At 40.0% G+C, this 57,671-nt stretch carries 52 protein-coding genes, 1 other RNA gene and 1 pseudogene (1 of these 54 running past the window's edge); 13 read left to right on the forward strand and 41 right to left on the reverse strand.

The window, feature by feature from the left end; all coding sequences use genetic code 11:
- Nucleotides 1-37 precede the first annotated feature (37 nt).
- The 9 genes from BUF11_RS15635 to BUF11_RS15675 all read right to left on the reverse strand — a co-directional run bounded on the left by BUF11_RS15635 (nucleotide 38) and on the right by BUF11_RS15675 (nucleotide 8,492).
- Nucleotides 38-463, reverse strand: a complete 426-nt coding sequence (locus tag BUF11_RS15635) for a threonine/serine exporter family protein (protein ID WP_330393899.1) — start codon at nucleotides 461-463, stop codon at nucleotides 38-40.
- The gene (locus BUF11_RS15640; protein WP_073589792.1) at nucleotides 460-1,236 is read right to left on the reverse strand and encodes a threonine/serine exporter family protein; all 777 of its coding nucleotides are present in this window, start codon (nucleotides 1,234-1,236) and stop codon (nucleotides 460-462) included. Before BUF11_RS15640 ends, BUF11_RS15635 begins: the two co-directional genes overlap by 4 nt.
- Before the next feature lie 310 nt (nucleotides 1,237-1,546).
- Nucleotides 1,547-1,885 (reverse strand): PH domain-containing protein, encoded by a 339-nt coding sequence (locus tag BUF11_RS15645; RefSeq protein WP_073589793.1) that lies wholly within the window; start codon nucleotides 1,883-1,885, stop codon nucleotides 1,547-1,549.
- A gap of 25 nt (nucleotides 1,886-1,910) precedes the next feature.
- Nucleotides 1,911-2,633 (reverse strand): DUF4352 domain-containing protein, encoded by a 723-nt coding sequence (locus tag BUF11_RS15650; protein WP_073589794.1) that lies wholly within the window; start codon nucleotides 2,631-2,633, stop codon nucleotides 1,911-1,913.
- Between the two features lie 79 nt (nucleotides 2,634-2,712).
- On the reverse strand, nucleotides 2,713-4,230 hold the full coding sequence (locus tag BUF11_RS15655; RefSeq protein WP_073589795.1) for a sensor histidine kinase: 1,518 nt from the start codon (nucleotides 4,228-4,230) through the stop codon (nucleotides 2,713-2,715).
- Between the two features lie 18 nt (nucleotides 4,231-4,248).
- Complete coding sequence (locus tag BUF11_RS15660; protein ID WP_073589947.1) at nucleotides 4,249-4,923, reverse strand: response regulator transcription factor; 675 nt, start codon at nucleotides 4,921-4,923, stop codon at nucleotides 4,249-4,251.
- Between the two features lie 264 nt (nucleotides 4,924-5,187).
- Complete coding sequence (locus tag BUF11_RS15665) at nucleotides 5,188-5,910, reverse strand: peptidylprolyl isomerase (protein ID WP_073589796.1); 723 nt, start codon at nucleotides 5,908-5,910, stop codon at nucleotides 5,188-5,190.
- 96 nt (nucleotides 5,911-6,006) lie between these two features.
- The gene (locus tag BUF11_RS15670) at nucleotides 6,007-6,657 is read right to left on the reverse strand and encodes a flavodoxin family protein (RefSeq protein WP_073589797.1); all 651 of its coding nucleotides are present in this window, start codon (nucleotides 6,655-6,657) and stop codon (nucleotides 6,007-6,009) included.
- Nucleotides 6,658-6,788: 131 nt separating this feature from the next.
- Nucleotides 6,789-8,492 carry a bifunctional lysylphosphatidylglycerol flippase/synthetase MprF gene (locus BUF11_RS15675; protein ID WP_084558696.1) on the reverse strand — a complete coding sequence of 568 codons (1,704 nt, stop codon included), beginning with the start codon at nucleotides 8,490-8,492 and terminating at the stop codon, nucleotides 6,789-6,791.
- Nucleotides 8,493-8,714: 222 nt separating this feature from the next.
- Here BUF11_RS15675 and BUF11_RS15680 point away from each other — a divergent pair, with 222 nt between their 5' ends.
- Nucleotides 8,715-9,638 (forward strand): phosphodiester glycosidase family protein, encoded by a 924-nt coding sequence (locus tag BUF11_RS15680; RefSeq protein WP_073589798.1) that lies wholly within the window; start codon nucleotides 8,715-8,717, stop codon nucleotides 9,636-9,638.
- 61 nt (nucleotides 9,639-9,699) lie between these two features.
- Here BUF11_RS15680 and BUF11_RS15685 read toward each other — a convergent pair whose 3' ends face one another.
- Nucleotides 9,700-10,080 carry a DUF3783 domain-containing protein gene (locus BUF11_RS15685; protein ID WP_073589799.1) on the reverse strand — a complete coding sequence of 127 codons (381 nt, stop codon included), beginning with the start codon at nucleotides 10,078-10,080 and terminating at the stop codon, nucleotides 9,700-9,702.
- Between the two features lie 190 nt (nucleotides 10,081-10,270).
- Here BUF11_RS15685 and BUF11_RS15690 point away from each other — a divergent pair, with 190 nt between their 5' ends.
- Nucleotides 10,271-10,855 carry a PadR family transcriptional regulator gene (locus tag BUF11_RS15690; protein WP_073589800.1) on the forward strand — a complete coding sequence of 195 codons (585 nt, stop codon included), beginning with the start codon at nucleotides 10,271-10,273 and terminating at the stop codon, nucleotides 10,853-10,855.
- Entirely contained in the window at nucleotides 10,833-11,573 is a 741-nt protein-coding gene (locus BUF11_RS15695; protein WP_073589801.1) for a 4Fe-4S binding protein, read from the forward strand. The genes BUF11_RS15690 and BUF11_RS15695 overlap by 23 nt, the downstream gene beginning before the upstream one ends.
- A 7-nt stretch (nucleotides 11,574-11,580) precedes the next feature.
- Here BUF11_RS15695 and BUF11_RS15700 read toward each other — a convergent pair whose 3' ends face one another.
- The 10 genes from BUF11_RS15700 to BUF11_RS15745 all read right to left on the reverse strand — a co-directional run bounded on the left by BUF11_RS15700 (nucleotide 11,581) and on the right by BUF11_RS15745 (nucleotide 22,108).
- On the reverse strand, nucleotides 11,581-12,972 hold the full coding sequence (locus BUF11_RS15700; RefSeq protein ID WP_073589802.1) for a sensor histidine kinase: 1,392 nt from the start codon (nucleotides 12,970-12,972) through the stop codon (nucleotides 11,581-11,583).
- Nucleotides 12,973-12,976: 4 nt separating this feature from the next.
- Nucleotides 12,977-13,678, reverse strand: coding sequence for a response regulator transcription factor (locus BUF11_RS15705; RefSeq protein WP_073589803.1), 702 nt, complete (start codon nucleotides 13,676-13,678; stop codon nucleotides 12,977-12,979).
- 159 nt (nucleotides 13,679-13,837) lie between these two features.
- The gene (locus BUF11_RS15710; RefSeq protein ID WP_073589804.1) at nucleotides 13,838-14,560 is read right to left on the reverse strand and encodes a hypothetical protein; all 723 of its coding nucleotides are present in this window, start codon (nucleotides 14,558-14,560) and stop codon (nucleotides 13,838-13,840) included.
- Complete coding sequence (locus BUF11_RS15715; protein ID WP_073589805.1) at nucleotides 14,557-17,052, reverse strand: heavy metal translocating P-type ATPase; 2,496 nt, start codon at nucleotides 17,050-17,052, stop codon at nucleotides 14,557-14,559. The genes BUF11_RS15710 and BUF11_RS15715 overlap by 4 nt, the downstream gene beginning before the upstream one ends.
- A gap of 24 nt (nucleotides 17,053-17,076) precedes the next feature.
- Complete coding sequence (locus BUF11_RS15720) at nucleotides 17,077-17,610, reverse strand: DUF2318 domain-containing protein (RefSeq protein WP_084558697.1); 534 nt, start codon at nucleotides 17,608-17,610, stop codon at nucleotides 17,077-17,079.
- A gap of 62 nt (nucleotides 17,611-17,672) precedes the next feature.
- Nucleotides 17,673-19,559, reverse strand: a complete 1,887-nt coding sequence (locus BUF11_RS15725) for an urease accessory protein UreH domain-containing protein (protein ID WP_073589806.1) — start codon at nucleotides 19,557-19,559, stop codon at nucleotides 17,673-17,675.
- A gap of 182 nt (nucleotides 19,560-19,741) precedes the next feature.
- On the reverse strand, nucleotides 19,742-20,158 hold the full coding sequence (locus BUF11_RS15730) for an NUDIX hydrolase (protein ID WP_073589807.1): 417 nt from the start codon (nucleotides 20,156-20,158) through the stop codon (nucleotides 19,742-19,744).
- Between the two features lie 161 nt (nucleotides 20,159-20,319).
- The gene (locus tag BUF11_RS15735; protein WP_073589808.1) at nucleotides 20,320-21,003 is read right to left on the reverse strand and encodes a DNA alkylation repair protein; all 684 of its coding nucleotides are present in this window, start codon (nucleotides 21,001-21,003) and stop codon (nucleotides 20,320-20,322) included.
- 43 nt (nucleotides 21,004-21,046) lie between these two features.
- A complete protein-coding gene (locus tag BUF11_RS15740; RefSeq protein WP_073589809.1) occupies nucleotides 21,047-21,451 on the reverse strand; it encodes a VOC family protein in 405 nt (134 codons plus the stop codon).
- Nucleotides 21,452-21,559: 108 nt separating this feature from the next.
- Nucleotides 21,560-22,108: a hypothetical protein gene (locus tag BUF11_RS15745; protein ID WP_073589810.1), complete on the reverse strand. Its 549-nt coding sequence runs from the start codon at nucleotides 22,106-22,108 to the stop codon at nucleotides 21,560-21,562.
- 708 nt (nucleotides 22,109-22,816) lie between these two features.
- On the opposite strand from BUF11_RS15745, the gene BUF11_RS15750 reads away from it, so the two are divergent.
- Nucleotides 22,817-23,269 (forward strand): hypothetical protein, encoded by a 453-nt coding sequence (locus tag BUF11_RS15750; RefSeq protein ID WP_073589811.1) that lies wholly within the window; start codon nucleotides 22,817-22,819, stop codon nucleotides 23,267-23,269.
- A 455-nt stretch (nucleotides 23,270-23,724) separates the two neighbouring features.
- Here the strand turns inward: BUF11_RS15750 and BUF11_RS15755 are convergent, their stop codons facing one another.
- The 7 genes from BUF11_RS15755 to BUF11_RS15785 all read right to left on the reverse strand — a co-directional run bounded on the left by BUF11_RS15755 (nucleotide 23,725) and on the right by BUF11_RS15785 (nucleotide 32,993).
- Complete coding sequence (locus tag BUF11_RS15755; RefSeq protein ID WP_073589812.1) at nucleotides 23,725-23,961, reverse strand: hypothetical protein; 237 nt, start codon at nucleotides 23,959-23,961, stop codon at nucleotides 23,725-23,727.
- 6 nt (nucleotides 23,962-23,967) lie between these two features.
- Nucleotides 23,968-24,378: a hypothetical protein gene (locus tag BUF11_RS15760; protein WP_073589813.1), complete on the reverse strand. Its 411-nt coding sequence runs from the start codon at nucleotides 24,376-24,378 to the stop codon at nucleotides 23,968-23,970.
- 252 nt (nucleotides 24,379-24,630) lie between these two features.
- Nucleotides 24,631-24,977: a transfer-messenger RNA gene (gene ssrA, locus BUF11_RS15765) on the reverse strand.
- Nucleotides 24,978-25,154: 177 nt separating this feature from the next.
- The gene (locus BUF11_RS15770; protein ID WP_073589814.1) at nucleotides 25,155-29,939 is read right to left on the reverse strand and encodes a LamG-like jellyroll fold domain-containing protein; all 4,785 of its coding nucleotides are present in this window, start codon (nucleotides 29,937-29,939) and stop codon (nucleotides 25,155-25,157) included.
- A gap of 145 nt (nucleotides 29,940-30,084) precedes the next feature.
- On the reverse strand, nucleotides 30,085-30,783 hold the full coding sequence (locus tag BUF11_RS15775; protein WP_073589815.1) for a phage tail protein: 699 nt from the start codon (nucleotides 30,781-30,783) through the stop codon (nucleotides 30,085-30,087).
- A gap of 86 nt (nucleotides 30,784-30,869) precedes the next feature.
- Entirely contained in the window at nucleotides 30,870-32,333 is a 1,464-nt protein-coding gene (locus tag BUF11_RS15780) for a GNAT family N-acetyltransferase (RefSeq protein WP_073589816.1), read from the reverse strand.
- A 420-nt stretch (nucleotides 32,334-32,753) separates the two neighbouring features.
- Nucleotides 32,754-32,993 carry a hypothetical protein gene (locus BUF11_RS15785; RefSeq protein WP_073589817.1) on the reverse strand — a complete coding sequence of 80 codons (240 nt, stop codon included), beginning with the start codon at nucleotides 32,991-32,993 and terminating at the stop codon, nucleotides 32,754-32,756.
- A 161-nt stretch (nucleotides 32,994-33,154) separates the two neighbouring features.
- Between BUF11_RS15785 and BUF11_RS15790 the strand changes: the two genes are divergently transcribed.
- Both BUF11_RS15790 and BUF11_RS15795 read left to right on the forward strand, forming a co-directional pair.
- Nucleotides 33,155-33,709 (forward strand): hypothetical protein, encoded by a 555-nt coding sequence (locus BUF11_RS15790; RefSeq protein ID WP_073589818.1) that lies wholly within the window; start codon nucleotides 33,155-33,157, stop codon nucleotides 33,707-33,709.
- An 86-nt stretch (nucleotides 33,710-33,795) separates the two neighbouring features.
- Nucleotides 33,796-34,131: a hypothetical protein gene (locus BUF11_RS15795; protein WP_073589819.1), complete on the forward strand. Its 336-nt coding sequence runs from the start codon at nucleotides 33,796-33,798 to the stop codon at nucleotides 34,129-34,131.
- A gap of 94 nt (nucleotides 34,132-34,225) precedes the next feature.
- On the opposite strand, the gene smpB is transcribed toward BUF11_RS15795, so the two are convergent.
- The 13 genes from smpB to recN form a co-directional block, all read right to left on the reverse strand.
- Entirely contained in the window at nucleotides 34,226-34,693 is a 468-nt protein-coding gene (gene smpB, locus BUF11_RS15800; RefSeq protein WP_073589820.1) for an SsrA-binding protein SmpB, read from the reverse strand.
- A 30-nt stretch (nucleotides 34,694-34,723) separates the two neighbouring features.
- Nucleotides 34,724-36,850, reverse strand: a complete 2,127-nt coding sequence (rnr, locus tag BUF11_RS15805; protein ID WP_073589821.1) for a ribonuclease R — start codon at nucleotides 36,848-36,850, stop codon at nucleotides 34,724-34,726.
- Between the two features lie 226 nt (nucleotides 36,851-37,076).
- Nucleotides 37,077-37,313, reverse strand: coding sequence for a preprotein translocase subunit SecG (gene secG / locus BUF11_RS15810; protein ID WP_073589822.1), 237 nt, complete (start codon nucleotides 37,311-37,313; stop codon nucleotides 37,077-37,079).
- Between the two features lie 64 nt (nucleotides 37,314-37,377).
- Nucleotides 37,378-38,922, reverse strand: coding sequence for a 2,3-bisphosphoglycerate-independent phosphoglycerate mutase (gpmI, locus tag BUF11_RS15815; protein WP_073589823.1), 1,545 nt, complete (start codon nucleotides 38,920-38,922; stop codon nucleotides 37,378-37,380).
- A 188-nt stretch (nucleotides 38,923-39,110) separates the two neighbouring features.
- Nucleotides 39,111-39,857 (reverse strand): triose-phosphate isomerase, encoded by a 747-nt coding sequence (tpiA, locus tag BUF11_RS15820; RefSeq protein WP_073589824.1) that lies wholly within the window; start codon nucleotides 39,855-39,857, stop codon nucleotides 39,111-39,113.
- Between the two features lie 73 nt (nucleotides 39,858-39,930).
- Nucleotides 39,931-41,127, reverse strand: a complete 1,197-nt coding sequence (locus BUF11_RS15825; protein ID WP_073589825.1) for a phosphoglycerate kinase — start codon at nucleotides 41,125-41,127, stop codon at nucleotides 39,931-39,933.
- A gap of 152 nt (nucleotides 41,128-41,279) precedes the next feature.
- Nucleotides 41,280-42,293, reverse strand: a complete 1,014-nt coding sequence (gap, locus tag BUF11_RS15830) for a type I glyceraldehyde-3-phosphate dehydrogenase (RefSeq protein ID WP_073589826.1) — start codon at nucleotides 42,291-42,293, stop codon at nucleotides 41,280-41,282.
- 362 nt (nucleotides 42,294-42,655) lie between these two features.
- Nucleotides 42,656-42,922 carry a spore coat protein gene (locus BUF11_RS15835; protein ID WP_073589827.1) on the reverse strand — a complete coding sequence of 89 codons (267 nt, stop codon included), beginning with the start codon at nucleotides 42,920-42,922 and terminating at the stop codon, nucleotides 42,656-42,658.
- An 11-nt stretch (nucleotides 42,923-42,933) separates the two neighbouring features.
- Nucleotides 42,934-43,119 (reverse strand): hypothetical protein, encoded by a 186-nt coding sequence (locus BUF11_RS15840; protein WP_073589828.1) that lies wholly within the window; start codon nucleotides 43,117-43,119, stop codon nucleotides 42,934-42,936.
- Between the two features lie 125 nt (nucleotides 43,120-43,244).
- Nucleotides 43,245-44,687 (reverse strand): glycogen synthase GlgA, encoded by a 1,443-nt coding sequence (gene glgA / locus BUF11_RS15845; RefSeq protein WP_073589829.1) that lies wholly within the window; start codon nucleotides 44,685-44,687, stop codon nucleotides 43,245-43,247.
- A gap of 171 nt (nucleotides 44,688-44,858) precedes the next feature.
- Nucleotides 44,859-45,662 (reverse strand): sporulation transcription factor Spo0A, encoded by an 804-nt coding sequence (gene spo0A, locus BUF11_RS15850; RefSeq protein ID WP_073589950.1) that lies wholly within the window; start codon nucleotides 45,660-45,662, stop codon nucleotides 44,859-44,861.
- A 416-nt stretch (nucleotides 45,663-46,078) separates the two neighbouring features.
- The gene (gene spoIVB / locus BUF11_RS15855) at nucleotides 46,079-47,368 is read right to left on the reverse strand and encodes a SpoIVB peptidase (RefSeq protein ID WP_073589830.1); all 1,290 of its coding nucleotides are present in this window, start codon (nucleotides 47,366-47,368) and stop codon (nucleotides 46,079-46,081) included.
- 215 nt (nucleotides 47,369-47,583) lie between these two features.
- Nucleotides 47,584-49,266, reverse strand: coding sequence for a DNA repair protein RecN (recN, locus tag BUF11_RS15860; RefSeq protein WP_073589831.1), 1,683 nt, complete (start codon nucleotides 49,264-49,266; stop codon nucleotides 47,584-47,586).
- A gap of 882 nt (nucleotides 49,267-50,148) precedes the next feature.
- Here recN and BUF11_RS15870 point away from each other — a divergent pair.
- The gene (locus BUF11_RS15870; RefSeq protein WP_073589833.1) at nucleotides 50,149-50,478 is read left to right on the forward strand and encodes a YerC/YecD family TrpR-related protein; all 330 of its coding nucleotides are present in this window, start codon (nucleotides 50,149-50,151) and stop codon (nucleotides 50,476-50,478) included.
- A gap of 50 nt (nucleotides 50,479-50,528) precedes the next feature.
- On the opposite strand, the gene BUF11_RS15875 is transcribed toward BUF11_RS15870, so the two are convergent.
- Nucleotides 50,529-51,134, reverse strand: a complete 606-nt coding sequence (locus tag BUF11_RS15875) for a DUF1836 domain-containing protein (RefSeq protein WP_073589834.1) — start codon at nucleotides 51,132-51,134, stop codon at nucleotides 50,529-50,531.
- Nucleotides 51,135-51,262: 128 nt separating this feature from the next.
- Here BUF11_RS15875 and BUF11_RS15880 point away from each other — a divergent pair, with 128 nt between their 5' ends.
- From BUF11_RS15880 to BUF11_RS24425, 6 genes and pseudogenes are all read left to right on the forward strand, one after another.
- Complete coding sequence (locus tag BUF11_RS15880; RefSeq protein ID WP_073589835.1) at nucleotides 51,263-51,463, forward strand: DUF6774 domain-containing protein; 201 nt, start codon at nucleotides 51,263-51,265, stop codon at nucleotides 51,461-51,463.
- Between the two features lie 195 nt (nucleotides 51,464-51,658).
- Nucleotides 51,659-53,986, forward strand: coding sequence for an ATP-dependent helicase (locus BUF11_RS15885; RefSeq protein ID WP_073589836.1), 2,328 nt, complete (start codon nucleotides 51,659-51,661; stop codon nucleotides 53,984-53,986).
- Between the two features lie 92 nt (nucleotides 53,987-54,078).
- A complete protein-coding gene (locus BUF11_RS15890; protein ID WP_073589837.1) occupies nucleotides 54,079-54,393 on the forward strand; it encodes a DUF4366 domain-containing protein in 315 nt (104 codons plus the stop codon).
- A 256-nt stretch (nucleotides 54,394-54,649) separates the two neighbouring features.
- Complete coding sequence (locus BUF11_RS24420) at nucleotides 54,650-54,796, forward strand: hypothetical protein (RefSeq protein ID WP_175562079.1); 147 nt, start codon at nucleotides 54,650-54,652, stop codon at nucleotides 54,794-54,796.
- A 73-nt stretch (nucleotides 54,797-54,869) separates the two neighbouring features.
- Nucleotides 54,870-56,285 (forward strand): PhoH family protein, encoded by a 1,416-nt coding sequence (locus BUF11_RS15895; RefSeq protein ID WP_073589838.1) that lies wholly within the window; start codon nucleotides 54,870-54,872, stop codon nucleotides 56,283-56,285.
- 629 nt (nucleotides 56,286-56,914) lie between these two features.
- Nucleotides 56,915-57,671 (forward strand): annotated as a pseudogene (locus BUF11_RS24425) (hypothetical protein) (its annotated part continues 16 nt past the right edge of the window); the annotation flags it as partial.

Below are 57,671 nucleotides of genomic sequence, written 5' to 3' on the forward strand. Positions count from 1 at the left end.
GATACTGCCTGAATAAAAGGTGTGAAATGCTTTTTATTCACATTTTCTTCTGAAAGATACGGAATATCGTATCCATAATGAAAATAGCAAGGGCTATCATCCCCGCTATCTGAAGGGTTTCATTCATATAGTGCCCTGCCAGGGCATTATTATTTGTTATGAGATTATAAACAATGCGGTACATACCTACTCCGGGAACCAAAGGAAGAATTCCCGCAATCAAAAATAAGGTTACAGGAGCTTTTAAAAGCCTTGCAAAGCTGTGCGATATCAAGGCCACCATAAGAGCTGCAAAAAACATCCTTCCCACAATACTCAATCCCACAGGTGCTAACAGCAAATATACAAACCAGCCCACCGCACCGACAAGCCCTGCATGTACCAAAAATTTTTTCGGAACACCGATAATGACAGCAAAGGCAACGACAGCAATAAAAGCCCCCACTACCTGTATAAGCATCATAGGTTTATACCTCCTGCCATAATAGAATAAAGGGCCATTCCAATACCTATTCCTACCGCACTGGATGCGGCTAATACAAAAGATTCGATAGCCCTTGCCCCGCCTGACATATAGTCTCCCTGCAGAGTGTCTCTGATGGCATTCGTTATGGCAACTCCCGGAAGCAGTGGCATAATAGAACCGCCGATTAAAGCATCCAGTTGTATATAGTTTCCCATATAATGCAGGAAAAGCATACTGTTAAAGGCTATTAAAACAGAGGCAGACAAATTCTTTATAAAAGTATTTATATTCAATTTCATTGTCAGAATGGTGGCAAGAACGATAAAAACTCCGTTTAATCCTGCTATAATACTATTAAGCAAATCCCCGCCCAACAGGATGGTAAAGGCAGAGGACCCGATAATTGTACAGGGATAAACCAGATAGTTACTGTACTGCTTTCTGGTCTTTATACGTTTTAATTCCAGATAAGCTTCTTCCACAGAAATAATACCGGCACACAGATCTCTTGAAACGTTATTGGCTTCATATATATAGGCTATGTTAGTAACACGGTTATCCACCCTTTTAACAAGGGTAATGCCGTCAATTGCAGCATCATCAAGGCATAAAAAGATACCGGTAGGAGTTACAAAGGTTTCTGTTTTCTCAAGTCCAGAGGTCCTTAATATTCTGCTCATGGTATCTTCGACCCTATAAGTCTCAGCTCCGCTTATTAACATAATTTCTCCTGCCAGCATAGCAGTATCCGCAAGTAACTTGTAATTCATAACTTTTTAGAAGCTCCATTCTTCCTTTTAAGGTATAATGTTCACAATTTATTTTTATTATCGTCACACTTTACTCATAAATTCATCCTATAATGTATCTAGAAAGTGAAAATAAAGATTAATTTAAGACTTTCACTCTCTCCTCCCCATATTATATACTAAGCAAAATTGCCGTGAGAAGATATTTATCCGAAAGATATTTTCTCACGGCAATTCTTATTTGCTGTAATAGAAATTGCAATATTTTCTATTACAGCAATTTCTATTGCATAGATAAGGACAAGCTAAAAAGCTCGTCCTTATCTATACTTTATATTTCCATTGTATGAAGTGCTCTTCTCTTTCTTCTTGCTTCTTCGGAAGCTGTCAGTAAAAATTCCTTTATTTCCGTAGCCTTCTTTATGTGTACAATTCTAAGCTCCGGGTGAGTGGTATCTCCCGTGTAGCAGGTCAGGGAACCCAATCCATAGACTCTTTCCCAAAAGCTCTTCGTAAGCTTCACATCCTGTACTTTATACATATAAGCATCATCTACTGTAATATTTAAAAATCCGCTTGTGATCGTTATTTTTTCATCGGATATGGTGTAAGATGTAAAGGTGAGAGGCAGTCCAAATAATTTTGTCCTCTTTTTTTCTGTATAAGTCATTACTTTGCTCCTTTAAGAAATTTCATTATTCATTCAGATTAATTTCCGTATTTTGTCCGTTTAGTGAAATACTTAGAGTAAGCCCATCATTATTTATTTTCGCCGGTACATCAAATACCAGTACTGCGTCATCCGATTTACCGCCTTTTAAAGTATAATTCAAATAATTCAAATCTGTATCCAATAAGGTTACCATAGGAGAATAAGCCTTTCCATTCGCCGTATGCAGCTTGTAATCTATATGTATTTTGCCCAAATTCACCTTTACGGCTTTCTTTGTTGTGTTTGTAACCTTAAAGTTAACCACAAGAAGCTTCTTCCCGTCGGTAGGCTGTAAAGTAAAGTAATTGTCTCTCTGAGCATAAGAATCATATAGTTTAAAACCTTTGAACTTCACCTGATAACTATCATCACTTAAGATCTTGTAAAATTTCTGATACTCCATACTGCTGCCAGCTTTAGCGGAGGTACTCTCAGCTGCTGTGCTTTCAGTCTGGGCCTTGTCATCTGTCTTACTGGAATTATTGTCAGAACTTTCTTTGGTATCTGTGGTTTTATCACTGGTCTTATCTGCTATGTCCTCCGGATATACCAGTCCTTCCATATAATTATCTGTATATCTTAACACAGAACCTGCCATATATTCTGCAATAACATCACTTTGTTTATCTGTTAATCCTGTCAGCTGTGCGCAGCCCGTGAGAAGCAAACCGCATGCCAACACCAGCATTAAGAATGTTTTTTTCATCGTTCATCCTCCGTAGCAAGTATATATGGATATATAATACCACTATTTACAAAAATGGGCAACGAAAATTTTTATTTTCCTATTGAACTTTTGTATCCAGTTCAAACCAGAATTCCACCCCATTGGCATGGTTTATAACACCGCATTGCTGGTTGTGGGAATCCATAATTGCTTTTACAATGGATAGACCTATGCCGCTTCCGCCATATTCTCTTGTTCTGGCTTTATCGACTTTATAGAATTTAATCCAGATATTCTCTAAATCTTCCTCCGGTATCGGCATCCCTGTATTAAATACCACAACCCTGACAACACCGTCCTTCCTGATGAATTTTACTTCGATAATTCTGGGTCCTTCAACATGATTCAGAGCATTACTTATATAATTCGTCATCACTTCTTCTATCATATATTCATCCGCCCATACATACAGCGGTTCTGTCTGCTCGAAGTGAAGGGCAACCTTCTTCTGCTCCATTAGAATCTCCGTAGAATGAATGACTGACGTCACAAGGGCAGTCAGATCAAAACGCTCGATATTAGGCTGACTGTTGCCAAATTCAATCTGGTTTAAGGATAAGAGCTTTTTCACCATGGTATTCATCTTCTGCGCTTCGTCAACAATAACCTCACAGTAAAAATCCCTGCTGTCTTCATCATCGTTGACATTGTCCTTTAACCCTTCCGCATAGCCCTGTATCAAGGCAATAGGCGTCTTTAATTCATGGGTAACATTTGATAGGAAATCCTTTCGCATTTCATCTATCTGGACTTTATTCTCAATATCGGACAACAACTCATTATTGGCGCGTTTTAATTCAGATATGGTGCTTTCCAGCTTCTCAGACAAGGCATTTATACTGCTTCCAAGTTCTCCTATCTCATCCTGGGATTTCACATGATACTTAACATCAAAATCCAGGTAACTCATTTTTTTGGCTATACCGGCAAGCTGCAGAATCGGATTCGTAAACTTCTTGCTGATCCAAAGCATGATTAGAATGGAAATGATAACGGCACCCGTGCCAACATAGGCAAGAAACTGGTTGGCTACCTTTGCACTTTCCTTCATGCTTTCCAGGTTGGATAAAAGTATGATAAAGCTTTTATTATTAGGTTTTTCTAAGAGCTCCAGATATTTCGTATCAAGCTTTGGATCATATGCCATAAATATGTCATAATCCTCCGTTGACTTTATAAGCCTGTCTGAAGAAAACACCAGGTCTCTGATCTGGTTTATGCGGTCAACCAACGCATTAGGAGCATCTTCCAGCGAAATCCATTCATTCCGGTAAAACCACATTTTATTGATATAAATATAGGGGCTTATATTCCGCTTTTCAATATACTTTTCAAACATAACATCTATCGTACTGGTTACTTCATTTGTATCCTTTGCATTATCAATAACCTTCTTAATGTCCATATAGGTATTTTCAAGGCTTTTTGCCTTGCTTGTAATGTAATACTGTTCCAGGAATGTCCTGTTTAAGACCCAGAGGATTCCTATGGTTGCCGTTATTAATAAGGCAAGGGTAAGGGTTAACTTTATCCTGATAGAATCCTTATAAAAGAACTTTCTTGCTCTGTGCTTCATTCTATATTCAGCCTCTTTCTAGTCTACTTCAAACTTATATCCCATGCCCCATATGGTCTTAATATAGTCACCCTTAGCTCCCATTTTGCTTCTTAACTTCTTCACATGGGTATCAATGGTCCTGGCATCTCCAAAGTAGTCATAATTCCAGACATTGTTCAATATCCTCTCTCTGGATAAGGCGACACCCTGATTGGTGATAAAATAGGTCAAAAGCTCGAATTCCTTAAAGCTTAAATCAATGGATTCATTGTCAATCTTTACCATGTGGGCAGCTTTATCTAATACAATGCCTCCAACTTCTACGACTCCTTCTTCTAATACATTGGTCCTTCGAAGGATTGCTTCTACCCTGGCAACAAGTATCTTGGGACTGAAGGGTTTTGATATATACTCATCCACGCCCAGCTCAAAGCCCAACAGTTCATCCTTTTCATCACTTTTTGCAGTCAGCATAATAATAGGAACCTTGGAATACTGTCTGATTTCACGGCATACCTGCCATCCGTCCATTTTTGGCATCATAACATCCAATATAATCAGTGAGATCTCTTTGGTGTTAAAGAACATATCCACAGCCTGTTCACCATTTTCCGCCTCACATACCTCATAATTTTTCTTACTTAAAAAATCCTTTACCAGCTTTCTCATTCTGCTTTCATCATCTACAACTAAAACTTTTAATTTGTCCATCATAATCCAACCTCTTCCATGTTTTATGGTGTGTAATCTTTTATATGTATCCGAACTTTTAGTTTTATAACATGATTATAACAGATATTTATGAAAAAAGTATGTTTGGTTCTATAATAAATATTGGTGTGTGAAAAACATACTTCCAATATTTATTATAGAAACGTATGTTTTTAGCAGGAAAAGGTAAGGACTGCCCAAAAACAGGCAGTCCTTATCATTATTTCTTATTACTGCTGTTTCATTCATACAGAATGCAGCAATTTATTCTCCATATTTTGATACGGTTATCTTTTCTATCTCAACATCCGTAGCAGGTCTGCCATTCTCATCCGCCTTTGTTGCTGCAATGGAATCTAATATGTCAAGGCCTTCATAAACCTGTCCAAAAACAGTATGCGCACGGTAGAGCCAGGGAGTTCCTCCAACTTTACCATAGCCTTCTATTGCATCTTTGTTGAATTTGTTTCCAGTCTGCTGTTCCAGATTGCTTAAGGTAGCTTCATCATAGGTATCCTTATCCTGAACGATAAAGAACTGGCTTCCATTGGTATTTGCACCGCTGTTTGCCATGCAAAGAGCTCCTCTGTAAGGCTGGAGATTATCTGAAAATTCATCTTCAAATGCCCCTCCCCAGATACTGTCTCCGCCTGCACCGGTTCCGGTCGGATCTCCGCCCTGAATCATAAAGTTATCGATAATCCTGTGGAAAGTCAAACCGTTATAATATCCCTTCTCTGCATGGGTCGTAAAATTCTCCACTGCCTTGGGAGCTTCTTTTTGAAAGAACTTTACATGGATGGAACCGAATCCCTTTACAACGATTTCCGCAACGGTATCTCCTTTTTGAGGTGCTGCTAACTGGTCTTCATATCCGGATACGGCGGAACTTCCAGCGGATTTGCCGTTCTTTATTGCAAAGCCGACACCTACCGCTCCAATCAGAAGAATTAAAATAACTAGAATTGTAGCCTGATTTTTTTTCATCTCGTACTATTTCCCTTTCTTTTCTTATTGCCCTTCCCTATTATCTTTTGTAGATTTCTCTTTCTCCGAGTATGATAACACAGCTAACCCTCTGCGTCAATTTATTAGCGTAAGCTGTTTTCCGATTTCAAAGGCTTCCTGCAAATCCAACGGGAACTGTTCCTTTCTGACTTTTTCCTTTTCCTCCGCAGAAAAACGGCTGGCATCATATTTGTCATAATCTTTAAACTGATACGTATCACAGGACACTAAAATTTTTGATTCCGCTTTTAATAATCCCCCGATAATATTCTGGTTTCTCTCTGCCAGAGTCTTATATCCCAAGGCCTCATACTGCTCTTTTGGTACATTCATGGTATACACAAAGGCCGAGGGTATGCTTCTCTTAAGAAGCTCTCTTTCTCCTGCATTATAGGATAATATCGGAAAAAGCAGTCTTTCCAAAAAGGACCTTATCTCCCCTGTTACATCGGAAAAATAGAAGGGAGAACCTATTATGAGTGCATCACATTTTAGTATTTCCTCCAATACCTCTTTTAAATCGTCCTTTATTACACAAAGCCCATTGCAGCCATTGCCCTTTTTCTTACAGGCAAAACAGCTGACACAACCTGTATACTCCAGCTCATATAAATGATAGAGCTTTGTCTTGGCTCCATTTTCCTTTGCTCCTTCTAATGCCTTCTTAAGAAGCTCTGCCGTATTTCCCTTTTTTCTTGGACTTCCGTTAATTGCAATAATTTTCATCTCCTGCTCCTTTCATTCCTATAGCTGCCCTTATAGGGCGCTATTAGCCTCTTCTTCCCTGCACAAATGGAATATTTTTCTTATTCTATAATTCTTATCTCTGCCCTGTCAAGTAAATTCTTATCATTCCTTTATTGGCGGTCCAGTTTAAGCAGATTTGGCAGTATCGTCTTAAACATATTCTTTGGCATCTGTACTTTTAATATGGCATAGCCGAAATTCAAGGAAAACGGCCTTGGACTATAAGCAAGATACCTGGGCTGCCACTCCGTCGGACCGTATTTTAGCTTGGCATGGTGCAATGCCTGAAAGTCATAAGTTTTATTCATGTTTTCATAAATAAAGCCAAATATCTTTTCTGTGAAACTGGAGTTTTGCTCCCTGCATATGTTATACAAAGGAGAAAGTCCCATATTGCCCCATATTACACCTTCTCCCTTCATTACCATGAATGCATCGTAAATAATCTTCTCCAGCACCCCCTGGGGAGCATTGCTCCTTCTCCTGGTAACATCCGCAAGATATGCCTTACCTTCCATATACGGAAGAAAAACCACAAAGCCAAGCATCTCTCCCTCTGCATCAAGAGCATAGAAATATCTTCTGTCCAAAGGGTCATTTAATCCCGTTCCGCCAAGCATAAAGCCCATCTCTGCTCCGCCCTTTTGTATCAGCCATTCCTCCGTTATGGACTGCATCTGCTTTTCAATCAAGTGCTCCTTCTTTTCATGAGGCTTGTATTCAAAAACAGTTATTCCCGCTTTGTTTGCATGGTTTATGGCTGCCCTTACCTTTGCAGCCCTTCCGCCTGCAAGGTTATAATCCGCCAGATAAAAGCAGGCATCTTCTCCATATTTTACAATTCCAAACCCCGCCATTTTTAACATGGAGAAGAATTTATCCGTAATGTTGATAAACAGGATACTATAGCCGTTTTTTCTGCAAAAATCCGTAATTTCCATTAAAAATAAAAAGCCGTCCTTCTCATCACATATCATATCACCGCACACAGTAAATACATTTCCCGCCAGGTTATAGGCACAAAAGCCTTCCACATTGCCTGCAAAAAAGTATTTTTTATCATTTTCCAGAGCAAGATAAGCCATTGGATTGTCTCCGTATTTCAAAACCATCTGACGTGCCCTGTGTTTTCCCTGCTTGGCGGCAATAGGATTACATACAAGGGGCTTTAATAAAAGAAAGGCAGAGGTCATAATACATATCCAGTTAATAATAATAAGTGTATCTGCGTAAAACTTTCCCGCCTGTCCCTTAATCCCAAGACTGCTTGTATCCATTAAAACCAGCAGTTTTACCGAACTAAAAATGGCATCATATATGGAATGGATACTGCGGATATCCGCTTTCAATAAGAACAATCCGATAGCTGCATTGGTCAGTACAAGAATAAAGGAGCAAAGAATAAAGCCTATGGCTCTCCTTACTGTTATCCTGTCACTGCTTCTTGCAAAGTCTTTATAGGAAGCAAGAAGCACTATAAGTACAAATACATCAAGCAAAACAGAATGAACCGGCAGCACCTGATGCCTTGCAAGATGATAGGTAAGTCCTACGGTAAGGGCAATTATCTCAATCAGCCATGCCAGACGTACCCTTTTATAGAGCCTGTATGCCAGCAACAGCATAAGCGTACCGGAGAGGAAAGGAAGAATACCACGGGGCTGTATAAATAGCTGCGGATGTATTCCATTTATCAGATTATGCAGCCTGCCATAACCTCTTAGTGGCAATGATATAAATATATCCTTTACGGCAACAAGAATCAGCAGTATTATCGCAAAATTCTGCAATGCTTTCTTAATAAAGGCTCTCATAATTACTTACCATCCTCTTACTTTTTAGAGCAGGAACTTTCTGCCATTGTACTACCACTGGTAAGATTTTTCAAGCGGTCCGCTGCGTTTATCCCGGATATTTAACCTTATTCGCCGAATAGCAAAAAGAAATCCACAAAAAAATCACAGTTCCCTAACAGCCTGAACATAATATCCTCCTATACTAGAGGAAACAATAGCATTTTAAAAGGAGCTGCTTCTTTGCACACAGATAAAAAACACAGTAAGAAACCGATTATCATTCTAATTCCGGTAGTTCTATTGATTGCCGTATTGCTTTATATGGCTGCCAACCGCTATCTCATCCGGCATGTTAAAGTGAACAATGCTCTGGATACCGCCAATACCGGAACGGAAGATTCTGATACGGAATATACCGCAGATGACTGGAATTACAACAGTGATACTGTCACAATTAAGATCAACAAAATGACAACGGGCACAGGAAATGACACCATAACCTATTACACCGCTGATGTTACCATAAAAGATTCCTCCAGTTTAAAATCAGCCTTTGCGGACAATAAATTCGGACAAAATATTGTAGAGGATACCTCGATCATTGCAAGTACGAATAATGCTATTTTTGCAATAAATGGTGATTATTATGGTTTTCGGGATGATGGTATCATAATCCGAAACGGTAAAATCTTTCGGGATGTTCCGGCAAGGACCGGCCTTTCCTTCTATTCCGACGGCTCCATGAAGATATATGATGAAGCCACCACGACAGCCGAAGAATTGGTTAAGGAAGGTGTAACACAGACCCTGTCCTTTGGACCCGCTCTTGTAGAAAACGGTAAGGCAATAACCGGACTTGGCAAGACTGAAATTGATACAAATTTCGGCAACCATACCATCCAGGGTTCCAATCCCAGAACAGGAGTCGGTATTATAAGCCCGAATCATTATGTCTTCGTTGTTGTTGACGGGCGAAGCCGGGGTTACAGTAAGGGCATGACCCTTGACGAATTTTCAGAATTATTTGTAAGTCTTGGCTGTACAGACGCCTATAATCTGGACGGCGGCGGCTCCTCTACTATGTATTTTATGGGTAAAGTTGTAAATAGCCCCTTAGGAAAGGATAAAGAACGCGGTGTAAGTGATATTCTCTATATTGGCTGAACATAAGGAAAAATCCTAACCGAAACTATCCTGTTCTTTTTCGGCTGCCAGATTCAGAGGCTTAAGACTGTCCATTCATCCGATTGTACTCTTTCCCAAGCTCTTCATAAAGCGCCTTGGCGTTCCAAAACCGGTTTGTATCAGTGAGGACCGCCTTTAGGCATGTCTTTTGAACTCCGGCTTTTCTTAGTGCCGCTAATACCATTTCTGTTCTTCCGCCGGAAAGACCTGCCATTATCACCATCTCTCCTTCTAATTCTTCTCCGTCATAGATTTCCCTGGTTTCTGGCATATCCTTATATCCTGCCAGGTACCCTATGCTTTGACCATATTCCTTACGCTCAATTGCTTTGACCGCTATATTTAAGGGAAGAAGTGCCCTTCCGATTTTTAGTCTTTTCTCTCTTAAGGGGATATTAAACAGTAATACCTTTTCTTTCAACCTTTACCTCGTTTCTGCCTTGCCAAAGGCTTTTAGTAATATATCCAGCTTACCATATACATACAAAAAATCCAACCAGCAACAACAAACAATGTGATTAATCATTTTACTCATTTCCAACCTTGACATAACTATATCATTTTGATATAGTTATGTCATACCAATAATAACTTATAAACAGAGGGAAAAAATGGCGCAGAAAAACACAACAGCTTACATTATATTGGGCTTGCTGGCCCATGAAGACTCAAGCGGATATGATCTAAAGAAGAAGATTGATTTATCGATTTCACAATTTTGGGATGTGGGTTACGGACAGCTTTATCCTACCTTAAAGACTCTGGAAGCAGAGGGCTCTGTAACAGGTACAAAAGCCCAGTCAGAAAAAGGCCCTGACCGAATTGTATATTCCATTACAGAAACAGGTAAACAGAAATTAATAAACTGGCTGGCACAGCCTAATGAAAGTGAATATGTCAGGTATGAAATCCTCTTAAAGCTGTTTTTTGGCGGTCTTGGTAATCCAAAGGACAATATTAAAAGAATTGAAGAATTTCAGAACAGGCATACGGGCGACTTACAGCTTATCCAAACATTTAAGACCAATCTTTCGGCAGTCCTTAAAGATAATCAGGACCATCTTTATTATTACCTGACAGTCTTATTTGGTGAACACCTGTATAAGGCTTATCTGGAATGGGCAGAAGAAGCCCTTGAATTTATCCAGAAAAATATAAAACCGGAGGTAAATTATGAAACGTCAGAAAACACGTAAACTTTTGCTTTTAATCTCTTTTATGCTATTTCCCATAACCTTGTTTTATTTCTCTCCCGTTCTGATTATTCAGGGAAGCTTTTTGGGAATTGCAACAGGAAGTTTCCTGATCTTCGCTGCTTTGTTCTTTTTCTCTCTGGTCTTTGGAAGAGCCTTCTGCGGATGGATATGTCCTGCCGGAGGACTGCAGGAATGTTGTTCCCTGGTTGTAGATAAAAAAATAACCGGTAAGAACACCAATCGGATCAAATACATAATCTGGGTTCCCTGGCTTTTTACAATCATTTTGGGCTTTATTACTGCCGGCGGAATCAAAAGTGTGAACTTTTTCTATATGACGGACCATGGAATATCGGCCTCCGGCGTAACAGGATACATAGTATACCTTTTCATTATTGCTCTGATTACCGTTCTCGCACTTACTCTTGGCAAACGCGGTATGTGCCACTCCATCTGCTGGATGGCACCATTTATGATTATCGGGACGAAAATAAAGGACCGCCTTGGATATCCGTCCTTGCACCTGGAAACAGATTCTAAAAAATGCGTACAATGCGGATTATGTTCCAAGGCCTGTCCTATGAGCATAGACGTTGTTAACATGGTACAGACAAATAATATGCGGCATAACGAATGTATTCTGTGCGGAGGATGTGCCGACTGCTGTAACAAAAAAGCCATCCGTCTTACATTTGCAGGTAAGAAGAAAACTAATTAGAACACTTCTACTCTTCCTCACCTTTTGGAATGCTTACAGTAAAACAACTTCCCTGTTCTGCGTTGCTTTCTACGGATACTGTTCCTCCATGGGCTGCAACAATAGATTTTACGATCGTCAGTCCAATGCCTGCACCGCCGGTTTTACGATTGCGGGATTTATCAGTCCGGTAAAAACGTTCAAAAATGAGTGAATGTTCACTTTCCGGAATCCCGATTCCATTATCTCTTACCTTAATAATACCGGTTTTGTTTGTACCTGTTACCTCTATTTGTATACTTCCGCCTTCCGGTGTATATTTGACCGCATTTGAAAGCAGATTGGTAACTACCTGGTTCATCCTGTCTTTATCAGCCTGCACGAAGGATGAATTCCCTTCAATTGCAAACGACAGATTTTTCTTGTTGATTTCAGCGTTCATATTATTAGACACCGTATGAACTATATCTAATAAATCAAGCCGTGACTTGTTCAGCTTTAAATTTTCACCCTCGATCTTTGCCAGACGCTCCAAATCAGCAACCAGCGTACCGAGGCGCCCAATCTCATCATAACAGCTTTGCAGTCTTTCCGGCGTCACTTCCCATAATCCGTCAATCATCGCCTCCAGGTGGGAGCTTACAGCAGTTAACGGTGTTCTAAGTTCATGTGCCACATCTGTGGTCAGGCGCTTTCTTAGCTTCTCCTGCTCACTTAACGCACTTGCCAGGTGATTGATTGCAGTAACCAGATCATTCAATTCCCGTATTTTCGTTCCCCTCTCAAACCGGATGTCATAGTTACCCTCTGATATTTGCTTGGCTATATAAGCAGTCTTGGTAACAGGGCGTGAAATCCTTCTCGCCAGCAGGCATCCAACCAATACTGAAAACACGCTTGACAAAATGCCGATTATAAGCAGAACCGTATTCAAAGCCTTGATAAAGGTGAAATCCTCATCACTTAGAAAATAGGGACCGTAGTATTTAACAGAAACGGAACCTATTTTTTTCCCGTTCTGGTCAATGTCGTATGTGTGCTCGACAAAGCCTCCCACAGTTCCCATCTTCTCCATACGTGCTGAAATTTCCTCCATTATCTGACCGCAAAGTGCCATGTCATGATTCCATGCATCCCATATGGTATTCCCATCCGCATCATAGACTTTCAGAATATATCCGTCATACAAAGAGTACATGCCAATCATATGCACATAACCAAGCTGCCAATCCCGTTTGAATCCGTCATACTGCTTGCCAAGGTCGGTAACAATATTTTCGCTTCTCCTTTGCTCTGTCTTCGTGATATACTTTTCAAACTCCCAATTTATAAACCAGTTAGAAAACACACCAATCAGTCCGATAGTAACCAGCAGCGTCAATAATATGAATAACGATAACTGCGTCCTAAGCCTCCTCATTCATTTATTCACCTCCGAACTTATATCCCAAGCCGGGAATTGTCAGTATATAAACCGGATTTTTGGGGTTATCCTCCAGTTTCTTTCGAATATTCTTAACATGGCTGTCAACGGTTCTGTCGTATCCGGCAAAGTCGCTTCCCAATGCAATTTCGATTAGCTCTTCTCTGGAAAAAACCTTCCCAGGGTATTTTATAAGTGCCGACAGAATTTTTTGTTCGCTGGGTGTCAACGCTACCGGGACGCCTTTTTTCCGCACTTCATTTCTCTCAAAATCCACGAACAAATCTCCGTCCTTCCATGAGTTCCGTGCTGTCAAAGATACCTGGTCATTTTCAGTCCGGCGAAGCAAAGCCTCCACCCTCGCATACAATTCTTTCAGTCTGAAGGGCTTTGTTACATAATCATCCGCACCAAGAGAAAGCCCTTCAACCACATCATTCTCTTCTACCTTTGCAGTCAGCATGATAACAGGGATACGGGATTTCCGGCGAATATATTCACACACCTCTTCGCCTGAAATATCCGGCAGCATTAAATCCAAAATGACAAGCGCGATGTTTTCCGTATCAAATATTTTAAGAGCCTTACTGCCATTTTCAGCAGGAAACACGTGAAAACCTTTACTTTCCAGAAGGGAGGTAAGCACCTCTAATATCTTAGGTTCATCATCCACCACAAGGACATTTTTACTTTTTCTTAGCATAATAACCCTCTTTTCTTCTGTCATTTTACCACACCGCAGCCCTGATTCTCAATCTATAACTTTATATTAACTCCTTTTGTGAATATCAAATCTTTGATTTGATATTCCTGAATACGTAGTTGAAAAATTTATTTTTCAACCTAACAATCCCATCTTATATTATTGCAAATTAAAAGGCTTTAAGAATTTATAGACATCTGCCGTTTTTCCATTTTCCTCTACGGGCACCTGCGCATATGCCCAGCCTTCTACCTGTTCCGGGTTAACACCTGCTGCAATCAACGGTTCGGGATTTAAAACAAACACGATGTCTTTATCCTGGTCTTTGTCCGTAGCAGTATTGACTGCCATGTCCTTCGCCCACTCAAACATGTTTCCACCACCTAACTTTACGCCGTAATGGTCAAGGGCTGTATGGTAGTTGATAGAGCTGCGGTACTTCTTAACAATCTGCTCATATGCCGCTAAGGGTGTGGGGTTACCCTGGTAGGTCATCTCGTCACTGCCAAGCTTTATGCCCACCATCAGCATCCCTTCATATGCCGCATAGTTTTCCGGCAGCTTGCTGACATCAAGCCCTGCATTAACAAAAGGGGCTGCATCAAATTCCAGCATAACATCATGAAGGGGACTCTTACTGTAATCTTCACTCCAGATGAACCGCACACTGCCGTCCGGCGCTTCAAGGGACCAGCCTGCATTCATCTCATCGGCTTTCACCTTATCAGGGATGGTGTTCAGCACCTTTTCAAAGGATGTAATGGATTCCTTCCCAACCACATCCAAATTACCGCTCACCACTTTCAGAACGACAATCACTATCACAGCGACTGCAATAACCGCCGCTCCTATTCCTATGATTACTTTTTTATTCTTTTTCATGCTGCACTCCCCTTATCCTGTTTTGTAGTTGGTTTAAATCTTTTTAACCTTAACGCATTTGTCAGTACGGAAACCGAACTAAGGCTCATAGCTGCCGCCGCAAAAATCGGATTAAGCAGCGGTCCATTAAAGAGCAGGTGTAAAAGCCCTGCTGCTATGGGTATTCCGACTACATTGTACCCAAAGGCCCAAAAGAGGTTCTGTTTGATGTTGCGGATTGTCCGCTTGCTAAGATTGATGGCTGTTGGCACATCCATAAGGTCGGAGCGCATCAATACAATATCAGCTGATTCCATCGCCACATCCGTACCGGAGCCGATAGCAATACCAATATCAGCCTGCGCCAGTGCAGGGGCATCATTGATTCCGTCACCTACCATAGCCACCTTGCGGCCTTCGGTTTGCAGTTTCTTTACTTCATTAGACTTATCCTGGGGCAGTACCTCGGAAAGCACCCTGTCAATACCTACCTGTTTGGCAATTGCAGTAGCTGTCTTTTTGTTGTCACCAGTAATCATGGCCACTTCAATGCCCATCTTATGCAGGCTGTCAATAGCAGCATGGCTGGATTCCTTCACCACATCGGCTACCGCCACAATACCGGCCAGTTTGCCCTCCAGTGCCACATACATCGGTGTTTTTCCTTCTTCGGCCAGCCGGTCTGCGGCTTCCTCCATTCCTTTAAGGGATATACTGTATTCCTCCATCAGCTTACGGTTTCCCGCAAGGACGGTCTGATTATTAATCTCTGTCACAATACCGCGTCCTGTAAGAGACTCAAAGCGCTCTGCGTTAAACAGCTTCATCCCCATATCTTCTGCACTATGGACAATCGCCTGACCCAGAGGATGCTCTGAACCCTTCTCAGCTGATGCTGTAAGCTGTAACAGTTCTTCTTCTCCCATTCCATTTACCGCAAGCACATCCGTTACGGACGGCTTGCCTTCGGTTATGGTACCGGTCTTATCAAACACAATGGTATTGATTTTATGCGCTGTCTCCAGTGCTTCTCCGCCTTTTATAAGAATGCCGTTTTCTGCACCCTTGCCGGTACTAACCATAATGGCGGTCGGTGTTGCAAGTCCCAGAGCACAGGGGCAGGCAATAACAAGCACCGAAATGAATATGGTGAGTGCCAGCTTAATATCACCGCCTGTTCCAAAAAACCACGCAATTCCTGCTAAAAGTGCAATGATACAAACTACAGGAACAAAGTAACCGGAAACAATATCTGCCATTTGCGCAATAGGAGCTTTGGAACCCTGTGCATCCTCCACCAGCTTAATAATTTGTGCCAATGCGGTATCACTGCCAATCTTTTCAGCCCTGAACCGGACATTTCCCGTTGTGTTTAGAGAAGCGGCATAAACTGCATCACCTGCTTTCTTATCCACCGGCATACTCTCACCCGTCAGCATGGATTCATCGATTGCGGTATGACCATCCAGTACTGTACCGTCCACAGGTATTTTCGCACCGGGCTTTACCACAATAACATCACCGATTTCCACTTCATCAATGGGAATTTCTTTCTCTATACCCTCTTCCACAATAATTGCTGTTTTAGGCGCAAGTCCCATAAGCTTCTTGATTGCTTCGCTGGTTCTGCCCTTAGATACAGCCTCCAGGGATTTACCCAGAAGAATCAATGTGATGATGACACCTGCTGTTTCAAAATAAAGTGATTCAACGGCCTTAAAATCCCCCCCTGCAATCTGGAATAGATTGAAAAGGCTGTATATGACAGCTGCTGTGGTTCCGATGGCAATAAGGGAATCCATGTTCGGACTTCGCCTGATAAGCGATTTATACCCAATAGTGTAGAATTTATAACCTACGCCAATGACCGGAATAACCAGCAGCAGCTCAATCAATGCATAAATCAGAGGATACTGCATCGGGTTAAGCCCTGCCGGAAAAGGAAGCCGCACAAACTTAAGCATCGGTACCATTGCAATGTACAAAAGCGGCAGGGAGAACACAGCAGAAACAATGAATTTCGTCCAGAGGGTTTTGATTTCCCGCTGCTTACGGACACGGTCCTCATCCGATGCGTTCACCTTATTGATTTCCAGGGCTTTGTATCCGGCCTTTTCAATGGATTCCTTTATAGCTGAAATCCGCAGTTTCTGCGGTTCATACGTGACCGTGGCCTTTTCAGTCGCAAAATTCACCGATACGCTTGCTACACCCTCTAATTTCTTAATGGCCTTTTCGACCCGCTGGGCACAGGCCGCACAGGTCATGCCCCCAATCGGAATGGTCACACTGGCATTATCCGTTTTTTCCACAACCTCATACCCGATTTTCTCCACTGCTTCCTTAATAGCCGGGAGTTGTAAGCTATCGCTGTCGTATTCTACAAACAGCTTTTCACTTGCCAGATTTACGGTCGCCTGGCTGATTCCTGAAAGCTTTTGCACTGTTTTTTCGATTCTCTGCGCGCAGGCCGCACAGGTCATACCTCGTATGCTAAGAACCTGACTATCCATATATGATTCACCTCTCTGTTTTCTTTAATATTCTGTTTTCCAATCGGCAAATATCTGCCTGGATTCTTTCAGAAAATCCTTGGAAATCGTAATAGATTCCTCTGTCACAGTCTTATCTTTGTCAAAAATGGGCCAGGGATTACAGCTGCCTGCCTCAACCTCAACACGGTCCATAGAGAAACGGTTACCGCAGTTCTGGCATACCAAAACGTCACCTTCCTGCTTATAATATCCCCTGCCTGAATCATAGCATACCTCGCAGGTGTTAAATGCCGTACGAATTGTTCCATCAGGTGCTTTAACCGCAACAACCTCCATTTTGGTGCCATCTACCGTGACAGGATAAAATTTTGCCGTACTTGAAATTTCACTGACAGGAATAACAAGATCCTGTGCTGTATTTCCCGTGCCTGAATTACGGGTTGCCAATGCAACCACCACAATTATTATTACAAGGATAGCTGACGATATGGCAGCAGGAATGACCCACTTTTTCCTTTTGGGTATATGCTTTCTGCTACTGTTTTTATTATTTTGTGGTTGTGGTTTCTGCACCATTTTTAATAACCTCCTGTATATAATTTTACTTTATATATTCAAAATAACTGCTGTTTTGCCTGCTAATGGCAGGACGCACCGCTTCCTGCCGGCTGAAAAGTCTCAGGCGGCCATATTTGAGTCTTAAATTTTTGCACTTCTGCCTTAACTGCATCCACATCCACGCTGCCAGGAGAATCTACAACCTTCACGTATCCATAGAAGGCATTGTCACCGGTAGAAAAATCAAAACTTTCAGTGGGGATAAAATAGAGTGGATTCTCCCCTTTTTCAAGTTGAAGCTGTGTTTGAAAATAAGGAACAAGAAGCTGTATCCCCTCCTGGTCAGAAGAATTATCAATGATATTCCATTCTGCGTTCAAGCCGGATTTAACTACCATAACAGCAGCTTTGAAACCGTCATCCGTCAATTCAATGGTAACCTGCTGAACATTATCCCCATTTTGATTCTTAATTTCCTTTGCAATTGCCACTGCATCCGTCGGGATAGCATAGCCTGCAGGTATCGGTTCCGCCGATAAATCTTCCTCTTCCAGGTCATCCGGGACAGAATTATCTTCACCGGAACCCGCAGCATTTGCTGTATCTTTCACATCACCAGCCTCTACCACGTTAATAGAGCCGCGAATCATACCCATCCAGCAGGTATATTGGACTTTTCCTGTTTTCGTGGGGGTGAATTCAATTACATTCTCACCCGTTTTGAAAGAATACTCAATACCATACTCCCGAATGAGCATCCGGTTGTTACAACCGTTAATACTGCCCTTGGGTGCATCTATAGTCCACTTCACCGGTGTCCCTGCCTGAACTTCAATATTAGGATATCTGCCCGAAGAAAGAGTACTGTTGACAATTTGCACACCATTCTCAATTTTTACCGGACTGCCCCCATCTTTTACAGCCTCCCCGCCATTTTGGGACAGGACAGAAAGATGAAAGCCTGACAGGCTCCAGCCCTGTGAAAACATTGACAGACCAAGGACTACCACTAACACCGCACCGGCTGTCATAACCCTATGTGCGAATTTTTTTCCAAGTGCTGCTGAGAATACTCCAAGTCCGAACATCAGCGGCACGGTTCCAAGGCTGAAAAGAAACATGGAAAATGCACCCGCAAACGGGTTCCCGGTGGACAGCGCATAAATTTGCATAGCCTGCAAGGGACCGCATGGCATTAATCCGTTGAGTAAGCCGACAATCAGCGGACTCTTGCTATTTGCCTTTTTCTTATAGACTTTACTGGCAAAAATTCTGGGCATTCTTGGATTGAACTTACGAAGCCAAGGAGCGATACCCAGCATGTTAATACCCATGACAACCATAAATACACCGGCTATCAGCTTGAGTATCCCTTGCAGCGTATTGGAAAAAGTAATCACGGAGCCAAGAGCACCAACAATAAAGCCTACTGCGGTGTAGGAAATAACCCGTCCAAGATTATAAAGGAATGCCGGTCTGAAGGCAGAAAAACGGCTCTTCTTCTCATCCCCTCCCTCTCCGTATGGAATACATTGGGAAAGATTGATTCCACCGCACATGGCCACACAGTGTACTGAAGTAACCAGACCGATTACAAACAGCATTCCATAGCCCATATTGACATCAGCAAGCTTACTGGGTACCAAAAGATTCAGAATGCCAAAGTGCTGTAAGATCATATAAAAAGAAGCAATAATAATCAAAATCTCGATAATACGGTTTAAATCCGACTCTTGCCCCTCATTTTCAGGCAGCACTTTATAGTCCAGACTTTCAATAATCTGGGCTATATTTTTCAATAAAATAATATCCGTATCATAAGTAATGACAGCGGTTCCTGCATTGTAACTCACCTCTGCCATTTCAATTCCGGCCGTATTGCGAAGCTTTTTCTCGATTTTATTTTGACAGCTTACGCAGGTCATTCCGCCGATGCGCAGCTTCTTAGTTTTTGTACCGGCTCCCATCCTACATCTCCTTTCGTTTTCTGAATCCAAGAATAGCAAATTGATTTGTAGAAGTTATGGAGATGCAGGAGAATTCTAAAAAGACAAAAAAAGAAGTCAGCTGCAGCAGCAACCGGCTTCTTAAAATAAACCCTCTTTAACAGGTTTCTTATTAAGATCGGGTATGAATTGCGGTAATATATTTATTCTCTCTTCCGTCCCATCCCATAAATCTTTACCTGCTCAATCATATGTCCAATATTCCCTTCCCCTGCAAATCTGGCAGAATCAAAATAATTCTCATTAACATCCAGCCACTCAAGAGGATGTGCTTCTTCGCATAGTACAACTTCCGAGTTTAATTGTCCCGCATAAACTTCCACACAGCAGTTTTGATTGTAATAAGTAAAATCCATCATATGATTGAGTTGAATGTTAAATCGGTCAATACCCGTCTCTTCCTTCAATTCCCGATAAGCCGCTTCGTATCCATTCTCATTTTTCTCTATTTTCCCGCCTACCAGATTGTAAAGGCCCTTATACGGATCCTTCGTTCTTTTGCAGAATAGTAACCTCCTGCTATCCTGGCTATATACCATGATACAGTTATATCCTTGCATACATCCTCCTGTTTAGTGTGAAAAATAGAGAATATTTTTCACTTTCGATTTAAGCAGTTTCGCAAGTAAACTTGCAAAATGCATGGGTTTAGCATGAAATACCTCAAAAGCAGGACCGCACTTTTCCGATTATTAATATCCAATTTCAGAAATAATTCAAGTCATCTGTGATTATCTTTATTTCTTTTTTTAATAACAGCCGCTATCCAATTCGGAGCATAGGCGGAGGTGCAGCCTTTCGGCACTTTTAAATCCCGGTATACGCCCAGGGTTTCACCAAGAGTTATGCACCGCTCTGTAAATTGCGGATAGCATATCCCTACCTCGCACAACGCGTGATTCATAGCCCATTGTTTGCCTGGAGTCACAGTCTGCAATTCGGCTTCAATTGTTTCAAGAAGCTTCTCTAACGCTTCATTGGTTAATTCACCGTCCGATACTTTGTGAACAATTATATTCCAGCCAGCACGGCCCAGGTTATCCTCTCCCGAAACTGACCATTCTTCCGCAAGAATGTCGGAAAACTTAGTTTTGCAGATAACTTCGCCAACGAATTTATCAATGATATCAGGATAAGTTATTTTAGAAACCATATCCCTCGCTTCGTCTATAGTCAGCTGCTTTGCATCAAACAGCATACACGCGAGCCATTTTGCTTCTGTGTTTCCGCTATGCCAGAGCTCCAAGGCCAATTCGTGGTTTGTCCCCAATTGCTTTGCCAGTTTCCGCAGTTCCCCCAGTAAAACACCATAAGTGTTTTCACCCGCACCGTTCTTCATATACATCTGCTTTCGCTTTTCGTTGCTCAAACTGCTAAGAATTGTGAGAATTTCGTTTTTTGTCATTATTACCTCCTTTCCCAATGCTTTGCGTCTGAATAGCTTCTGCTTATTTCAAAACGGTAAACATCCAGTTGATACCAAACTTATCCTTTAAAGAGCCATGCAAGGCTGCGAAAAACGATGAAGTGAGCTCCATATAGACTTCTCCGTCCTGCTTTAGGACATCCCATGCCTTTTGAACAAAAGCTTCATCCTTTGTGGTGACAGAGACATACATATTATCGCCGCTCATGCTCTTTTCCGAGCTGTCGGCACACATAATCTCCATACCGTCCAATTGAAGCCGTGCATGTAAAACGAGTTCTTTGTCGCTTTCGGGAATAGTGAAGGCCGGATTCGGCGGCATATCACCGTACTTTTGAATTTCTATGGTTTTTGCATCAAAGGCTTTTTCATAAATTTTGATAGCCTCTGCACAGTTTCTGTTGAACATCAGATAATGACCTAACATATAAGGGCCTCCTGCTTTATTTTTATTCTCAAAATTTTATATGACATTAACTTGCCTCTTATTATTGTCTCCCAACTTTCATTTGATTAATACAATGGCGTGGCAGATTCATTCTGTTTCTGGACCGGATGGAAGACGCTGATATGCATCAGATTCATAAACATAATTCCAGACTTCCGCCATGAACTTTACAAAATTATTGTTATCTTCCGATATTCCTTCCTGGTCTATGTCAGCGCCTGTGCGGCAGGATATGTTTTTTGTTTCGCCATCCGAGATATATAGCAGTTCATAATATGACGGAGGTATGGACATAAAGCCTTTATCGGGATCGATTTCTTCAGGCAGGTCCTGGATGTCATATTGTATAAAGGCTTCATAAATCTTCTCTAACTGCTCATGAGAAAAAGAGAAGTCTGTTATTGCATCCGGGTCTCCCTCGCTAAAATAGTATGTATTTTTTATTGTGGAATTGAAAGTATCAACTTCTATAAAATTATGAATATAGGTAAATCCAAAATCATCAGGAATTTGTTCCGTTAACATTGACTGTAATGCGGAGGGGTCAGAAGCTGTTGATGATCGATCCGCACCATTACACGCACTAAAAAGCAAAGCAGGTATTAACAGCGTCATCATAATCTTGACTCTTTTCATTTTTATCGTGCTCTCCTATCATTCATTATGAATGCTTTCTCATTTGTATGCGAATAGTTGTCCTAAAGATGACTGAACATATGTGTAAATTATACCATGCTTTCCGGGTATCGCAACAACTTCTTTAGAGCTATTTTCCCAAACTTGCTATTCTACGGCCATCCCTGTTTCTTTCGGAAAGCATTTACGTTGACCGTAGTCTTGGCTCCCCAATCATCATCTAGTTTCAGGCCGGAATTGATTTTTTATTCAATACTATTTATACCGCTATAGCGACATAGGAGGTTACATGTCCGGCATAAAACGTATTTACGAAGTGACTTTGATAAATGCCTCTATTCTTAGAATCCCCCTCCTTGCTTTGCCCAACCTATCAGAATATATCTTAATGAGCTTATTTCTATTAGTCTTTTGTTTCGGATTGTCTACCCATACCCTAAATGAACCTCTCACCTCCAACTGTTCACAATCTTTTCAATAACCCTTCATACCAGGGACACATATGAACGGTATACTAAGTTCATAAGATAACAACAAGGGTCCCCACCTTGCTGACATAAATTTTTTTCATAAACCGGCCAGTAGGATAACCTGCTGGCCACTCCTCTGTCTAAAATTATACCTTCGCATTTCAAGTCACCGGCTTTCTATTGTAACAATAATGCAATTTCTTGATATATTATATTAAAACTAATTTCGAGGCGTTAAATGCTACATGTCAGCCAACTAGAGATGTTATGTCCAATTGGCGCATATCCTCCCAGAAACCTAAATGAAACAACAAATGAAACCGGCCAGATATATAATTTAATTGAGCTGCAACAAATTGTATATCTTTATGGTGCTTTATTATCTACCATTCCTTCGGGACAATCAATACCGCAGCCTCCACCAACTCCAAGATCAGCTTCGGACAACGACGATTCCGCTCAAGGAAAATATCTGCCATCCGCCACTTGCTTAGTAGAACACTGGTCTATTATTAATTTAATCGCATCATCACCAAATCCTCCAGGCCCGTATCCATTTTTCTTTTTTCTAACAGGTGCAAGTATTTTTGGCTTGGCAGGTTTTTTATGGATTACTCAACTACCAACACAATTCCCTCTTTATGTATTTATTCCACTTTCGAATGTTTCTGGCATTTCTTGCATCTATTAATATTTCATGAAGATGAACCTGCTAAAGTCCAAATACCTCCCGGGGAATTCTTAAGAGAACGCTTAATGAATGATATTCATATTAAATAAAAAATCCCTGTCCCATAGAATCCCGACTTCATTGAAAGCCTTATTCTATCGGTGTTTCAGCGATTTTTGCATTATAGGGTAGTTGATTTTGGATTTCTGTTGAAATTAGTGCATCATACAAAAAGGTAATGTAAACGGTTGAGGGAACAATTTTTAGAGGTATATTTTACCATTTCAATCAAATAATGGTCGGTATGATTTCCTACAAAAATTGCTGATACTTCCCACTTCGGACTGGCATCTAGTTACCCCTTAATGTCCCGTCCCTAAATTATGACAGGGATGTTGGGGATAAAAAAAGGGAAGGCAACCGTTTAGTATACCTTGCCCATCTGATATTTATCTTTTCTATTCATAAAATTTAGGTTAATCAAATGAATGTATATTGACTTTTACATAATTTAAGAAAAATTCTTTAAGATACTCAATATTATTACAAAAGAAAGCTTTTATATCTGTATCATCCCCAGTGTATGAAGCCCATAAATATTGGATTTTTGATGATATCAAATATTCACCACAATTAAATAAAGCTTCTTCCATTGCATCTATATTAATTTTATCTGCAAGGGCGAATTGCTTCCATTTATCATCTGAATCCATTTCTATTCAGATTATTAATACCCGTATTTGAATTAATGGATGGTATTCTTTGGGAACATCTTCTAACAAGTCACTATTAAAAGCATCCGTTACTATTAAACACTTATTACCATGGAATACTATTCCTAAATATACATTCAAAAACTCACAAACTCTTTCAAATGTCAAATTTTCTAATAGAATATCCTTTTTTGTTTTCTTATCATACAAAAAAACATTATGTGTTTTCCCAAAACTGATTCCAAATAATACAAAAAAGATACTACTTAATAAAACTAATAGAACTGTAGCAATAACAATCAATAATTTATCAAAAGTAGTATTTACATAGCTAAGTCCCCACCATAAAAATACTCCTGCCAATGTAAAAATTATTAATCCAATCACTAATATATGCCATTTGGTAACTTTTTTCATAATTTCCTACTTCCAGTTCAATTTTAAACCCAAGTGTATGACGTATAGCTAAGCCTCTCTTCAGACAGTGAAGCTATTCTTCTGTATTCGAAGTGACATAATTCTCCAACATCAGTCTTTTAGGCATTTCGGCATCTCCTTAAATAAAAAAATTGTAGGAAACCCTTGTCGGACACCACCTTTAACCGATGATAGTCGGACACATCCCTACAATTTACAAATGCTAAAAACCCTTGATTTACAAGGCTTCATTAGTGGAGCTGAGGGGAATCGAACCCCTGTCCGAAAGCCCATTCATTGCAGCATCTCCCATCACAGTCAATCTTTTGTTTATTCCCTCCGTCAAGCGCCGATTGACAGGCTCATGACTTTGGTAGCTTCATAATTCTTTTATCCTCTCAAAGCTTTGAAGACAAAGTGCCTTGCTAATTTGATGCCGAGGTCTTAAGCCGCAAGAATCTTAAGTTCGACAGCTGCCATTAGGCAGCGTACGCTAAATTATCGTCTGCGTTTAATTTTAATTCTAAGTTGTTGACGCGGTCCTAGTCCGCGAATGGCTTCCGCAACTTCAAAACCCCCGTCGAAACCAGTACAACCCCGAATATAGGATTCTTATGGTTTGCAGACTTTCTAAAGTTATACTTATAATAGCTGTAAGACATATTATAACCAGCAATTGTGTCTAAAATGTGTCCAACGGAAGGAAATCAGAAAATAATTGTATTTTTCTGACTTCCTTCTGCTTAACTGTTATATGCAATATGAAATAAAAATTTTTACTTGACTGCGGTCTTACTGCTGCGGATGATGGTTACAGCGTATATCTTATAATGCTTACCATCCTCTGCTACTACTTTAATATAAACATTATTTTTTCCGGTTTTTAATGTTATCTTTTCCTTTTTGATAACTTTTTTGCAGGCAGAATCGGAATACACTCTCCAAGAAGCATTTTTACTGACAGCAGTATCTAACGTTAAAGATGTCCTGGTATTTGGCACCGTAATTATTACTTTACTTCCTTTGACCTTTGTTCCGTTTAGCTTTTGCATACTGCATTGTGCTGATTTCTTAATGGTTTGATTAAGGAGAACGGTAAAGGTGCTGAAATTTTGAACACGGAATTTAAGTCCGTAAACACCCTTTACATATTCCACTACCTCACCTTTTATTATCTCTTTATTCCCATCGCTATGTTCAATGAAAATCGCCAGTCTGTCTAAGAAGGCCTTTCTTTCTGCTGGATTGGTTGGAATTGTAATTCCTTCAAGGGGTAATACTAATTCAACTGCCGCAGAGGGCATATCGGTCTCTACTATCATCGGCTTTCCGACAAGAGTAAAATTATTTCCCTGCATCATTTTTATTACCAGACTGTTATCCTTTGCCCTGCCAAGAATCTCTTCGCGCTGTTTTTGTTCCTTCACCGGAATGACCTGGAAATATAAGTCTTTATCCAATTTATTGTCCGCCTTCTTCAAAGAAGCATTCGGAACACTGATTTTTACATCTTTTGTATTGATCTTTAAATTGATTTTTCCATCTGATAATAGCTTCAGGGATTTTTTCGGTATTGTAACCTTAACCTCTGCCGCTTTACCGCCGATATCCGGTATTGCAATTCTTGCTGTATCTCCTTTTTCTTCCTGAAGGCGCTTAATCGTTTCCTTTGTGCCTGCTTCATCATAAACAACATTATCTTTTATGGTTCCATCAGCCTCTGTCGTTCTTTCAATCCCGACCTTTGCAATGCTTTTATCATTCTTGCCATTGGTTACATCCAGAGTGAATTTCTCTGTTGATTTTGATTCTTTGGTATTGCCAGAATCAGATACAGAGGGCGCAGACACCCCACCGGTATTTTCTGATACATCTCTAACCGTAATTGTAAATGCCTTCTCAAAATACAAATGGCCGGCATCGGTCACTCTGATACGCACCGTATAACTGTTCTTTTTTTCATAATCAGGAACAATTGCTGCCTTTAGTTCATTTCCTTCTATCGTAAAGCTGGCATTATCAGTATCTCCATTTCCGCTTACCAGCGTATAGGTAAAAGTACTTGCAGCATCCCCATCGACTGCAGAAAACCTCCCGATTACCGTACCGGCTGCACTGTTCTCCTCAATGGAATTTTCCGATAAAGCAATGTCCGCAGGTGCTTCATTTACATCTGTAACGGCTATTGTAAAGGCTTTTTCATAGAATAAGCCGCCGTTATCAGTAACCCGGATTCTTATTGCATAGCTGGATTTTGTTTCGTAATCCGGTGAAACTGCTAATTTCAAACTGTTTCCGTCAATTGTAAAACTGGCATTATCACCGGCTCCGGCTCCATTTACCAAAGAATATGTAAAGGTATCACCTGTGTTTGAATCAGCTGCATTTAAAGCTGCAATTATAGTTCCGGCAGAAGTATTTTCTGCAACACTGTCAGCGGAAAGCAAAATATTAGTCGGTGCGTCATTTCCATCCAGTATCAGAATATTAAACTGCTTCTCAAAGGTATAGCTGCCATCACTGACACTCACACGAATATTGCAGCTGTTCTTGGTTTCATAATCCAGTGCTGCTGCAAGCTTCAATTCATTAGCTTCAATACGAAAACTTCCATTATCGGTATCTCCTGTACCTGGCACCAATGAATAAGTATAGGCTTCTCCATGATCCGGATCGGTACAGTTAAATATTCCAATCGTTGCCGCCACCAGTGCATTTTCTGATATTAGGTTGGCAGATAATGTAATATCCGTTGGAGCTTCTTTCACATCCGATATGTTTATTGTAAATGCTTTCTCATAACTTAAGCTGCCAGAATCGGTGGTGCGAACACGAATACTGTAGCTGTTCTTCACCTCATAATCCGGTGAAAAATTAAGCATAAGCTTATCACCTGATATGTAGAAAAGTGCATTATCCGTATCTCCTGCACCATTTACAAGTGTATATGTAAAAGAATCTCCAGGAGTATCCGCACTGCTTAATGTCCCCACCGGTATACCGGCTGCAGAATTTTCAGGTACCGAAGCAGCAGACAGCATAATATCCGTTGGAGGGTCATCACTATCCGTTACACTGATTGTAAATACCTTTTCATAATATAAACCGCCATTATCCATCGTTCTGATACGGATGCTGTAACTCGGTTTTAATTCATAATCAATAGTTCCTGCTACCTTTAAAACATTTCCGCTAATGCTAAAAACCGCATTATCCGCATCCCCTGTGCCTGCCGCTAAGGTATAGGAATAAGTATCTGCCGTATCCTGATCTGTTGAGCTAAGTGTCCCGACCACAGTACCAACCGCACAATTCTCTATTACGCTGTTACCGGAAAGTGCAATATCAGAAGGTGCATCGTTTCCATTTATAATAGTAATTGTAAATGTTTTATCGCAGGTATGGGATGCACTGTCAGTAACCCTTACGGTAACACTATAGCTGCTCTTTGTTTCATAATCTGCTGCAATATTCAACTTCAGCAGATTTCCCGTTATCACAAAACTGCTGTTATCATCCAAACCACCTGGAAGCGAATAGGTCAGAGACTCCCCTGAATCAGGGTCTGTTCCCAAAAGAGTTCCTATCACTGTCCCCGCTGCCAGATTTTCTGCTATCGAAGAATTGGATAGGGTAATATCCGTCGGTGCTTCATTCACATCTGCTATAGCAATGATAAAGGCTTTCTCACAGAAAAGGCCACCATTATCCGTCATCCGGATTCGTACATTGCAGCTGTTCTTTACTTCATAATCCGGTGCTGCTATTAATTTCAGCGTGTTGCCTGTAATAATAAAGCTTGCATTATCAGTGTCTCCGCTGCCCGCAGTCAAAACATAAGTAAAGGTATCACCTGTGTTCGGATCAACTGCCTCCAAAGTACCTGCTGTCCCATTGATGACATTCTCGTCAACCGAACCGCCGGTCAATGTAATATCCGAAGGCGGGTCATTGCCGTCTGTTACCGATATGGTGAATACCTTTTCAAAGGTTAAAGAACCACTGTCAGTAACCTTTACCCGGATACTGTAGTTGTTTTTAACCTCATAATCAGCGACTTCTGTAAACTTCAATGTATTCCCGATAATCGCAAAGCTGCTGTTGTCAGTATCTCCGCTGCCGCTTACAAGAGCATATGTAAAGCTGTCTGCACTGTCAGGATCAGCTCCCGTCAGATTCCCAACGGTTATTCCTGCCGCCGTATGTTCATTTACATTGGCAGCCGAAAGGAATATATCCATCGGTGCCTCGTTCACATTCGTTATATTAACCGTAAAGTTCTTATCGTAATTGTTCGTTCCATCTGAAACCCTTACTGTAATTGAATAACTGCTTTTAACCTCATAATTCGGAACAACATTAAGCCTTAATTCATTTCCTGCAACCGTAAAGGATGCATTATCATCTAATCCTGCCGGAAGTGAATAAGTTAAGATATCTCCTTCCGGATCCGTTCCTGTAAGGGTACCGATTACCGTCCCCAAAGGACTGTTCTCTGCAATGCTGTTATTACTAAGGCTCAGACTAGTCGGTGCCTCATTGACATCCGTTACCGATACAGTGAATTCCTTCGTATAGGTTAGGCCAGTCTCATCCTGTGTCCGGATGCATATTGTATAACTTGATTTTGTTTCATAATCAGGAGCTGTGATAAACGCCAGATTACTGCCTGATATCGTAAAGTAATTGTTATCCGGATAGTTTACTGAATCCACCAGAGAATAGGAAAAAGCTGTGCTGTCCTCATCTGTACTGCTTAAGCTTCCTACCGCTGTGGAGTTCTCCGCAACGGAAGCATTACTAAGTGTTATATCAGAAGGTATTTTAAAATAAGTACTACTCATGCCGGAAATCAGGGTTTGATTTAATTGCGAATTATAAAGTATCATATCGTCCATATAGCCGTAAAACCGGCTGTCACCCGTACCGCCAAGCGTAATACCAAAATCTATCGGTAAGCTTCCCAAAACAGTTTCCTGACTCTCTATACCATTAAGATATAGTTTAAATAAACTACCGTCTCTTACAATAACAACATGATACCACTTCCCCGGAGATATACTATTGGACCATACATCATGATAGCTGCTGTCTGCCATATAAATATTTAAGTCCAGTCTTTTACTGCCATCCGGATTATATATCAGATTAGCACCATTATTAAGCATGGCAATACTCTGCATTGTTTCATTTTCATAGCTTGGATCAATATAAATCATCATGGACAGAGCATAATTTTCCCCTGATGTTATGGCGTTACTTATATAATAATTAAAATCATAAAAGGAAAGACTTCCGAGACCTTCTTTTGCATTATTGGAAAACATGGCATTTCCTACCGGATTATTTGCCATGCTAACACTATCATACTGATAGCAATAATCCAGAGGTGCGCTATTCTTTTCATCAGCTGTGTTGTTCTCAAACCTCCATCTCGATTGATAATCTGAAGGAATCTCTGCAAACACCCTGCTACTATCACCAACCAGTACACAAACAACGACAAACACCACTGTCAAAAATATCTTAAGACACGCCCTGTACCTTTGCAATATCTTCATCCATTTTCCTCCTTCTATAATTTAAACTCTATAATAAATGCAATTCATTGCTACACTTTATGATTTATGCAGAAATAAAGCAGAGTATTCGATATGATGCAGCAGAGCCTTAAGTTTATATCCGGCTCTGCTGCTGATACTTTTGTTACTGCCTGGAAGGAAATAATCCCTGTACACAAATATAATAATTTATTGCCAGAAAAGGATAGGTAATACTTGCCAAACCATTTACTGCCACCGGTACGGGATTTCCAGCCGGTGAGGAAACATTACCGGCTGCCGTTACCGTAACGCTGCCGGATACTGATGCAACAGAGCTAGAAGCAGCCATATCAACATTCTTTGCCCCACCCGTGCGGTAAATATTGCTTGCTGCAAAGGGAGCCTGTGCGGACTTTGCCACTCCAAAGATTGCATTCTCAGCAGGGGTATTGGTCGCTGTTCCGGTTGCGGTGTCCGTGGTGGCAGGAATTGAGGTTGTCACGGTGGCTGAACCATTGATAAAGTCTGCCGTTACCGGAGTACCGGTAAAGGTGTGTGTATGTCCCGGTATATTAGCCGCTGTCAAAGCAACGTTGGCAGTGACAGAAGCCGTTCCTCTCCCATCACTTGTAGCATTGCCTGAAGTTCCCACCGGAAGGGTTTGGCTGCAACCAAGAGGGAATCTTCCTCTTAAATTCGGCAGCGCAAAGTTTGTTCTTCCATCCCCGCCGTAGTAATTTCCAATTAAGGCATATAATGCCTGATACTGTGCAATGGGAAGAGTTCTTCCGTCGCAGAGCATAAATCCCTCCGGTTCAAAGTTAATTGCCCATGGGATAATCATCCCCAAATAGAAATCCATACATATCCTCCTTTGTATATTGCTATTTACCATAAACTGCTGTTAGCAGTATGATATCAAGATAGAGTGGTACAACTATGCTGCCTTTAGATGGGTTGGCAGAGCATCTCACAGGCAGGTCCGTTATTATGAACCATACAAAAACCCATGTTTTTATAGAATTCATATGCTGCATTATTAAACCAGAATACTTGCAAGGATACTTTCTTTCCTTGAAACTTCGCTTTTTTAAGAATATCCCCTACAACATGGCTTCCAATTCCTTTTCTTCTGCAGCCTTCCAATAATCCAATCTCAACCAGCCTGATTTCTGCACCCATGTCAACATATACATAACCAATCGGAATTCCATCAAGTATAATGATACTCCGTTCAAGATTCTGATATTCCCGGCCAAGATGCGCCTGCTCCTGCTCAAACTGGTGCTTTAACAGCATATCTGTTTGTCCTCCCGGTATACTTTCAAACACTGCAAGCTCCGGATGAATATCTTTGAAAATATGAAAGAGAATCTCCTTATGGGCTGTTTTAACTTCTTCTATGAAAATCCTTTCTGCATTAATTTTCTTTTTTATACAACGATGCACAAATCCAGGATTTTCGCTGATTTGATATCGAAACCCTATCCCCATTATTTCGTTATTATTCCAGTCAATAGATAATACTCTTACCGGAAGGGTTAGGGAACACTGGTTGTAGGTAAGGCATGCCTCCTTATATACCTGAATATCCGTCATCAGACACAGCACATTATAGCCGCCTTCAAGCTGTTCCGGCACATCAATTACTTTCTCCTCAAAAATATTTCCGGTTTCTTTATCCAGTGTAAATACTGTTCCAAGGGAGTGTATAAAACTTTCTCCCATAGCATTGCCCAGGATATATTCCCGTTCCTTCGCCCTATCAATTAATGCAGCTGATATGGTTACTTTTTCAGGAATCAGTATTCCGCCCTCTCCTATCAAGGGTGAAAGCCTGCCTGTAATAGCAACTTGAGGTTCCTTTTGAAGTGCACTGTTCATCGTCTCTGTTACCATCATATGTATTGGTATATCCTGCTTATTTTTATATTCGGTCAGATCATCCTGAATAATTCCTGCCACATATTCTTCTATTCCAAGCTCATGAATTACTCTTTGAAGACATTCCAGGCTATGTGAATTAATGTCCGCAAAGGTAATTTTTATCTCATCACTGTTAAAAAAAGTTGTAAAAGGTACCAACAATGTTCCAAAGGGTCCGCATCCTGCATAAAAAATATGAACTGTTCCGGAAAAATGCTTCCGGCAATCTAATATTGCCTGATAGATCCCACGCAAATAAGTACACGTCCTCATAAATTCATTAACACATACGCCAGCCCAATACGTTGCAATAGCTTTGCCTTTTGGCAGATAAATCGTCTCTTTACTGGCTGCATTTTCTGTTACCATGGCAATTTTTGAGAAGAAATGATACATTTCTTCTGCTCCACGTTTCAGTTCCCCAAAATCACTCTCTTTACTTAGCAGAATATCAGTAATTCTATTCAGTTCATTTTGATTTGACATAATATACCTCATGAATTTCACAAGTTACTTGCGATATTGCCCAAATAAAAGTTTGAATAATGCATCACCTTTTTCAAACTATCTATTTCAATAAAAATAATACATTTTTATCCAAGTTATTTATTTACATTATAAGACGTTTTATCCATATATGGCAAGTAAATTTTTAAAGAATTATTTATACTTTATTCAAAGTATATACATATATGAACGGTATAATAATTATTGTAAACACAAGAGAATTCTTGGTTAAATAATTTTTTTCATAAAAAGGGCCGCTGTAAACTTATCCGCATAATAAGTTTACAGCAGCCTTTCCTCCTTTTATGGAACTTCTTTTTTTCTTTCTGATTTTAATTTCACCCTCCCTGGCAGGATTTTCAATCCTCACAAATGCTTTTAGAAACTGATTATAGATTTTTATTTTTTTAGGATAACTTTCACCAGTCTGATCCCCTCCGGAAGATCTTTCTTCATTCTCATTGCCCGGTGAGCCTTGTCAATTAACTGTTTTTTCGTATCCTCCGGGTATTTTTTATCAAATTCGTATATGTATTCCTTAGGTATGTCCTTCAATGCCGCATCAACCAAAGAGCCTCCACTTTGCAGATATTCTAACAATGCTTCTTTTAATATATTTTCATATTCCTGATATTTCATAATAACTCCTTTTCCTCATTTCATCTTTTCTGACATTAGACCATTATATGCAGCAAACTCTAAAAATTGCCCTCTCTTTGCCAGAAAGATATTTTTCACATGAAAGCAGTCCTTCTTTCATAACATAAACTATAAAAGACAGTTTCCAATGAGGTATCACTTTGGATAATAATAAACATACCGGATATTATTCAAAAGAAGATTTAAGAAATGTATTGCGGCAATACTTTTCTGATTATTCCATGTGGATGAGATTTCTGATTGTCAGCAGAGTATCAAACCTGGGGGATCAGGAGGTCATTCTAAACCGGATATTGGAGATACCTATTGATTTGTCCGGGCTATTTCAGATATATTATGACAAAGAAATGACAGATGTCTTTGAAAATATATTCAGAACACACATAAAACTTAGTATTGATTTGGTAGAAGCTGTAATTGCCGGCGATACTGCAACTTTTAACCGTACAATGACAGTTTGGAATGCCAACACAAAGGCTCTTTCCTCACAGCTGGCCCTTATGAATCCCTATTGGGAACAGCAGCAATTGGAGAATTTATTTTCCTATCTCTTATCCATGACCTTGGAAGAAGCAACAAAAAGAAAGAATATGCAATATGCAGATGATATATACCAGTATAATAACATTGAATATTTTGTTCTAATGATAGCTGACATCTTATGGAATGGTATGGTGAAAAAATTTTATCCTTAGCCCGCTTTCATCACAAAAGAAAAATAACCGACATATAATACTATATAAATGTGTCGATTGTTTTGACAATATGTATGGAGGTGGCTATGGAGGGCATCAAAGAATTCATAAATGATACCTGTGCCGAACTGAATGTGACATTAACTGTCAGAGAAAGAGATAATGTAGGATGCATTTTTCGCAGAGAAGAATTCTGCCTGCATATTGGTGAATGCAAAAAGGTTTGCTACGGAAACGAAATGAATCCTTTTCTGGACTGTATATGTGCCTGCTACTGTGATTTTGGCCAATGTGCCAGCACAGAGCTGGCAGTCAGAAAAAGGGGCTGTGCCGTTGACAGATTTATTAACAACACTCCTAAAATATTCTTTCTCAATGCCGGACCTTCTATTGTAATATCCTCTTTGCACTGGTGCCGTTAATCCTTCTAATAGAAAAGAGCAACCTGTACTTTTAGGTGATAAGCCTGACTGCTTTTTCTGTCTGGTTTATCACGTACGGGTTGCCCTTTTATAATTAATACAGATTCTTAACCTTAAAGTCTTTCTCTGCTTCTCTTCTCTGGTCCTTCTTGGCTATGTCATCCCTCTTATCATAGAGTTTCTTTCCCCTGGCCAAACCGATTTCAACCTTCACAAGGCTGCCTTTTAAATAAACGGTCAGCGGCACAACGGTATAGCCCTTTTGCGCCACTTTTCCCATAATCTTATTAATTTCATAATTATGAAGCAGCAGTTTCTTAATCCGAAGAGGGTCTTTGTTAAATATATTTCCCTTTTCATAAGGGCTGATGTGCATGCCATAGATGTAAACCTCTCCCTTCTCTATGCGGATAAAAGATTCCTTTACACTGCACTTACCCATCCTTAAGGACTTTACCTCGGTACCGTGCAGCACGATTCCCGCCTCAAAGGTATCTTCAATAAAGAAGTCAAATCTGGCTTTTTTATTATTTGCAATCATTTTGATACTGTCTTTTGCCATATACTCTATCTCCCGATTTATTAACTTACATTATTCTTCTACCAGCCGAAAATCAATGACCTTCTGCCATTTATCCGTATCTGCGACTTCAACCCTTACCTTCTGGCCAAGTTTATAGCTCTTTCTGGTATGCTCTCCCGTCATGGAGTATTTCTCTTCATCATAGACATAGAAATCATCCTCCATATCCGTTACCCGGACAAGTCCCTCCACCGTATTGGGAAGCTCCACGTACATGCCCCAATTTGTTATTCCGGAAATCACACCGTCGAATTCTTCTCCGATATGATCACTCATATATTCAACCTTCTTAAGCTTTAAGACATCTCTTTCGGCATCGTCTGCTCTTCTCTCAGTAATGCTTGCCTGTCTGGCTACATCCGGAAGTATCTTGTCGTAATGGCTGTACCGCTTATCACTTAGGTTTCCTTTTAAATTTTCTTTTATAATGCGGTGAATCTGTAAATCCGGATATCTTCTGATAGGTGAGGTAAAGTGGCAGTAATACTTCGCTGCCAGGCCAAAATGCCCGTCACTCTCAGCAGAATACCTGGCCCGCTTCATGGAACGGAGTGTGAGTCTGCTGATTAATGCTTCCTCCTGTGTACCCTCTATCTTTCGCAGAAGCTTTTGCAATTCTTTCGGGTGAATATCCTCCTGAGTGATACGTATGCTGTAACCAAAGTTGTTAATAAAGATACCAAGTTCCTTGATTCTGTCGGAATCCGGATTCTCATGGACACGGTATACAAAAGGTATCTCCTGCCAGAAATAATCCTCTGCTACTGTTTCGTTTGCAATCAGCATAAAGTCTTCGATTATCTTGGTGGCCTTATTCCTGTCATAGGGCTTGATCTCAATGGGATGCCCTTCTTTATTTAATACCACTTTGCTCTCCGGGAAATCAAAGTCAATGGAACCCCGTTTTCTCCTTTTCTCTCTTAGAATTTCAGCAAGCTCCTCCATTAAAAGAAACATAGGAACCAATTCCTCATATTCCCTTATCTCTTCTTCATCCTTATCTTCCAAAATTTTCTTTACACTGGTGTAGGTCATCCGCCTGTTTACGCAGATAACGGTTTCTGCAATCTCATGTCCAATAACATTTCCTTTTTCATCAATATCCATGATACAGCTTAGGGCCAGTCTGTCGCTTCCTGCATTCAGGGAACATATCCCATTGGACAGCTTATGAGGCAGCATGGGGATTACCCTGTCAACCAGATACACACTGGTTCCCCTGCTTAAGGCTTCCTTATCAAGAGGTGTATTCTCTCTCACATAATGGGAAACATCCGCAATATGAACACCAAGATGATAAATACCGCCTTCTTTGGAAAGGGTAATGGCATCATCCAGGTCTTTGGCATCTTCTCCGTCTATGGTTACAGTAGGAAGACTTCTTATATCTTTTCTTCCCTTAAGCTCCTCTTTCTCTATTTCTTCTTCTGTCTTTTCAACCTGCCCTAACACTTCCTCCGGAAATTCAAGGGGCAGATTATAAGCTGCGATAACCGACTTAATGTCAACACCGGGATCATTGATGTGACCCAGAATTTCAATAACCTTTCCTTCAGGGCTCTTTTGCTTATCACCGAACTTGGTTAACTTTACGACTACTTTGTGTCCATTAACCGCACCCTTGGTATGCTCCTTTTGTATAAAGATATCCTTTCCGAATTTCGTATTATCCGGTATGACAAAACCGTAATTCTTACTTTTTTCAAAGGTACCGACTACAGTAGTATTGCCGCGCTCTAAAATACGAAGGACCTCTCCTTCTTTTCGCTTACCTGTTTGCTGACCCTTAATGCTTACGAGCACCTTATCATTATGAAGGGCACCCTTTGTTCCATTCTCCGGTATAAAGATATCTTCCTCTTCCCCTTCAATGACAACAAAGCCAAATCCTCTTTGGGTGCCTGTAAAAATACCTGTTTTCGTATTATTATCAGAAACCCTGTATTTTCCTGAATTATCTGCCTCAATTTTGCCGTCTTCCACTAATGCTTCCACGATTTCTCTGAAATCATTCTTTTCATTTCTTGGCACTTGCAGAATACCGGCCATTTCCTTTAATTTCATTGGTTTATATTCTGTACTGCTTATAAATTCAAGCAGAATTTTTTTTCTTTCTTCTAATAATATTTTATCCATATATCCTCTTTCTGCTTATTCAGACTTTAACTCCATACTGTTGTATTATTATCAATAGTATACCATAATTCTCCTGTATTTAACACTGTATCTTACAGAACTTTATGCCATCCTTAGCGGAGGTTTTTTATTTATAGAAAATTCGGAAGATTTTCCATAAATAAAAGCACCCCATAAATCCGCCTCGGATCCAGGGATGCTTCCATTATCATACTTTTAAGTCTACTTATATTATGTTTAACACTATGGATAAAATAAAAAATACAGTACTAAGAGCGATGGTTGCTTTTAATAAGCCACCTTCCTTGGATCTGCTTCTATTCTTACCCCAATAAGTATCTGCTAAGCCGCTGATGGAACCGGAAAGACCGGCAGATTTGCCTTCTTGTGCTAATACACATACAGATAATGCAATGCATGCAATAACAAATATAACTGTGATGATTATTTTTAATACTTCCATTAAGACACCTCCTAACGCACTATTTTGATTATAACACAGGCTGTCTCAAAAGACAACACTTAACTTATTTTTTAATTAACAGTGATTTTCCTGTCATTTCAACCGGTTTTGTCATTCCCATCATCTCAATAAGAGTAGGTGCGATATCAGCAAGGCATCCGTTTTCTCTTAGACCATATCCCTTATCATAATTTACAAGGATAAAAGGTACCGGGTTGGTGGTATGAGCTGTAAAGGGTTCTCTTGTCTTATAATCAATTAACTGTTCTACATTTCCGTGGTCGGCGCAGATAAACATCTGACCGTCAACCTTTATCAGAGCATTATATACCTTGTCTACACATTCGTCAATTGCTTCCACTGCCTTAACGGCTGCTTCTACGATACCGGTGTGTCCTACCATATCCGGATTTGCAAAGTTAACAATAATTACATCGTATTTTAAGGACTCAATTGCTTCTGCCAGCTTTTCTGCAACTGTATAGGCACTCATTTCAGGCTGTAAATCATAAGTTGCAACCTTGGGTGAGCTTACAAGTATTCTTTCTTCACCTTCATTAGGAACTTCCACGCCGCCGTTAAAGAAGAAGGTTACATGAGCATATTTTTCGGTTTCTGCTATTCTTAACTGTTTTAAATGATTTTCAGCAAGGAATTCACCAAAAGTATGGTCAATGGATACCTTATGGAATGCAACTAATTTGTGTTCAATGGTGACATCATACTCCGTAAAGCATACATAGGTTAAATCCATTCTTCCCTTTGCTCTTTCAAATCCCTTGAATTCGTCATCACAGAAAGCTCTTGTTATTTCCCTTGCGCGGTCAGGTCTAAAGTTAAAGAAGATAACCGAATCCTTTTCCTTAATAACAGCAACGGGTTTTCCATTTTCCTTTACTACTGCGGGTATTACGAATTCATCGTTTACTTCCTTATCATAAGAAGCCTGAATAGCTTCTGCGGCACTTTCTGCCTCTGCTCCTTCACCATTAGCTAAAGCACGGTAAGCCTTTTCTACTCTGTCCCAGCGGTTATCGCGGTCCATTGCATAGTAACGTCCCATAACAGAAGCTACCTTGCCGATTCCAAGCTCCTTCATCTTCTCTTCCAGAGCAAGAACATAGCCTTTACCGGAGGTAGGAGGTGTATCTCTTCCGTCTAAGAATGCATGCACATACACATTCTTTACGCCCTCTCTCTTAGCCATCTCTAATAATCCGTATACATGTGTGATATGGCTGTGTACACCACCGTCTGAGAGCAGTCCGTATAAATGCAGGTCAGAGTTATTCTCCCTGCAATTTTCCATTGCTTTCTTTAACGCTTCGTTCTTAAAGAAATCACCATCTTCAATTTCTTTTGTAATTCTGGTTAACTCCTGGTAAATAATTCTTCCTGCACCCATATTCAGATGCCCTACTTCTGAATTACCCATCTGTCCGTCCGGAAGTCCAACTGCCAGGCCGCTTGCATATCCCTTTACCCATGGATATTCAGCCATTATTCTATCCATTACCGGCCTTTTTGCTAATTTTATTGCATTGCCCTCGGTCTTATCGTTTAAACCGTAACCATCTAATATCATTAATACTGTAGGTTTTTTACTCATATGATACTCCTTTTCCGAAAGCTCACGAAAGATGAAGATCTTAAGTTGCATCAGCACACTGTGAGCCTCATTCTGTCTCAATAATTTCCGGCAGTTTAATACTGCGAATTCTTACATAGGGTTATTCACCCAATGTAAGATGGTGTTACAGTTTCATTATAAACCAATCTTTTGAAAGTGCAAATAATTTATTTATAATTAACAATTTTCCCAAAATCTGGTTTTAAGCTGGCTCCGCCTACAAGGCCGCCATCAATATCCGGCTGGGAGAATAATTCGGCAGCAGAATCTGCTGTAACACTTCCGCCATACTGGATTCTGATTGCTTCTGCAGTATCGGTGTCATATATTTCAGAGATGCAGTCACGGATTGCCTTGCATACTTCCTGTGCCTGTGCAGAGGTTGCAACTTTACCGGTTCCGATAGCCCAGATAGGCTCATAAGCAATAACTGCTGTCTTAGCCTGGTCAGGAGTTACATTTAAGAAGGCGATCTTAATCTGCTGACGGATAAAGTCAATGGTTACTCCCTGTTCTCTCTGTGTAAGAGATTCACCGCAGCAGATGATAGGAGTAATACCATGTTCGAAAGCCTTTAATACTTTCTTATTTACTGTAACATCTGTTTCTGCAAAGTATTCTCTTCTTTCAGAATGTCCGATTATAACGTAACGAACGCCGATATCATCAAGCATGGCGGGAGCGATTTCACCGGTATAAGCACCGTTTTCTTCAAAATGCATATTTTCAGCACCGATTTGTATGTTGGAACCTTTTGCAGCAGTGACAGCAGTGGTTAAAGAAATTGCCGGTACACAAAATACTACATCTGCTTCCTCTGTTGCTACAAGGGGTTTTAACTGATTAATAAGGGTAATGGTCTCACTGGGAGTCTTATTCATCTTCCAGTTTCCTGCAATAATTTTTCTGCGCATAACTTTTCTCCTTTTTATCAAGAAAAGGGACTGTCAGGCATTACCGCTGCCAGTCCCTATATTTTAAATTGTTTTATTTATCATTTGCCGCAGCAACGCCGGGAAGTTCTTTTCCTTCCAGGAATTCAAGAGAAGCACCGCCGCCTGTTGAGATATGTGTCATCTTATCGCCAAAGCCTAAAATATTAACGGCTGCCGCGGAATCACCGCCGCCGATGATTGTAACAGCATCAAGATCAGCCAGAGCCTTGGCTACTGCAATAGTACCTGTTGCAAAGTTAGACATTTCGAATACACCCATAGGTCCATTCCAAACAACTGTCTTAGCTTCTTTTAAGGCATCTGCATAAAGTTTGCAGGTCTTCTCACCGATATCAAGTCCAAGCCAGCCTTCATCAATTCCTTCTTCGCTGGTTACAGTCTTAAATTCTGCATCATTGGAGAATTCTTTTGCTTCTACCGTGTCAACGGGAATTAAGAGCTTAACGCCTTTTTCTTCAGCCTTTTCTATCATTTCTTTTGCATAGTCAAGATAATCAGCCTCTAACATGGAGTTTCCGATTTCCTCGCCCTTTGCCTTTAAGAAAGTATATGCCATACCACCACCGATAATAAGGGTATCTACCTTATCAAGAAGGTTGTTGATTACGGAAATCTTACTGGATACCTTGGAACCGCCAAGGATAGCTACAAAAGGTCTTTCAGGATTATTTACCGCATTTCCAAGGAAATCAATTTCCTTCTGCATTAAGTAACCTACAACTGCTGTATCAACATATTTAGTAATACCAACATTGGAGCAGTGAGCTCTGTGTGCGGTACCGAAAGCATCGTTTACAAATACATCACAGATGGATGCAAGATCTTCGCTGAAAGCGTCAACATTTTTGGTCTCTTCTGCTCTGTAACGTGTATTTTCAAGAAGGACAACATCTCCGTCTTTCATTTCAGATACGGCCTTTTTTGCATTCTCGCCAACTACAGTAGCATCTGCTGCAAATGTTACAGGCTGTCCTAACAGTTCAGAAAGCCTTACTGCCACAGGTGCTAAAGATAATTCCGGCTTCGGCTCTCCCTTAGGTTTTCCAAGATGAGAGCAAAGAATAATCTTTCCCCCGTCTTTGATTAATTTCTGAATGGTGGGAAGTGCTGCTACCAGACGGTTTTCGTCTGTAATCTTGCCTTCCTGAAGGGGTACGTTAAAGTCACAGCGGACAAGAACTCTTTTTCCTTTTACGTTAATGTCATCGATGGATTTCTTATTAAGCATGTAATTGCTCCTTTCAATATGATGTTACACATTAATATAGGGCCCGTATCTTTATAGAAAATCACAGGAGGGTTCGGTAAACGTTCCTCGACTTCCTTTCAAAGACCGGACCCATAATAGGATCAATAAATTATGAAATTAACAGTCCAATATTATGCTAATTCAGCAAAATATTTAATTGTTCTTACCATCTGGCTTGTGTAGGAATTTTCATTGTCATACCAAGCAACGGTCTTTACTAAAGTCTGTCCGTTTCCCAAGTCTGTTACCTTAGTCTGGGTAGCATCAAATAAAGAACCTTCTGAAATACCGATGATATCGGAGGATACTAATTCTTCTTCTGTGTAACCGAAGGAAGGATTTGCAGCAGCCTTCATTGCAGCATTAACATCTGCTTTGGAAACTTTTCCTTCAACAACTGATACTAATTCTGTTGTAGAACCGGTAGGAACGGGTACTCTCTGAGCAGCTCCGTCTAATTTGCCGGCTAATTCAGGAATTACAAGACCGATAGCTTTAGCAGCGCCGGTGGAGTTAGGAACGATATTAACGGCAGCAGCACGGGCTCTTCTTAAATCGCCTTTTCTGTGAGGTCCGTCAAGTACCATCTGATCTCCTGTGTAAGCATGGATTGTAGTCATGAAGCCTTTTACGATAGGTGCTAATTTATTTAAAGTGTTTGCCATAGGTGCTAAGCAGTTGGTTGTACAGGAAGCAGCGGAGATAATTGTATCTTCAGCCTTTAATATTTCCTCGTTTACACCAAATACTACGGTAGGAAGATCATCGCCTGCAGGAGCAGAGATAACAACTTTTTTAGCGCCAGCATCGATATGAGCCTGGGATTTAGCTTTTGATACATAGAAGCCTGTACACTCAAGAACTACATCTACACCGATTTCTCCCCAAGGAAGTTTCTTAGCGTCAGCTTCTGCATAAATTTTGATTTCTTTTCCGTCAACAACGATAGAAGATTCTTTTGCTACTACAGTATCTCCTTTAGCATATCTTCCCTGTGCGGAATCATATTTTAATAAGTGTGCAAGCATTGTAGGATTTGTTAAGTCGTTGATAGCTACGATTTCATATCCTTCTGCTCCAAACATCTGTCTGAATGCAAGACGTCCAATACGTCCGAAACCATTAATTGCTACTTTTACTGCCATTTTTATTCCTCCTAATTGTTAATTTTATAATATGCTGCCATAATGTTCCATAACATCAACTTTATGTAGGAGCGACAGCTATTAACCAATATGATTGACAAAATTTTCTCAAACACTATATTATTTTACCTTTTTTACAGGAAAATATCAAGTGTAAAATATAAATTACATCAAGATTAATAGATACTTCACAAATACTTTTCAGGAATAAATTTCTTTGTGCATTTTAACTGTAGCTAAATCCCAATAGGGGATTTTTTCCTGCTGCTCTATGGGCATCTATGTATAAGTCCTTAAACTGGAACCGGGAACGGGAGGCTGCCTCTATAAATCTGCAGCTTCCTTCCCTGATTCACAGTAAATTATCTCATTGGCTGACCAGAGGATTGTGATATAAAACTTCTTACAGTATCAATTTCTTCCGGCGTAGCCTTTTGTGCCGGTTGATAATAATTTTTACTTTTAGCTATCGTATACAATTCATGCTGGCAAGTTTCCGCATCATTTCTCATCTGCTGTAAAGTCTGCCTAAGTTGCTGATCTTCTGCCTGTGATATCATATCTCCCAAGCTTTTTAGCCCTGCATTAATTGAATTCAGCGCATCTGTTACCATTGCCTGTTCCTGCATAATGAAACCTCCTATTTAAGAAATTGAATTAATTTTTGTCTTGTCTGTTCTGCTGACTGGACTTCTTTTTGGAAAAACTGCTTTACATTAGGATCTGTACACTGCTCAGCGTAAGTCTGATATTTCTGCTTGTCAGATTCCCCAAATACCAATAAATGTCTCAGATTTTGAACGTCAAGTTTGGATAGGTTACTCATTCTTAGTTTCCTCCTTTTGCTATTTTCAGATAACTGCGTTGGTTTTTGCACATTATCTAAACCTATTATCTCAAAGAGGACACTTTCTTATGCAGGCAAAAAAATAGTAATTAAAAATATTGCTGTCAGGATAACATCCTGTCATATAATTCCTCATAAAGAAGGGCAGAGGTTTTCCAGGAATAGTCCATTGCCATTCCCCGATCCACCAGTTTGTTCCATTCTCTTTTTTTATTGTAATAAACAGATTTTGCGTAATTTATAATAGAAAGCATTTCATGAGCATTATAATTGTGGAAGCTAAAACCTGTTCCGCTGCTTTCAAATTCATTATAGGGTGCCACAGTATCCTTTAAACCGCCGGTTTCTCTTACAATCGGCACCGTTCCGTATCGCAGGCTGATTAGCTGGCTTAAACCGCAGGGTTCAAACAGTGACGGCATAAGAAAAGCATCACAGGCAGCATAGACTTTGTGTGCTCTTTCTTCTGAAAAATATATATTGGCAGAAACCCTGTCTCCATACTTCCAGGCATAATGCCTGAACAGATTCTCATACTTGGCTTCTCCGGTACCGACAACAACCAGCTGTACATCCTCCGTACAGATATTTTCAATCACACAGTCAATCAGGTCAAAGCCTTTCTGGTCCGTCAGTCTGGATACAATTCCTATCATAAACTTCTTCTGATCCACCTTAAGTCCTAACTCTTCCTGAAGGGCTTTTTTATTCTTAATCTTTTCCTTACGGAAATTTTTTGCATTATAATGAAAAGGTATAAAGGGATCATTAGCAGGATCATATTCCTCATAATCAATACCATTTACAATTCCTTCAAGAAAATTACTTCTTGCCCTCATAAGACCGTCAAGTGCCTCTCCATAATAAGGTGTTTTTATCTCTTCGGCATAAGTCTTACTGACAGTCGTTACCTTGTCTGCGTAGGTAATACCACCCTTTAGGTAATTGGCATCGCCATAAGCTTCTAATTTATCCGGAGTAAAATAATAATCTCCCAATCCTGTTATATCTTTAACCGTCTTAAGATCCCATATCCCTTGAAATTTAAGGTTATGTATAGTCATAACAGATTTAATACCGTGGTAAAATTGATCACCGGAAAACAAATCCTTTAAATAAACCGGAACAAGACCTGTCTGCCAATCATGGCAATGTACAATATCCGGCTTAAAGTCGATCAGCGAAAGAATAGCAAGAACTGCTTTTGAGAAATAAGCGAATTTTTCAATATCTTCATATATACTACCGTAAGGTGTATTTCCACAAAAATAAAATTCATTATCGATAAAATAGTAATGTATCCCGTCTTCTATAATTTCAAATACCCCTACGTATTTACGCCTCCAGGCAAGATCCATATAGAAGTTAAACTTATATACCATCTTTTCTTTTAAAGCTTCCGGTATGATTTTATATTTTGGCATTACGACCCGTACATCATACTCTTCCTTATTAATGTATTTTGGCAAGGCACCCACAACGTCTGCAAGACCGCCTGTTTTCAAATATGGTACACATTCAGAAGCTGCAAATAATATTTTCTTCATAACTACCTCCGGAATATTTATAGTAAACTGGTATATTTTGATTATACATGATTTTCCACCATTAGCAAAGTTCATTTTCAACAAAAAACTGCTTCAGTAAAACGATACTTTTGTAAGCATCGTACCCCTTTTACTGAAGCAGTATATTTTTTACAGTAGGTTTCCCACCTATTATGCTCTTAATTTATATTCTAATCTTATTTTATCAGCTATTAAGGCTACGAATTCCGAATTGGTCGGTTTTCCTTTTCCGTTGCTGACAGTATAGCCAAACAGTTCATCAATTGTATCCATTTTACCTCTGCTCCAGGCTACTTCAATAGCATGTCTGATAGCTCTTTCCACTCTGCTTGGCGTTGTTTTGTGCCTCTTGGCAATGGAGGGATATAATAATTTGGTAATGGAATTTAACATTTCACTATCATTAACTGACATCATAATTGCATCCCTTAAATACTGATATCCTTTAATGTGAGCAGGCACTCCGATTTCATGAATTATATTTGTTACATCCGACTCCAGGTTTCTTTCTTTATAATCATCCTTACTTTCGTAAGTACTCACCCGATGATTTTCAAACACTTTTGTATTATGTAAATCGCCTCTGATTTGTTTAATTCTGGTGAGTACCATATTGTTATCAAAGGGTTTCATAATATAATAGCTTGCGCCTAATTCGAATGCGTTTTCTGTTACACCTTCCTGCCCGATTGCTGTAATTACGATAAATGCCGGTATACTTTTGAAGCTATCATCAAGTCTGACTTTTTCCATTACACCCAAACCATCCAATTTAGGCATAATCAAATCCAAAAGTACAACATCCGGTTTCTTTTCCTTAATAACTTCCAGTGCATCAATACCATTGTCAGCTGTTCCTACCACCTCAATATCGGAGTCTCCCTTCAAGATCTCCTCTAACAGCTTCACGATTCTTTCGTTGTCATCCACAATTGCTACATTGATCTTACCCACTTTGTTTTCCTCCCAAAATATTCCTTTCATTTATAGATTTTGTCTGACTTGTATAGCTTATAACCTCCTTTGTGTGACATCTGCGTAAAAAATAGTTCATCCGTACTATATTATACCTCTTCATGGCAACCAAGTCAATATTTTCCATATTCTTTAACAAAAACTCGGCTTTTTCTACTGATTTTAAAAATCAACTTAAAATATACAGCCTTTTACATAATATATTACGGATGAGTGACGTCAATTCAATTAATCTGCAAATAATGTTTTGTTAATTATTTACATATCCATATTATATACATTTATTTCCATTTTATCAATTCTTTCTTATCGCAATTTACGACACAGAGACCTTTACTGTTAAATACTGTTGTTTTTTACAGCTGCAGTTACATTAAGTCGATTGCGGTGAAATTTTAATCCGCATCCAGATTATTAATCATATTTTCAATAAATGTCCCGTAACCCTTGGCGGAATCCTGTATAAATACATGGGTAACCGCTCCGATTATCTTACCGTTTTGTATAATCGGACTTCCGCTCATTCCCTGAACAATTCCTCCTGTTTTTTCCAGAAGCGTATGGTCAGTAATGCTTATTACCATACCCTTATTGGGACTTTGACTGTTAATATCAATCTTATCGATATTAATGCTGTATTCTTTTACCTCATTCTCCACACAGCTAAGAATGGTAGCCGGTCCAAGCTTTATTTCCTGTTTTAAGCCTACGGGAACCGCATCGTGTTCGTTTGCCCTCACAAAACCGGAGCCGATATTTCCAAATATACCCTGGTTGGTGTTTTTCTTTATATTTCCGATTTTATTACTGTCATCCTGATTAATAAGCCCGATTAATTCTCCCGGGACTCCCTGTTTGCCTTTTATAATGGTCATGATATCCGCATTGTAAAGATAACCCCGCTCAATCTCCATCAGCAAACTTGTATCAATGTCCGTAATGCCATGACCTAAAGCTCCAAATTGCCCATCCTTTGTAATAAAGGTCAACGTGCCGATGCCTTGCGTGTTATCCCTTATCCACGCCCCTATCTTATATTCCCCATCTGCCGTCTTTACAGGCGTTACCTTGTATTCGGTTATTTTATCATCCCTGCGCAGAGTGACCTTAATATCTTTCCCATCACAATGCTGTATCTCTTCAATCAGCTCCTCCTTATTATGGATTACCGTATCATTTATTTTAGTAATATAATCACCGGTTTTTAGCTTGTTTAAAGAGGGTTCATAATTAAGTCCGTCTTCTCCGTTAATAACTCCTGTACCCAAAACCATAACTCCATTGGTTTCTATATAAATTCCTATTGGATTACCGCAGGGTATTAATTCCTTTTGGTCAATTACCCCTAAAGTAACTTCTTTAAAATCCAGGAATCCAAAAAGCTTCAGGTGAATTTTATAATTTCCTTTGGAACTTGATTTCAGAGTAAATGGTTTGTTAAGATCAAGCTTGATTAAATCCTTGGGAACATTTTTATTGTTTACGTTTAATACATCTACATCTGCGGATGTAACTCTGCCCTCCATCGGAAGATTGAAATTAAATTCCTCATTTTCTCCTACCATGATTTTGATAGAATCCGGTACACTGCTGTCAATGTAGCGGTAAGTAAAATAAAGCAATGTAATTATGTTTATGCACAGTACAAGGACTAGGATTTTTCTGTAAACGGATTTTCTATGCATGATATTAGCTCCTCTACGCATCTAACGCTTTTTTATAGGTATAGGCATATTTTTAACTTTTATTTTTATTTTATTAGTCCACGTTATTTCCAAAAATAAAATAATCAGCCAATTGTAATAAATTTTGTCATTACAAAACAAAAGGATACACACTTTTAGCGTATATCCTTAAATACCTGCCTTATGTTAGTATGTGTAAGAAATCCAATTTCAAACTAACTTTTTTTGTTTTTTTTCGCCATCTGCTTCATTTCCTTTGCACTCTCAATTACTGTCTTTGTAATCACAGTTCCTCCAAGAATGCGTGCAATTTCAGCTATGGATTCCTCCTCTTTTAACTGCCTTATGTCCGTTTTTGTTGTGATTCCATCCGTATGTTTTTCAATAATATAGTGGTTATCTGCCATAGAAGCTATCTGTGCCAGGTGAGTGATGCATATTACCTGATGGCTCTTAGAAATCTCTGATAATTTCTCCGACACCTTCTGGGCGGTTCTTCCGCTGATACCGGTGTCTATCTCATCAAATATTAAAGCTTCAATCTCGTCCTTATCGGCAAAGACCGATTTTATTGCAAGCATTATTCTTGACAGCTCACCCCCGGAAGCAACTTTTGAAAGTATTTTTAATTCCTCGCCGGGATTTACTGATATCAGAAATTCTGCGTCATCAAAACCATTCGGGGAATAGTGTTCCTTTCTGGTTAGTTCAATGGTAAACTGTATATCCAGGAAATTCAAATCCAGTAATGCCTCCCTGATGCGGGCAGACAGAATCTTAGCATTCTTCTCTCTGATTTCTGAGAGCTTTTCGCAAAGGCTCTTTACTTCCTTTTCCTGCTGTCCAATCTTCCGGTTCAAAGCCTGCAGAGTCTCTTCATAATGATAGTACTGCTCCAGCTTTTCTTCTCCCTCTTCCATTACCTTCTCAATGTCTTCAAGGGAGTTGCCGTATTTTGCTTTGAGATGATTGATCAGATTCAAACGTTCCTCAATTCCTTTAAAATTCTCTTCATGATTGCTCAAATCCGATGTGTATTCCGACAGATTTCTGTTGAACTCATCTACAAGTGTTTCCAGATCAATGATTTGGTTATAAAATCCCTTCAGTTCCTTGTCATAGTCCATTAATTTTGCCAGCTGTTTCACGCTTCTTCCAATGTTATCTCCTGCAGAGCCTGCAGATTGATAACCCATGTACTCATGTACCTGCGAAAGTCCCTCTGCAATGATTCTCGCATTGGAAAGCTTTTTATATTCATCATCCAGCTCTTTATCTTCTCCCTGCTTTAAATGGGCTTCCGTTATTTCTTTCACTTCATATTCCAGATAGGAAATTTCTCTTAGGCGTTTGTCTTCATCTATTTTCAGCTGCGATAACTGCCTCTTTAGCTCCGCTAAAGTGTCGTATTCCTTTGACAATCCCTGTTTTATGGCAGAAGCTTCTTCCTTGGCAAAACGGTCAATAATATCCAGATAATTTTCTCTGTACAATAGTGACTGGTGCTCATGCTGTCCATGTATATCAATCAGCAGTCCTGCTATTTCCTTCAGGTTTTGGGCTGTTACTGTCTCACCGTTTATTTTACTGATGCTTTTTCCGTTGGTAATCTTCCTGGTTATAAGAACCTGTCCATCGTCAAAAGGAAGATCCAATTCCTTCATTTTATCTGTGACCATCCTGCTGTTAGTTTCAAACAACAGTTCAACCATGGCATAATCCGCCCCGTGCCTTATAATATCCTTGCTTATTTTACCCCCAAGGCATACATTAACAGAACCGATTATGATTGATTTACCGGCTCCTGTTTCTCCTGTCAGTATGTTAAGACCGTCTTTTAAGGTAATATCTACTTCATCAATAATCGCAAAATTCTTTACATGTAAATTGAGCAGCAAATCTCTTCCTCCTACAGGTATGATATTATATTGTATTGTAACGCTTTGTTTTTAGGGCAGGGATTTCATTAATTTTGGGTATTTTCAAAACATATGTTCTTATTTCTATTATATGTTAACATAATTTGCTTCTTTGTGCAAGAATCCAGCACGAAAAATACGATATATTTTTTATCCGCTAATACCCCAGGCTCACCGCACTTTCCATTGATTACGACATCAAAAGTCCAGTCTTTCACAACGGGACGGCAATTTGCACAGAGCAGAAAGACTCATGCGCTGGTTCCAAGGCGCATTCGTTCTTTCTGCTCTGTGCAAATTGCCTGTAAACATATTGAAACAGGGCTTTTGACACTCCTATCATCATATATAAGTATGGCATCAATTTAGTTATCATCATCCAAATGATAGTTAATAGAAATCCAATCGTCAGATTTATTTTCATCTTCATTATAAAGTAACCCGACCATATAATTATAGTTGTATGCATCTTTAAAATATAGTGTAGTAACCTTTCCTTCTCCTAATTTATTCTGATTAACCCTCCTGTTATTGGCACTCGCACTACATAATACCACAATATTCGCTATATAAAAAGGCACCTTCCCAATAATCCCCTTCATACCGGGGACACATTTCGCATGTGGCAGGAATATTCTACTGTGACTGCAAAAATATACTATAGTAAGTACCGATGAACTTAGCATTTATTATAACAGTCAAAATGCTGCCAAAGATGAAAATAACCAAAATACAAAGATAGATAATATAGTATTTATGGGCTCCTCCGCATAAAAAATAACCCTTTACTTTAAAACTGCGTAGTGTTAAAATATATAATATCTTATAATAGTAAGAATACACGAATCAGGAGATGAAAAATTGAGCAAAAATATAAGAACCCATGCTGTGGATTATTTATTTGAAGCCATCTTGAGTTTGAAGAGCCAGGAAGAATGTTATACTTTCTTTGAAGATATCTGTACGGTAAATGAACTGCTGTCCCTGTCACAGCGTTTTGAAGTTGCCAGGATGCTGCGCGACCATAAGACTTATTTGGAAATTGCTGAAAAAACAGGTGCTTCAACAGCTACGATCAGCCGGGTAAACCGTTCCTTAAATTATGGGAAGGATGGATACGATATGGTATTTTCACGAATACCAGACTTTAAAGAAGACGATTCAGATAGCGGCGAGATTAAAAACGAATAAGAGCAAAATAATAAAGTCTGTCTTAAGGGTTATCCTTCAGCCAGACTTTATTATTTTTTCTCCATGTCCTTTGCGGCATCATCTATAAGCTTTTCAATCATCTGCTTTTTTAAATAAACATCAAAGCCCAGCATGCAAATGAAGGAAAAAGTATTTAAGAACTCTTTGTCTTCCGGCGATTTTATATCTTTAAAAGTCTCCTGGGATTTCCGGTATTTTCTGATAACATCCTTAAGCAGATTATCCATCTGCTCTTCTTCATATTGGAAGACTTCTTTGTATATCTGCTCTAAGCCGATTTCTGAATTACCCCCATAATATTTCTCAGTAAGAGGATTAAATATCTGTTGGATATCGTTAATGCTAAGGATATTTTTAAAATAATATATAAAAATCAGCATCAGCATGTGCTCTTTGGTATACTTCTTCTTATTGGGAGCTGGCAGTAAATTGTTCTTGGTATAGTTATTTATCATGGTCTTTGTAAGCAGTTTATCCTCACTGTAACGCTTGGAGGACTTCAAATGCTCATCCATAAAGGTTGTGACCTGGTCCATATATAAATCAATGTTGGGAATGTCATCCGGATCAATATAATCCAGCTTCTTCATCCCCCGTATAAGAGTCTTTAAATATTTATCATCCCTAAACTCCATTACAATCACCTCTTCTCTCATTATATAGTATGGAAAACTTGATGTAAACAAATATTTAACTCGGTTTATGAAATTTAAAGCTACACCCCTTTCACTCTCTTTTCATATACTGATAAGAGGTGAATTTTATGTGTCCGGAAGAATTAGCTGCCTTAGCCGCTTCTCTTGCCATCGCAATCGCAAAAGACAAAACAACGGATGAATTGGACCTTCTAGCAGTATTATTATCACAAATCAGCAGTACTATTGCCACCATTTCCGTTCAAAAAAGTAATCTGGAGCCTGACTCTTCCACAGAAGAGAATTCCGCCGTTGTTGCCGGTCAATGACAACCTTTAAGAAGATAGTTTCCTTCCCTTGTCTCTGCCCCTATTCCATGATATAATTAAACATATGTTTGCTTACGGATTACTTTTGTTTACCTGATCAGGATGCAAAAAATACAAAAGAAGAAAGCATACCTATCCCAGAAGGACTTTGTTAACCTTTGGGAGATTTTAAACATACAGGAAAGGTGAATTAGCATGAGTATTTACGATACCTTAAACGCAGAACAAAAAAGGGCTGTCGAACACGATAAGGGACCTCTTCTAATCCTGGCAGGAGCAGGCTCCGGCAAAACCCGCGTATTGACCCACAGGATTGCCTATCTGATGGAGAACAAAGGCGTAAACCCCTGGAACATTCTTGCACTGACCTTTACCAATAAGGCAGCCGGTGAGATGAGAGAACGTGTGGATAATATTGTAGGTTACGGTTCAGAAAATATCTGGGTCAGCACCTTTCATTCCACTTGTGTCAGAATCCTAAGAAGATGGATTGATGTATTAGGTTTTGATAAGGGCTTTACTATTTACGACAGTGACGACCAGAAGACTCTTATGAGAGAGATCTGCAAATATCTTCAAATTGATACAAAGAATATGAAAGAAAGAAGCCTTTTGTCCGTTATCTCTTCTGCCAAAGATGAATTAATTACACCGGAAGAATATGAACTAAGGGCTGTCGGGGATTTTACAAAGGGCAAGTATGCTGCTGTCTACAAGGAATACCAGAAGCGCCTTAGGGCAAATAATGCCCTGGATTTTGATGACCTGATCTGCAAGACCATAGAATTGTTTCAGACCAGTAAGGAAGCCCTGGCTTATTATCAAAGGCGCTTCCAATACATTATGGTGGACGAGTATCAGGATACCAACACGGCACAGTTTAAACTGATTAAGCTTTTGGCAGACGGTGTAAATGAAGAAGGCCTTAGAGAGCATAATCTATGCGTAGTTGGTGATGATGACCAGTCTATCTATAAATTCCGCGGTGCCAATATTTTTAATATCCTAAACTTTGAAAAAGAATATCCCCAGGCGAAGGTTATCAAACTGGAACAAAACTACCGTTCCACCAAACGGATATTAGAAGCTGCCAATGAAGTCATAGCCAATAATGTCGGCAGAAAGGACAAGGCCCTGTGGACGGATAATGCGGAAGGCGATGTAGTACATTTTACCCAGTTCGACAGAGATTCCCAGGAGGCTGAATGTATCGTTAATGAGATTGCCCAGGCTGTCCAGTCAGAGGAAGCCTCCTATCAGGATTTTGCTATTCTTTACCGCACCAACGCCCAGTCCCGTATCTTTGAAGAAAAGCTGGTAGTAAAAAATATTCCCTATAAGATTATCGGCAGTATCAACTTCTATGCCCGTAAGGAAGTAAAAGATTTACTCTCCTACTTAAAAACCATTGGCAACGGACAAGACAGCCTTGCTGTAAAACGTATTATTAACATACCTAAACGCGGAATCGGTCTTGCAACCATTGACAAAGTGGAAGAATATGCAATCCGAAACGATATCAGCTTCTATGAAGCCCTCCGCCAGGCTGATTATATTCCGGGCCTTCAAAGGGCAGCTGCCAGGATATCTCCTTTTGTAAGTCTGATTGAGATATTAAAATCCAACATCAGCCGCCCTGATTATTCCATCAGCGACTTGCTGGATGAAATCATTGAGGCCACCGGTTACATAGAGGATCTAAAAGGGCAGGAATTGGAAAATGAGGATGACCGTATTGAAATTATCGGTGAATTAAAAAGTAAAATCGTCGCCTTTGAAGAAGCAGCCTTAGAACCGCCTTCCTTAAGCGATTTTCTGGAGGAAGTAGCCTTAGTATCCGATATTGATAACCTTACAGAGGATAACAATGTAGTAGTGCTGATGACACTTCACAGTGCCAAGGGTCTTGAGTTCCCTTATGTATACCTGTGCGGTATGGAAGAGGGTATCTTCCCAAGTTACATGTCCATTCACGCCGATGACCCGGAGACAGAAATTGAGGAAGAGAGAAGGCTCTGCTATGTAGGCATTACAAGGGCGATGAAGCGTCTTTCCCTAAGTGCCTGCTCCCAGCGTATGTTACGAGGGGAAACCCAGTTTAACAGACCTTCAAGATTTATCAGAGAAATCCCAAGATACCTTCTTACCATGGAACAAAATCCTTATAATTCAAATCCCTTCCGCAGCAATTCCCACGCCAGCCTGGTTCCGGAATTTAACAGCCGCTTACAGCCGGCCGGCGTAGCACACAGCACCAATCCAGCTGCCTCCTCTAACCGGGATATGGGAAGTATTTTCGATAAGAATAAGCCCTTTACACAGCCTCCCAGAGAATTCGGAGGCAGTAACCTCGGAACGATAGACTATGGAATTGGAGATACTGTTTCCCATATTAAATTTGGAGTAGGTCTTGTTACAAATATCAACAATGCGGGAAAAGATTATGAAGTTACCGTAGATTTTGGGACGACAGGCACCAAAAAAATGTTGGCTTCTTTTGCAAAATTGAAGAAATTATCATAAATACAATGATTTTCCAGATTTTTTATAGTAAAATAAGCTTGTTCGTGGTATAATAAAGTTGAATTTATTTCACGCAGAAAGGATGTGCTATTATGAATGCAAAAATGGACGATTTACTAAATGCGGTAAAGCTAGGTGATTTGTTACACAAAAAAGAAGAGAAAAAATCCGGCAACTGCATCGTAACAATATTAGCTGTCATCGGTGCTGTGGCTGCTGTAGCCGGTATTGCTTATGCCGTATACAGATATTTTACCCCGGACTATCTGGAAGATTTCGACGATGACTTCGATGATGACTTTGATGACGACGAAGAGGAAGATTCCTGCGATTGTGGCTGCAAGAGCCATGTAGGAGAAAAAGCTACCAAAGTTTCAGAAGAATCAGAAGAAACTTCTGAAGAATAAAAGCTGATCATCTGACTTCAAACAAATTATAAGAAACCGGAACTAAGCATATCTATCCTTAGCTCCGGTTTTTTTATGCAAAGGCTCTTTTAAGAACTGCTGTCTCTGTGCCTGATATAACTTAAATACTTCACCTGTCAAGTTTACATAAATATGATAAACAATTTACATAGATACGATTGTCTGATAGACGCTGATAGGTTATAAATAAATTAGAAACAAAATCAACTCATTTTATCCTTAAGGAGGTAAGCCTATGATAATACTGCACAGTGTTGTGTGGAAGCCGGCTTTTTGGGTTCTTTCCTTTCTCTACAGTATTGCCATGTTTCTGTTCTTTGCTAAACGCCAGTTTCCATCTAAAAAATACATTCCTCTTCACAAACTAAACTATAAACCTTAAGAAAGCTTACTGCCCAAATACTGCAGCAGGCTTTCTTTTTCTTTATCCAAAATATACCTGATGGAGGCTTCCTATGATAAAAACCTATGTTTTGGACACCAATGTTCTGATTCAATCCCCTTATGCACTGCTCTCTTTTGAAGAAAACAAAGTCGTTCTTCCTATTGCTGTACTGGAGGAACTAGATAAGTTAAAAAATGAAGAAAGTGAGCGGGGCGCCAATGCAAGACAGTCTATACGTTTTTTGGAACAGCTAAGACAGACCGGCAACTTATTCGAAGGCGTAGCTCTAAAGACTGGCGGAAATCTGAAAATTGAGGCAAACTTTATACATGTCGACCTTCCCTTTGGCTTTGCCTCCGATTCCAACGATAATCGTATTCTAAAGGTTTGCAAGGGTCTGTCAGAAAAGGGAGAAGCCGTAATTCTTGTTACAAAGGATATTATCGTACGTCTTAAATCACAAAAAATAGGAATCACAGCCGAAGATTTTACAACAGAGCAATCTCCTCTCTTAAAGGAACAGTATACCGGAAGAACAGATGTATATGCACCGGATAAAGCTATGAATGAATTTAAGAAAAAGGGACTCTCTTTGGATCAGATATATCTTAGTGCTGATGCTGAAGCCTTTTCCCATACGGAAATCTCCTCTGCTGTTGATATGCCGCCTTTTAAGCAGAAAGTGCAGCCAGTCTATAACCAGTTCTTTATCATACATTCCGAAACCAATGAAAAGAAAACACTCTTAGGCCGGTTTAACGGCAAGCTTATCGTTCCCTTAAAGAATTTAAAAGAAGAGCCTTTTGGTGTAAAGCCTGTCAATGTAGGGCAGAAATTTCTTCAGGAAGCTCTGATGCTGGAGGCAGATACTGCCCCTTTGGTTATCGTAAAAGGCCCTGCAGGTACAGCTAAGACCTTCTATTCTCTTGCAGTAGGTCTTGAGAAGATTTTTAATGCCGATAAGAAAAGTTACCGGAAAATCTTAATAACAAGACCCAATGTGCAATTTGATGAGGATATTGGATTCCTTCCCGGAACAGAGCAGGAAAAAATAGCACCTTATTTAAGACCCATTATTGACAATCTGGAAATTCTGGTAGACAAAAATGAAAACGAAAGATATAAAAACGAAAAGGAATTAAGAGGTAAGATAGATGAGCTATTCTCCCGCGGAATTATTATGGCAGAAGCTATGAATTTTATCAGAGGCCGTTCCATTACGCATACCTATCTGATTATTGACGAAGCCCAGAACCTGACTCCCAAACAGGTAAAGGGTATCGTAACAAGAGTGGGAAAAGGCACCAAAGTCATACTCTTAGGCGATCCCGGACAGATAGACCATCCCCTTCTGGATGAGCGTACCAACGGACTAAGCTATGCTTCCGAAAAAATGAAGGGAAGTCCTCTGTGCTATCAGGTAACCATGCTGACGGAAGAATGTGAAAGGTCTGCTTTGGCACTGGATGCTGCCCAGCGAATGTAAAATGGGTATGTTTATTGTTTTGTGTAAACTCACTTTACAAAGTTCCTCCTCCGGAATTTAATTATAATACACAAAAATCCATGAAACACAGTAAGGGCAAGAGGTTCAGCCTTTACTGTGTTTCATGGATTTTATAGAATAATAAAGGCTAGCAGATATTCTTCGCTTCATACATTCTTTTGTACAGCTGGACATCAGAATAGTGAGCACAAAGCTGTTTCCTAAACGGGGCATTACCTTCGGCAAACCGTATGAGATTGTCGAATTAAATATTTATAATTATCTTTCATTAAGGATATGCCGTACTTAAAATCTGTTTTTCGAGTGATTTCAAAATAAAACACCAGATTTCCCTTTGATTTTAAACAAAAATACATTTTCAGCATATAATGATTATGATATTTATACTAATAATTAATCTTTAGATGCAGCGAATATCAGTTAATGCAATAATATATCTGAAATCTTAAATAATTGAAAATCCTGTTTTTAGATTCTAAGAAACTGTTATTTATATATTAGCACTGCTTTTAAATAATTCACAACCTCTAATGCAGATTAGAAAAAAATAGAAATGGAAAGGAAAGGTATAATGAGCTATCTATAACTTTATTATACAAGGTGATTATATGAAGAAGAATCCCAGAGATATAACACGAATGAATAATAATGATTCAAATGATAATAAATGTAATTTATCTGATTGGGTTCATGCGCAAGATTATTATAGTAATAACCGTTATTTTTGTCCGGTGCCTGATCCATTCCCACATAATCCTTGCCAGCCTAATCCATGTCCGCCTAATCCTTGCCCGCCGCCTGATTGCTGTTGCTACGTAGGTCCTACCGGACCTACTGGTGCTACCGGTGCCACTGGTGCCACTGGAGCTACCGGCGCTACGGGCGTTGGTTTAACAGGTGCTACCGGGCCTGCTGGCCCTACTGGTGCTACGGGCGTTGGTTTAACAGGTGCTACCGGTGCCACTGGTCCTACCGGCGCTACCGGTGTCGGTTTAACGGGTGCTACCGGTCCTGCTGGCCCTACTGGCGCTACCGGCATTGGCTTAACAGGTGCTACCGGTCCTGCTGGTCCTACTGGCGCTACCGGTCCCGGTGGTGGGGCTACTGGTCCTGCTGGCGCTACCGGTGCCACTGGCGTTGGCTTAACAGGTGCTACCGGTCCTACTGGCGCTACTGGCGCTACTGGTGCTACTGGTGCCACTGGTCCTACTGGCGCTACCGGCGCTGGCTTAACAGGTGCTACCGGTCCTGCTGGCCCTACTGGCGCTACCGGCATTGGCTTAACAGGTGCTACCGGTCCTGCTGGTCCTACTGGCGCTACCGGTGCCACTGGCGTTGGCCTAACAGGTGCTACCGGTCCTGCCG

It is taken from the genome of Anaerocolumna xylanovorans DSM 12503, assembly GCF_900143645.1.
Taxonomy (GTDB): Bacteria; Bacillota; Clostridia; order Lachnospirales; family Lachnospiraceae; genus Anaerocolumna; species Anaerocolumna xylanovorans.

What these genes read in the sequence shown, in the direction of transcription:
- BUF11_RS15690 (WP_073589800.1), top strand. Translation starts at nt 10,271, where the DNA reads ATGGCGCAGAAAAACACAACAGCTTACATTATATTGGGCTTGCTGGCC.
- BUF11_RS15785 (WP_073589817.1), bottom strand. Translation starts at nt 32,993, where the DNA reads ATGAAATATCAGGAATATGAAAATATATTAAAAGAAGCATTGTTAGAA.
- BUF11_RS15695 (WP_073589801.1), top strand. Translation starts at nt 10,833, where the DNA reads ATGAAACGTCAGAAAACACGTAAACTTTTGCTTTTAATCTCTTTTATG.
- BUF11_RS15660 (WP_073589947.1), bottom strand. Translation starts at nt 4,923, where the DNA reads ATGGACAAATTAAAAGTTTTAGTTGTAGATGATGAAAGCAGAATGAGA.
- BUF11_RS15880 (WP_073589835.1), top strand. Translation starts at nt 51,263, where the DNA reads ATGTGTCCGGAAGAATTAGCTGCCTTAGCCGCTTCTCTTGCCATCGCA.
- BUF11_RS15665 (WP_073589796.1), bottom strand. Translation starts at nt 5,910, where the DNA reads ATGAAAAAAAATCAGGCTACAATTCTAGTTATTTTAATTCTTCTGATT.
- BUF11_RS15730 (WP_073589807.1), bottom strand. Translation starts at nt 20,158, where the DNA reads ATGCAAGGATATAACTGTATCATGGTATATAGCCAGGATAGCAGGAGG.
- BUF11_RS15895 (WP_073589838.1), top strand. Translation starts at nt 54,870, where the DNA reads ATGATAAAAACCTATGTTTTGGACACCAATGTTCTGATTCAATCCCCT.
- BUF11_RS15650 (WP_073589794.1), bottom strand. Translation starts at nt 2,633, where the DNA reads ATGAAAAAAACATTCTTAATGCTGGTGTTGGCATGCGGTTTGCTTCTC.
- BUF11_RS15645 (WP_073589793.1), bottom strand. Translation starts at nt 1,885, where the DNA reads ATGACTTATACAGAAAAAAAGAGGACAAAATTATTTGGACTGCCTCTC.
- smpB (WP_073589820.1), bottom strand. Translation starts at nt 34,693, where the DNA reads ATGGCAAAAGACAGTATCAAAATGATTGCAAATAATAAAAAAGCCAGA.
- BUF11_RS15795 (WP_073589819.1), top strand. Translation starts at nt 33,796, where the DNA reads ATGGAGGGCATCAAAGAATTCATAAATGATACCTGTGCCGAACTGAAT.
- rnr (WP_073589821.1), bottom strand. Translation starts at nt 36,850, where the DNA reads ATGGATAAAATATTATTAGAAGAAAGAAAAAAAATTCTGCTTGAATTT.
- BUF11_RS15750 (WP_073589811.1), top strand. Translation starts at nt 22,817, where the DNA reads ATGCTACATGTCAGCCAACTAGAGATGTTATGTCCAATTGGCGCATAT.
- glgA (WP_073589829.1), bottom strand. Translation starts at nt 44,687, where the DNA reads ATGAAGAAAATATTATTTGCAGCTTCTGAATGTGTACCATATTTGAAA.
- BUF11_RS15745 (WP_073589810.1), bottom strand. Translation starts at nt 22,108, where the DNA reads ATGAAAAGAGTCAAGATTATGATGACGCTGTTAATACCTGCTTTGCTT.
- tpiA (WP_073589824.1), bottom strand. Translation starts at nt 39,857, where the DNA reads ATGCGCAGAAAAATTATTGCAGGAAACTGGAAGATGAATAAGACTCCC.
- BUF11_RS15780 (WP_073589816.1), bottom strand. Translation starts at nt 32,333, where the DNA reads ATGTCAAATCAAAATGAACTGAATAGAATTACTGATATTCTGCTAAGT.
- BUF11_RS15760 (WP_073589813.1), bottom strand. Translation starts at nt 24,378, where the DNA reads ATGAAAAAAGTTACCAAATGGCATATATTAGTGATTGGATTAATAATT.
- BUF11_RS15725 (WP_073589806.1), bottom strand. Translation starts at nt 19,559, where the DNA reads ATGGGAGCCGGTACAAAAACTAAGAAGCTGCGCATCGGCGGAATGACC.
- BUF11_RS15890 (WP_073589837.1), top strand. Translation starts at nt 54,079, where the DNA reads ATGAATGCAAAAATGGACGATTTACTAAATGCGGTAAAGCTAGGTGAT.
- BUF11_RS15740 (WP_073589809.1), bottom strand. Translation starts at nt 21,451, where the DNA reads ATGTTAGGTCATTATCTGATGTTCAACAGAAACTGTGCAGAGGCTATC.
- BUF11_RS15885 (WP_073589836.1), top strand. Translation starts at nt 51,659, where the DNA reads ATGAGTATTTACGATACCTTAAACGCAGAACAAAAAAGGGCTGTCGAA.
- BUF11_RS15675 (WP_084558696.1), bottom strand. Translation starts at nt 8,492, where the DNA reads ATGAGAGCCTTTATTAAGAAAGCATTGCAGAATTTTGCGATAATACTG.
- BUF11_RS15835 (WP_073589827.1), bottom strand. Translation starts at nt 42,922, where the DNA reads ATGCAGGAACAGGCAATGGTAACAGATGCGCTGAATTCAATTAATGCA.
- BUF11_RS15875 (WP_073589834.1), bottom strand. Translation starts at nt 51,134, where the DNA reads ATGGAGTTTAGGGATGATAAATATTTAAAGACTCTTATACGGGGGATG.
- BUF11_RS15655 (WP_073589795.1), bottom strand. Translation starts at nt 4,230, where the DNA reads ATGAAGCACAGAGCAAGAAAGTTCTTTTATAAGGATTCTATCAGGATA.
- BUF11_RS24420 (WP_175562079.1), top strand. Translation starts at nt 54,650, where the DNA reads ATGATAATACTGCACAGTGTTGTGTGGAAGCCGGCTTTTTGGGTTCTT.
- BUF11_RS15705 (WP_073589803.1), bottom strand. Translation starts at nt 13,678, where the DNA reads ATGCTAAGAAAAAGTAAAAATGTCCTTGTGGTGGATGATGAACCTAAG.
- BUF11_RS15735 (WP_073589808.1), bottom strand. Translation starts at nt 21,003, where the DNA reads ATGACAAAAAACGAAATTCTCACAATTCTTAGCAGTTTGAGCAACGAA.
- BUF11_RS15715 (WP_073589805.1), bottom strand. Translation starts at nt 17,052, where the DNA reads ATGGATAGTCAGGTTCTTAGCATACGAGGTATGACCTGTGCGGCCTGC.
- BUF11_RS15710 (WP_073589804.1), bottom strand. Translation starts at nt 14,560, where the DNA reads ATGAAAAAGAATAAAAAAGTAATCATAGGAATAGGAGCGGCGGTTATT.
- BUF11_RS15635 (WP_330393899.1), bottom strand. Translation starts at nt 463, where the DNA reads ATGATGCTTATACAGGTAGTGGGGGCTTTTATTGCTGTCGTTGCCTTT.
- BUF11_RS15755 (WP_073589812.1), bottom strand. Translation starts at nt 23,961, where the DNA reads ATGGATTCAGATGATAAATGGAAGCAATTCGCCCTTGCAGATAAAATT.
- BUF11_RS15670 (WP_073589797.1), bottom strand. Translation starts at nt 6,657, where the DNA reads ATGAAAATTATTGCAATTAACGGAAGTCCAAGAAAAAAGGGAAATACG.
- gpmI (WP_073589823.1), bottom strand. Translation starts at nt 38,922, where the DNA reads ATGAGTAAAAAACCTACAGTATTAATGATATTAGATGGTTACGGTTTA.
- secG (WP_073589822.1), bottom strand. Translation starts at nt 37,313, where the DNA reads ATGGAAGTATTAAAAATAATCATCACAGTTATATTTGTTATTGCATGC.
- BUF11_RS15825 (WP_073589825.1), bottom strand. Translation starts at nt 41,127, where the DNA reads ATGCTTAATAAGAAATCCATCGATGACATTAACGTAAAAGGAAAAAGA.
- BUF11_RS15700 (WP_073589802.1), bottom strand. Translation starts at nt 12,972, where the DNA reads ATGAGGAGGCTTAGGACGCAGTTATCGTTATTCATATTATTGACGCTG.
- BUF11_RS15720 (WP_084558697.1), bottom strand. Translation starts at nt 17,610, where the DNA reads ATGGTGCAGAAACCACAACCACAAAATAATAAAAACAGTAGCAGAAAG.
- gap (WP_073589826.1), bottom strand. Translation starts at nt 42,293, where the DNA reads ATGGCAGTAAAAGTAGCAATTAATGGTTTCGGACGTATTGGACGTCTT.
- BUF11_RS15840 (WP_073589828.1), bottom strand. Translation starts at nt 43,119, where the DNA reads ATGAGTAACCTATCCAAACTTGACGTTCAAAATCTGAGACATTTATTG.
- BUF11_RS15775 (WP_073589815.1), bottom strand. Translation starts at nt 30,783, where the DNA reads ATGGATTTCTATTTGGGGATGATTATCCCATGGGCAATTAACTTTGAA.
- spoIVB (WP_073589830.1), bottom strand. Translation starts at nt 47,368, where the DNA reads ATGCATAGAAAATCCGTTTACAGAAAAATCCTAGTCCTTGTACTGTGC.
- BUF11_RS15640 (WP_073589792.1), bottom strand. Translation starts at nt 1,236, where the DNA reads ATGAATTACAAGTTACTTGCGGATACTGCTATGCTGGCAGGAGAAATT.
- BUF11_RS15770 (WP_073589814.1), bottom strand. Translation starts at nt 29,939, where the DNA reads ATGAAGATATTGCAAAGGTACAGGGCGTGTCTTAAGATATTTTTGACA.